This window comes from Nocardioides dubius, from assembly GCF_039528155.1.
Taxonomy (GTDB): domain Bacteria; phylum Actinomycetota; class Actinomycetes; order Propionibacteriales; family Nocardioidaceae; genus Nocardioides; species Nocardioides dubius.
The window spans coordinates 57,976-98,447 of record NZ_BAAALG010000003.1 but is presented as its reverse complement, the minus strand read 5'-3'; the positions used below and the strand labels follow the sequence as shown (position 1 = coordinate 98,447).

Below are 40,472 nucleotides of genomic sequence, written 5' to 3'. Positions count from 1 at the left end.
GCGAGGTATTTCCGAACCGGCCGCGTGCCCCGAGGGGCGACGGCTACTGAGCGGGGGCCTCGTCCGATCGGATGTCGATCCGCCAGCCGGTCAGACGAGCGGCCAAACGGGCGTTCTGCCCCTCCTTGCCGATCGCCAGCGAGAGCTGGAAGTCCGGCACGATGACCCGGGCCGAGCGCTCGGCCAGGGAGATGATCTCCACCGAGTTCACCCGAGCCGGGGAGAGCGCGCTGGCGACCAGGCGCGCCGGGTCCTCGGACCAGTCGACGATGTCGATCTTCTCGTCCTGGAGCTCGGCCATCACGTTGCGCACCCGCTGGCCCATCGGGCCGATGCAGGCACCCTTGGCGTTGACCCCGGGCACCTTGGAGTGCACCGCGATCTTGGTCCGGTGCCCGGCCTCACGCGCGATCGCCGCGATCTCGACGGTGCCGTCGGCGATCTCGGGGACCTCGAGGGCGAAGAGCTTCTTGACCAGGTTCGGGTGAGTGCGCGACAGCGTGATCTGCGGACCGCGCATGCCCTTGCGCACGGAGACGACCATGCACTTGATCCGGGTGCCGTGCTCGTAGTTCTCGCCGGGCACTCGCTCGCCGGCCGGGAGCAACGCCTCGAGCTTGCCGAGGTCGACCATCACGTCGTCGGGGTTGCGGCCCTGCTGGATGATGCCCGAGATGATGTCGCCCTCCTTGCCGGAGAACTCACCGAAGCGCATCTCGTCCTCGGCGTCGCGCAGACGCTGCAGGATCAGCTGCTTGGCAGTGGTGGCAGCGATCCGGCCGAAGCCCTCGGGGGTGTCGTCGTACTCGGTGATGAGCTCACCGGCCTCGTCGACCTCCTGGGCGAAGACGGTCACGTGGCCCGTCTTCTGGTTCAGCTCGACGCGCGCGTGCGACTGGGCGCCCGGCGACTTGTGGTAGGCCGTGAGCAGGGCCTGCTCGATGGCCTCCACGAGCACGGAGAACTTGATCTCCTTCTCCTGCTCGAGCTGGCGAAGGATGCTGAGATCGATGTCCATCAGCTCTGGCCCTTTCTGTTGAACTCAATCTGCACCAATGCCTTGGCGATGTCCGCATAGACGACCCGGGACCGGGTGCCGTCGACGTCGAGCTCCACGCCCTCGTCGTCGGACTCCTGGATGCGACCGGTGACCTCGCCGCCCTCGATCAGGGAAACCTTCACCAGGCGGTCGGCGTTGCGCCGCCAGTGCCGCGGCAGGGTGAGCGGCCGGTCCACGCCCCGGGAGGTGACCTCCAGGGTGTAGGGCTGCTCGCCGAGCGCGTCGGACTCGTCGAGGACCTCGGAGACGACCCGCGTGGCCTCCGCGATGTCGTCGAGGGTGACGCCGCCGTCCTTGTCGCAGGCGACCCGCAGCACGCGGCGCTTGCCGGCCGGGGTGAGCTCGACGGCCTCGATGTCCAGCCCCAGCTCTGCGAGGGGGTCGCTCAGTTCCGCGATCACGCGGTCTCGGGTGGCATCCGCCTTCGGATTGCTCACAGTGACGACCTCCTTTTGCTGTTGTCCGGACCAACCATAGCCAAGGTCGCGCCGGTGGCTAGAGTCAGCGCGTGCCCACTCCCCTCTCCCCCGCTCAGCGAGCCGTCTCGCGACGCTCCGCCCTGGGCGGCATCGGCCTCGCCCTGGCCGGTGTCGGCCTTGCGGGATGCGAGTGGGGACCGGAGGGTGGGACGTCGGACCCGGAGGCTCCCGCGACCGGATCAGCCGACCCGGACGTCGTCCTGGTCGAGGCCGCGATCGCCGATCTGCAGGTCGCCTCGCAGGCCGCCGACGCTGCGGCGGGCACCGGTCGAGCCGCCGCGAGGCGCCTGCGGGACCTGCGCGCCGGCTATGCCGAGCAGCTGCGCATCCTGGGCGCGGAGGCCGCCGCTGCCCCTTCCGCGGCGAGCACCGCCGCTGAGGCCACCGTCGCCGCGGCCTGGCGTCAGGCGCGGACCCTGCAGGGTGCGCTGATCGAGCACGCCGGCACCGCCGTCAGCGGCGAGCTGGCCCGGACCTTCGCCGCGATGGCGGCCGGCGTGGCGCAGGCCATCGCTGCGGACGGAGCGTCGCGATGACCCATCCCCTGCAGCCGGTCCTCGCCGGCGAGCATGCCGCGATGTGGGTGCTCAGCTTCGTCGGCGGCCGAGTCTCGCGCTCGGCCTCCCCGGAGCTCGCCGACGCCGTCACCGCCGCGTACCGGATCCATCGCGGCCGTCGCGACCAGCTCACCCTGCTGATCCGTGACGCCGGCGAGGAGCCGGTAGCTGCCGAGGTCGCCTACCAGGCGCCGTCCGCCCAGACGAGCGAACAGATCCGGGCCGCAGCGCTCGCGATCGAGGTCTCCACGGCCGCGCTGTACGGCGAGGCCATCGCGGCGACCGAAGGGGCGGATCGGTCCTGGGCGGTGCGTGCGCTGCTGGACGCTGCCGTGCGCCAGTTGGGCTTCGGCGGTGTGCCGGAGGCGACTCCCGGCCTCTGAGGCGAGGCCATCCGGATCGTGCATCGGCGAGGACGGCTGTAAATATGCGAAACGGCTGGTGTTGGGGTAGCCCCGAGATCTGCCCCAACACCAACCGTTCGCGAGCCCGTTCTGCACCGGACGTCCCTTATCCTTCCGGAGATTCCTTGCAGTTCCCAGCAGTTTCGGCTGCATGTTCTTGCACTGCAGAAAACTGCAAAAGTTCGCGAAGGGGTCAGACCGATGCTCAGGTGCGGCACGCGGGACGGATCTGATCTCATGGGCCGATGCCGTTGACCACGCCGTCCACCGAACGCTACGACGAGTTCTGCGCGCTCGTCACCGAATTCGACGGGGCCTCGCTCGAGGGCTCCGGGTTCTTCGGCGACAACCAGCCGGTGCTCACCGAGGAGGGCTACCGCGCCTGGGTGAGCACGTTGACCGAGGAGGCGGACCCGAGCACGCCGCCCCTGCCCGGGCGGGTGAAGTGCTCGTACTTCTGGATCACCGACGACGACGGCGCGTGGGTCGGGTTCCTGGCCCTGCGGCGCAGCCTCAACGACTACCTGCGCGAGCAGGGCGGTCACATCGGCTACTCGGTCCGCCCCACTCGGAGGCGCGAGGGCCACGCCGGCGCCGCGCTGCGCGAGGCGCTCGTCGAGGCCGCCGCACTGGGCCTCGACCGGGTGCTGATCACCTGCGACGACGACAACGTCGCCTCCGCCCGGACCATCGAGTCCTGCGGCGGCGTCCAGGAGGACACCCGCCACGGCAAGCGCCGCTACTGGGTCGCTACGCCCTGAAATCGGGATAGTCCCTGACGTTTTCGTGGTTTTGACCCGTGAAAACCACGAAAACGTCAGGGACTATCTCCTACCTCCGGAAGCCGTCAGGGGCGGATCTGCGCCAGGACGGTGCTGACGGCGGCGTCGAGGGGGACGTCGGCGCGGTCGCCGGAGCGGCGGTCCTTGACCTCGACGACGCCGTCGGCGAGGCCCTTGCCGACCACCAGGATGGTGGGCACGCCGATCAGCTCGGCGTCCTTGAACTTCACCCCGGGGCTGATCTTGCCGGCCCGGTCGTCGTAGATGACCGTGGCGCCGGCCGCGGCGAGCTCGCCGGCGATCCGCTCCGCGGCCTCGAAGAGGGCCGGGTCCTTGCCGGCCGCGACGACGTGCACGTCGGCCGGAGCGATCTCGCGGGGCCAGACCAAGCCCAGCTCGTCGTTGTTGCCCTCGGCGATCGCCGCCACCGCGCGCGAGACGCCGATGCCGTAGGAGCCCATGGTCACCGTGACCAGCTTGCCGTTCTCGTCGAGCACCTTGAGGTCGAGCGCCTCGGCGTACTTGCGGCCGAGCTGGAAGATGTGGCCCATCTCGATGCCGCGCGCCGTCTCCAGCACGCCGTCGGCGCAGGCCGGGCAGGCGTCGCCGCCGCGCACCTCGGCAGCCTCGATGGTGCCGTCGCCGTCGAAGTCGCGGCCCGCGACCAGGTCGATCACGTGCTGGCCGGCGACGTTCGCGCCGGTCACCCAGCGGGTGCCGGCGACCACGCGCGGGTCGAGCAGGTAGCGGATCTTGGACGACGACTCCTCGCCCAGGACTCCCGGACCGATGTAGCCCTTGACCAGCTCCGGGTGCTTGGCGAACTCCGCCTCGTCCATCGGCTCGACCTCGATCGGCTCCAGCTGCCCCTCGAGACGCTTCTGGTCGACCTCGCGGTCACCGGGCAGGCCGATCGCCAGCGGCTCCCGGGTGCCGTCGGGGTGCTTGAGCACGACCAGCACGTTCTTCAGGGTGTCGCCGGCCGCCCAGGGCCGGTCGTCGCGGGGGAACTTCTCGTTGAGGTGCGCCACCAGCGAGTCGATGGTCGGGGTGTCCGGGGTCTCCTCGGCGTGCGCGGCCGGCACGCCGGCGGCGTCCTGCGCCTCGGGCGCTCGCACCTGCACCGCCTCGACGTTCGCGGCGTAGTCGCAGTTCGTGCAGCGCACGTAGGTGTCCTCGCCGACGTCGGCGCGGGCCAGGAACTCCTCCGACTTCGAGCCGCCCATCGCCCCCGACGTCGCCTTCACGATGGCGTAGTCGAAGCCGAGCCGGTCGAAGGTGCGGATGTAGGCGGCGCGGTGCGCGGCGTAGGAGGCGTCCAGGCCGGCATCGGTGGTGTCGAAGGAGTAGGAGTCCTTCATGATGAACTCGCGCCCGCGCAGCAGCCCGGCACGCGGACGTGCCTCGTCGCGGTACTTGGTCTGGATCTGGTACAGCATCACCGGAAGGTCCTTGTACGAGGAGTACAGGTCCTTGACGACCAGGGTGAACATCTCTTCGTGGGTCGGGCCGAGCAGGTAGTCGGCACCCTTGCGGTCGGTGAGCCGGAAGAGGGAGTCGCCGTACTCGGTCCACCGGTTGGTCGCCTCGTAGGGCTCGCGGGGCAGCAGCGCCGGGAAGCGCACCTCCTGCGCGCCGATGGAGTCCATCTCCTCGCGGATGATCCGCTCGACGTTGTTGAGCACGCGCAGGCCCAGCGGCAGCCAGGTGTAGCCACCCGGAGCAGAGCGCCGGATGTAGCCGGCGCGGACGAGCAGACGGTGGCTGGGCACCTCGGCGTCGGCAGGGTCCTCCCGGAGCGTGCGGGCGAACAACTGCGACATGCGGAGGATCTGCGAACTCATGGCGCCAAGGCTAACGGCTGCTCGGCTCAGAACATCACGGTGGTGAACCGGGCGCTCTCGGTGAAGCCCACCTTGGCATAGGCGGCACGGGCAGGAAGGTTGAAGTCGTTGACGTACAACGAGACCACCGGCGCGATGGTGGCTCGGACGAGATCGACCACAGCGGCCATCCCGCTGGTCGCCAGGCCCTCTCCGCGCCGGTCCGGCACCACGTAGACGCCCTGGATCTGTGCCGCGCGAGAGGTTGCGCAGGCGACCTCGGCCTTGAAGATCACCCGGCCGTCCTCGATCAGGGAGAACTGCCAGCCGCGCGCCACCAGCTGCGCCACCCGAGCCCGGTAGAGGTCCGCGCCACCGTCCTGCTCCGGGGAGACGCCGACCTCCTCCGTGTACATGGCCACGCAGGCCGGGTAGACCAGGTCGATCTCCTCGCGTCCGGTCGGCACCACCCGCGGATCGCCGGGCACCATCGGGCGGGTCCCGATCTCCAGGTGGGGCTGGCCCCGCCGGATCTCGCGGGCCGGCCCCCACTGCGGCTCGAGGCGCGACCAGAGCTCCTCGACCGGCTCGGCCGGACCCACGATCGTGGCCACCGAGCGGCGCTCGGCGAGCGCCACCGGCAGGTAGGCCTCGACGTCGTCGCCGCCGAAGCCGATCGGCACCAGGTTCGCGCCGACGTGCAGCGCGGAGACCAACTCGCCGCTGATGAAGCGGCCCCACACCTCTCCCCCGAGCCAGCGCGGCTCCAGGGTGGTCAGCCGGGCTCGATGACCAGCGAAGACGTTGACCACCGGGTCGCGATCGACCAGGGACAAGAACGCGGGCAGATCGCTGGGGCCGAGCACCCGCACGGTGGTTGAGGACGACACGGTCAGACCCTAGGCCATCCTCGGCAGGCCCCTTGACGACGCCACCTCGGTGGGTGTGCTCTGGGAGGAGTGCGGCGACCAGTCCTCGCCACGGGGTGGCCGAGCCCGCACCAGGGGGCGGCGATGCCAACCAGATACGTGACCGACGGCGGTCTGGAGACCGACCTGATCTTCCTGCGGGGCCTCGACCTCCCGGAGTTCGCGGCGTTCCCGCTGATCGACTCCGCCGAGGGCCGCGAGGTGCTGCGCTCCTACTACCTGGACTACCTGGACGTCGCCCGGCGAGCGGCGGCCCCGGTGCTGCTGGAGACGCCTACCTGGCGGGCCAACCCCGACCACGGCAGGCTGCTCGGCTACGACGCGTCAGCGCTGGACCGGGTCAATCGCGCCTCGGTCGCGTTCCTGGTCGAGATCGCCCAGGACGCCGGCGACCTGGTGGGCTGGGAGGTCGGCGGCATCCTCGGTCCGCGCGGGGACGGCTACGCCAGCGACGGGCCGGTCGAGCCGGACGACGCCGCCCGCTACCACCTCCCGCAGTTGCGTGCGCTGGCCGAGGCCGGGGCCGGCCGGGCGACGGTGCTCACCCTGACCGAGGTCGGCGAGGCGATCGGGGTCTCCCGGGCCGCGCACGAGGTCGGCATCCCGGTCGCCATCGGCTTCACCGTGGAGACCGACGGCCGGCTGCCCGACGGCACCCCGCTGGCGCGGGCGATCGCCGTCGTCGACGACGCTGCGCCGCCGCGCTACTACCTGATCAACTGCGCCCATCCCCAGCACGTGGCCCGCGGGCTCGACGACGGTGACTGGCGCGAGCGGATCGGCGGCCTGCGCTGCAACGCCTCGACGATGAGCCATGCCGAGCTCGACGCGATGGAGACGCTGGACGACGGCGATCCGGTGCGACTCGCCGCCGACCAGCAACCGCTGCTCGACGCGTTCAGCCAGCTGGAGGTGCTCGGTGGATGCTGCGGCACCGACGCGCGGCACGTCGCCGCCATGTGGGGCGTCACGCGCTGAGCCCCGGGCCACAGCAGGGGTCAGGAGACGGATCAGGAGACGGAGACGCTCGGCTCCGCGCCCTCGACGGGCTCCATGCCCTCGGCGATCCGCATCGCCTCCTCGATCAGGGTCTCCACGATCTTGGACTCCGGCACCGTCTTGATCACCTCGCCCTTGACGAAGATCTGGCCCTTGCCGTTGCCCGAGGCGACGCCGAGGTCCGCCTCGCGCGCCTCACCCGGACCGTTGACGACGCAGCCCATCACGGCGACCCGCAGCGGAACCTCGAGGCCGTCAAGGCCCGCGGTGACCTGCTCGGCCAGGGTGTAGACATCGACCTGGGCCCGGCCGCACGACGGGCAGGAGACGATCTCCAGCCGACGCGGCTTGAGGTTGAGCGACTCCAGGATCTGGATGCCGACCTTGACCTCCTCCACCGGCGGGGCGGAGAGCGAGACCCGGATCGTGTCGCCGATGCCGCGCGAGAGCAGCGCACCGAACGCGGTGGCCGACTTGATGGTGCCCTGGAACGCCGGCCCTGCCTCGGTGACGCCGAGGTGCAGCGGCCAGTCGCCGGCCTCGGCCAGCAGCTCATAGGCGCGGACCATCACGACCGGGTCGTTGTGCTTGACCGAGATCTTGAAGTCACGGAAGCCGTGCTCCTCGAAGAGGCTCGCCTCCCAGATCGCGGACTCGACCAGGGCCTCCGGGGTCGCCTTGCCGTACTTCTCCAGCAGGCGCTTGTCGAGCGAGCCGGCGTTGACGCCGATCCGGATCGAGGTGCCGTGATCGCGCGCAGCGGCGGCGATCTCCTTGACCTGGTCGTCGAACTTCTTGATGTTGCCCGGGTTGACCCGGACCGCCGCACAACCCGCCTCGATCGCCGCGAAGACGTACTTGGGCTGGAAGTGGATGTCCGCGATCACCGGGATCTGCGACTTCTTGGCGATCGCCGGCAGCGCCTCGGCGTCGTCCTGCGACGGGCAGGCCACGCGGACGATGTCGCAGCCCGCCGTGGTGAGCTCGGCGATCTGCTGCAAGGTGGCGTTGACGTCGGAGGTGAGCGTCGTCGTCATCGACTGCACCGAGATCGGGTGGTCGCTGCCCACCCCGACCTTGCCGACCTGGATCTGGCGGGTCTTGCGTCGGGGTGCGAGCACCGGGGGCGGCGTCGCGGGCATGCCGAGGGAGATCGAGGTCATGGCCCCAGTCTACGAGGGCGCTGACTAGCTGTTGATGCTGATCGGCGCGACGACGTCACCGACGATCAGGACCACGCTCATCACCAGGAACGCGCCCGCCACCACATAGGCCACCGGCAGCAGCTTGGCGACGTCCACGTACCCCGGGTCGGGACGCCGCCGCAGCTTGGCCCAGCCGCGACGGACCGCCTCCCACAGCGCGCCGGCGATGTGTCCGCCGTCCAGGGGAAGCAGGGGGACGAAGTTGAACATGCCGATGAAGAAGTTGAAGCCCGCGATCAGCATCAGCAGGAAGACGGCCTTCTCCTGGAAGGGGAACGCCTCGCTGGCCGCGGTCTCACCGGCGATCCGGCCGCCGCCGACCACGCTCATCGGGCCCTCCGGGTCGCGCTCCTCGGCACCGACGATCGCCTGGCCGACGTCGAACACCTTGCGGGGCAGGTCGACCAGCGCCTGCACCGTGTGCACGCTCATCTCGCCCATCTGGCCCACGGTGTAGCCCAGGCCGCCGGTGGTCGGCTCGACCACCGGGTTGACGCCCAGGAAGCCGACCGGCGCGGTGGTGGTGTCCTCCGCGGAGGCGGGGCGCGCGGTGACCAGGGTGTTGGTCTGCAGCGTGACCAGCTCGCCCTCGCGACGCACCACGATCTCGGCCTCGCCGTCGGCGTTGGCGCGGATCAGCGAGGAGAGCTGGCTCCAGTCGTCGATCTCGGTGCCGTTGAAGGAGACGAACTCGTCGCCGTTCTGCAAGCCGGCCTGGGCGGCCGGACTGATCGGGTCGTCGTCGGTGCAGGCGCGCCCGGACTCCTCGTACGGCACCACGCACTCGCTGACGCCGGCCACCTCCGGCAGGGTCTTCGGGTCACCGATGTTGCCGTAGGTGGCGAAGAGGCCGCCGAAGATGACGAAGGCGATCGCGATGTTCACCAGCGGACCGGCGGCCATCACGATGACCTTCTTCCACCAGGTCATCTTGTAGAAGAGGCGGTCGTGATCGGTGTCGCCGACCAGCTCCCACTCGGCCGCGCGGGCATCGGAGACCAGCTGGGTGAGCATGCCGGTGTTGGACTGTCGCAGCTGGCCGTCGCGGTCAGGCGGCAGCATCCCGATGATCTTCACGAAGCCACCGAGCGGGATCGCCTTGAAGCCGTACTCGGTCTCGCCGATCCGCTTCGACCACACCGTCTTGCCGAAGCCGACGAAGAACTGGGTGACCTTGCCGCCGAAGCGCTTGGCCCAGAACATGTGCCCGGCCTCGTGCAGCGCGATCGAGATCACGATCGCGAGGGCGAAGACCACTACGCCCAGCGTGTAGAAGAGCACGCTCATCGGGCCGCCCCCTGGATCAGTCGTTCGGTCTCGTCGCGGGCCCAGGCGTCAGCAGCCAGGACATCGTCGACGGAGAGGTTCGCACTCGAGCCTACGTCGTGCCGCCTGAGGATGTCCTCGATCGTGGCGACGATGCCGGGGAAGGTGAGCCGGCCGTCGTGGAACGCCTCCACGCAGACCTCGTTGGCAGCGTTGTAGACGGTGGGTGCGGTGCCACCGGCGACGCCGGCCTCACGGGCCAGCGCGATCGCGCCGAAGACCTCGTCGTCGAGCGGCTCGAAGCGCCAGTCGGCGGCCTTGGTCCAATCGATCGGGGTCTCCGCGTCGGCGACCCGGTCGGGCCAGGCCAGCCCCATCCCGATCGGCACCAGCATCGTCGGCAGGCCGAGCTGCGCGACCACGGCGCCGTCGACGAACTCCACCATCGAGTGGATGTACTGCTGCGGGTGCACCACGACGTCGATGGCGTCGAACGGCACGTCGAAGAGCAGGTGCGCCTCGATCACCTCCAGCCCCTTGTTGACCAGGGTCGCGGAGTTCGTGGTGATCACCTTGCCCATCGCGAAGTTCGGGTGGGCGAGCGCCTGCTGCGGCGTCACGCCGGCCAGCTGCTCGCGGGTGTAGCCACGGAACGGCCCGCCCGAGGCGGTCAGCACCAGCTTGCGGACCTCGTCGGCGCGGCCCGCGCGCAGGCTCTGCGCGATCGCACTGTGCTCGGAGTCGACCGGCACGATCTGGCCCTCGCGGGCCAGCCGCTTCACCAGCGGCCCGCCGATGATCAGCGACTCCTTGTTCGCCAGGGCCAGGGTGTTGCCGGCCTCCAGCGCTGCCAGCGTCGGGCGCAGGCCCACCGCGCCGGTGATCCCGTTGAGCACCACGTCGCAGGCCATCGAGGCGGCCTCGACCGAGGCCTGCTCGCCCAGCCCGGAGAAGGCCGGGGCGAACTCCGCCACCTGCGCCGCGAACAGCTCGGGGTTCCCACCGCCGGCGGTGAGGCCGACCACCCGGAAGCGACCGGGGTTGGCGCGGACCAGATCGAGGGCCTGGGTGCCGATGGAGCCGGTGGAGCCGAGGATGACGATGTCGCGGGGTGCACTCACCGGCCCATCCTCTCAGGTGGGCGGGAGCAGTCCGTTCTCCACCGACCTGGCGGGGCGACGGTCCGCGCGCAGCCAAGCATCGAAGAAGCCGTCGAGGTCCTCACCCGAGATCGACGCGGCCAACGTCTCGAACTCGGCCACGCTCCCGTGGGAGCGATCGGCGAGCCAGGTGCGCAGGAGCAGCCAGAAGTCCTGCTCCCCCAGCCGTTGTCGCAACGCCGCCACGGCGAGCGAGCCGCGTTGGTAGACCGGGGTGTCGAAGAGCATCCGCGGGCCGGGGTCGCTGATGTCCAGGTGCCAGAAGGAGGCGGCGTCCCACCACCGCCAGCCGCGCTCCAGCATCGCGTTGGACGACGCCAGGTCCAGGCCGTCGCCCCACAGGTCGCCGAAGTAGCTGGCGAAGCCCTCGTTGAGCCAGATGTCGCGCCACTGCCGTACCGCGACCAGGTCGCCGAACCACTGGTGCGCGAGCTCATGGGCCAACAGTCCACCGCCCGCGGAGAAGTCCGCCAGCGCGGGATAGGTGGGCCGGGTCTGGTTCTCCAGCGCGAAGCCGGTGTCCAGGGCGGTGACCAGGCCGCCGGCGTCCACGAACGGGTAGGGACCGAGCCGCCGCTCGAGCCAGGCGATCACCTTCGGCGTCTTGCGCAGGAAGGCCAGCGCCGCCCGGCGCCGGGCCGGCGAGAGCTGCTCGGAGACGGCGTTCACCCACCGCACCCCGCTGCTGGTGCGGCCCCGCTCAAGGGCGAAGTCGCCCGCGGCGAAGAAGGCGAGGTAGGGCGCCATCTCCTCCTTCGCCTGCCACCGCCAGGTGGTCCAGTGCGCGGTGCGCTTGGTGGAGACCAGGCGGCCGTTGGCGATCGCCTGCTTGCCGCGCGGCACCCGGATCGAGATGTCGAAGCGGGCCTTGTCCTGCGGATGGTCGTTGCTGGGGAACCACCAGGCCGCGATCTGCGGCTCGCCCATCGCCACCACCTCGCGCTCATCGCCCAGCCAGGGACGCTCACCCCGCCAGGCGTGCTTGGCAGGCTTGCCCCGGTAGCGGACCACCACCTGAAAGGCGCTGCCTCCGGCCAGCGCCGTGCGCGGGATGACGGTCAGCTCATGCCGGTTGGGCCGGGTGAAGCGTGCCTTCGTGCCGTTCACGCTGACCGATCGCACCGGCAGCACGAAGTCGAGGTTGAAGCGCGACAACGCCTGGGTGGCGCGTGCCCGCACCACGGTGCGCCCGGAGAGCTCGCCCTTGGCCAGCCGCATGGTGTGGGCGATCCGGTAGCTGGAGACGTCGTAGCCGCCATTGCCGTCGCCGGGGAAGTAGGTGTCGCCGAGGCCGGTGCTGCCGGGGCTCGGGGTGACCGGCTGCGCCGAGGCGACGCCCCCGACCAGGAGGGCGCCGACGGTCGCCAACGCCGCCAGGCGCTTCCTGCTCAACGCTCGCTCAGATCGATCGCGACGCCGTCGCGCAGGCTCTGCAGCCAGGTGCCGTAGCGGCTCCGGTCGGTGCCGGCCTCACCGACGGCGACCGGAGCGTCGAGCACATAGGCGATCTGGTCCTCGGCGACCCGGGCACAGCCGGCCGGCTGCGAGCTGCCCGCACGCAGGCCCATCTCCCAGGTGATGTCGCGGACGGGCTCCCGCGGCTCGAGGCCGATCAGCACGGCGGCCTGCGGCTCGTGCGTGCTGAAGTCCAGCTCGACGTCGGTCACCACCAGCGCCGGGCGGTGCTCACCCAACCGATCGCCGTCCAGGCTGACCACGCCGGCGCCCAGGCGCAGGCCCGCCAGCAGGCTCAGCAGCTCGATCATCGGGTCGGCGACCCGCAGCCCGATCAGCGTCTCCGGCTCCACCCCGAGGCCCTTGAAGAGTCCGGCCACCGCGCCGACCTGCTCGAGCAGGTTGGCGTAGTCCAGCGGCCGCTCGATGCCGGTCACCGCCGGCTCGGTCGCAGCGCCGTGGACGACCTTGAGGTCGACGGCGTCGAAGCAGAGATTCATCGACCCTCCAGAAAATCGGTTGCCTGCCTCGTCGTCGCTGCAGCAGGGTTGCCGGTGAAGCGTACGACGTGGCGTCGTGCCCAGTCCGAGAGGAGCCGTGACATGCAGATCACTGTCGCCGGCCTGTCCGCAGACCGTCCCTCTCACCTCTGGAGCACCACCCGTGTCACACGACGAGATCAACCCTGACTTCATCTTCGACTTCCACGCACTCGACGACATCGACCCCACCACCCAGCGCTGGTCCACCTGGCTCTCGGTCGAGCCGCTGTCGCGCGGTCCTGAGCCCCGCCCCGCCTGGGTGGTCACCTCGCAGGCGGCGATCGACACCGAGCTCGGCATCCTCAAGACCGGCAAGGAGGCGGAGGTCCACCTGCTCGAGCGCGCCGTCCCCGGCGCCGAGTCGGTGGTGATGGCCGCCAAGCGGTACCGCACTCGCGAGCACTCGGCGTTCCACCGCAGCGCCGCCTACACCGAGGGCTGGTCGACGCGCCGCTCCCGCGATGCCCGGGCGATCAAGGCCGGCAGCACCTACGGCCGCGAGATCGCGGCGGTGCAGTGGGCGACGGCCGAATGGCAGGCCCTCAACCGGCTCTGGCTGGCGGGGGTCCCGGTGCCGTACCCGGTCCAGATCGACGGCACCGAGATCCTGATGGAGTTCATCGAGCACGACGGCTCACCGGCACCTCGACTGGCCGCGACCCGTCCCACGCCCGAGCTCCTGCGGGACTGGTTCGAGCAGTTGCGGGCGGCGCTGATCGCCCTGGCCCGCGACGGCGTCGCCCACGGCGACCTGTCGCCGTACAACATCCTGGCCGCGGGTGAGCGCCTGGTGATCATCGACCTGCCGCAGGCCGTCGATCTGGCCGGCAACCTCAACGGGTTCGACTTCCTGCACCGCGACTGCCGCAACCTCTGCACCTGGTTCGCCCGGCGCGGCCTCGATCCCGCAGTCGCGGACGCCGATGCGCTCTTCGCCGAGGTGGCTGCTCAGTGCTGGTGAGCGAGCTGGCAGCGGCTGGTCACTCCCCCACCGACGGCAGGGTCCTCGCCTCGGCGAGCCCGAGCGAGCGCGCGGTGGTGAAGTACCAGTTGAAGATGGTGCGGAAGCCGTCGGCGTCGTCGCGCTTCCAGTTGCGCATCAGCTCGCAGCCGAACGCGATGGCGGTGACCGGCTGCGCACCCGCCTGGATCATCCGGTCGAAGGCCCGGTCGTGAGTGACCGGACTGACACCGCCCACGGCGTCCGCGACGGGGAAGACCTGATAGCCCTCACGCAGCAGGTCGAGCGTGGGGAACGCGAGGCACACCTCGGTCCACAGGCCCCCGATCACGACGCGGCGACGTCCGGTGCTCTCGATGGCGGCCCGGAAGTCGGCGTCCTCCCAGGCGTTGACACCGGTGCGGTCGATCTCGGTGACGCCGGGGAGCTCGGCCATGATCTCGGGGACGGTGCCCTCGTTGACACCCATGTCGACGGCCACCGTCGAGACCACGATCGGGATGTCGTAGGCAGCAGCGAGCTTGGCAAGGGTGACCGCGCCCAGATTGATCTGCTCGCGCGTCGCCGAGGTCACCGTGGCGTACTGGCCGGGCTGGTAGTCGATCAAGGCGATCACGCAGTTCTGGGGTGTGAGCAGCGGATCGGAGAGCGGGTCGCGGACGGGTTCGGGTGAGAGCTTGGGCATGACTCATCGTCTCTCCGGGCCCGGCCGTTGTCGACGCCGGGGCGCGGCTCCCGGCGTCGACCCGTCACCGGCCCGGTGCCAGCCACGTCAGGCCCGCTAACGTCTGCGCCATGCGTGCGCGTCGTGGCCAAGTGGTGGAGATCGGGTCGCTGGCGGAGTTCGACCGTCGGCTGGGCCTCGGGGTGAGCGCGATGTCGGGCTGGCAGTTGCGGAGCGTCGATCTCTCCCAGCGCTCGGCGGCCCTGCGCCGGTGCGCGGTGGCCGGGGCCCTCTTCCTCGGCTGCCGCTTCGCCCCCGGCGACGAGCAGTCGGTGCGGTCCCGGGGCGCCATCGTCTTTCCGGAGGTGCCCGGCTCCCCCGTCGACACCTACCGCTCGATGCTCTACACCCCGCACGACCTGTACGACTCGGCCGACTATCACCACACCTTCGATGCCCGCGCCTACGCCTGGACCCGCGCGCACCAGGATCGCGAGGCCGCTCTCGCCACCACCCTGCACGACCTCGCGATCGACGAGGCGCTGGCGAACTGGACGTTGGGACGTGAGCTGGTCGGCGTGATGGGCGGGCACGCAGCGGTGCGCGGCGAGGCCGGCTACGCCGACGCTGCGCGGCTCGGCAGGCTGCTCACCCGCGGCGGGGCGACGGTGGCGACCGGCGGCGGCCCGGGGGCGATGGAGGCTGCCAACCTGGGCGCCTGGCTGGCGCACCGCAGTGAGGCCGAGTTGGAGCGTGCCGTCGCCGACCTGGCGACGGTGCCGACCTTCCGGCCCGACATCGGAGCGTGGGCGCGGGTCGCCTTCGAGGTGCTCGGCGAGTTCCCCGACGGCCAGGAGTCGTTGGGCATCCCGACCTGGCACTACGGGCACGAGCCGCCGAACCCCTTCGCCACCGCCGTCGCGAAGTACTTCAAGAACTCGATCCGCGAGGCGATCCTGCTGCAGATCTGCACCCGCGGCATCGTCTTCCTGCCGGGCGCCGCGGGAACCGTGCAGGAGGTCTTCCAGGATGCCTGCGAGAACTACTACGCCGACGAGTCGTCGGTGGCGAAGATGGTCCTGGTCGGCGTCCAGCACTGGACCCGGACCGTCCCGGCCTGGCCGTTGCTGACCAGCCTGGCGCGGGGCCGGGCGATGGAGGGCCAGGTCCATCTCGTCGACACCCTCGACGAGGCCGCCGCCCTGGTCTGCCCGATCTGACTCCTCAGTGAGTGAGAGCCTGCCGCACCGGCGGCGTCCTGCTCGCTAGCCTCCGGGGCATGGAACCCGCTGTCGCGATCACCAACCTCCTCTATCGCTACGCCGAGGCCTTGGACGGCGGCGACTTCGCCGCAGCCGCCGGCCTCTTCGCCCGTGCCGAGGTCCGGCTCGGCGGCGGCCGCACCGTCACCGGCTCGGCGCCGATGATCGCGTTGTGGGAGCAGAGCGTGCGGCTGTACCCGTGCGGGACTCCCCGCACCAAGCACGTGATCACCAACCCGATCATCGAGGTCGACGAGGTGGCCGGAACCGGCACCTGCCGGTCGTACTACACCGTGCTGCAGGCCACCGAGGCCCTGCCGCTGCAGACGATCTGCTCCGGGCGCTACCACGACGCGTTCGCTCGCGACGACGACGGCGTCTGGCACTTCACCGCGCGCGACTACTCGCTCTTCGACCTCAGCGGCGACCTCAGTCACCACCTGCTGATCACCCCGCGCACCAGCTAGCCGGCTGCCACCCGGTCCTGCGTCACGAGCGGCAGCACGGTTCCCGGACGACGGAACTCCCACCCCGCCGCCAGCCACCTGGCCGCGTCGAGGGTGTTGCGGGCGTCGATCAGCACCGGGTTGCGGACGATCGCGCGCAGCCGGACCGGGTCCAGCGAGCCGAACTCGGGCCACTCGGTGAGGTGCAGCACCACATCCGCCTTGCGGCAGGCAACGTGCGGGTTGGCGGCGTAGCGCAGCTGCGGTGCGACCGACCTCGCCCGCACGGCCGCCACCGGGTCGTAGACGGTGACCAGTGCCCCGGCCCGGTGCAGGCGCTGGGCCACCTCCAACGCCGGGGAGTCGCGGACGTCGTCGGAGTGCGGCTTGAACGCCGCACCCAGGACCGCGACCCGGCCGGCCCGCCATCCCGGGCCGCCGCGCAGCACCTCCAGAGCCTCGGCGACGATCCGGTCCCGGCGTCGTTGGTTGATCTCCTCCACGCCACGCAGGAACGCCACCGACTCACCTGAGCCGAGCTCGTCCGCGCGTGCGATCAGCGCCCTCACGTCCTTGGGCAGACAGCCTCCGCCATAGCCGAGGCCGGCCCCGAGGAACTGGGCGCCGATCCGCTCGTCGTGGCCGAGCGCGCGGGCCAGGGTGAGGACATCGGCACCTGCCGCCTCACAGAGCTCGGCCATCGCGTTGATGAAGGAGATCTTGGTGGCCAGGAAGGCGTTCGCGGACACCTTGACCAGCTCGGCGGTGGCCAGATCCGTGACCACCACCGGGACGCCGTCGGCGATCGGACGGGCGTAGACCTCACGGAGCAGCCACTCGGCGCTGGGCCCGGCGCAGCCGAAGACGAGGCGGTTGGGGTGCAGCGTGTCGTGCACGGCATGACCCTCGCGCAGGAACTCCGGGTTCCAGGCCACCTCGACCGCGATCCCGGGCTGGATCAGCGACGCGATCCGCCGGGTCAGCTGCTCGGCGGTGCCGACCGGCACGGTGGACTTGCCCACCACCAGCGCGTTGCGTCGCAGCAGCGGCGCCAGCTCGGCGATCACCGCATGCACCGCGCTCAGGTCGGCCGCGCCGGTGAGGCTCTGCGGCGTGCCGACGCAGACGAAGTGCAGATCCGCCTCCGCTGCGGCCTGGGCCATGCTGGTGGTGAACCGCAGCCGCCCGGTCTGCACATGGCGGCGCAGCAGCTCGGGCAGCCCGGGCTCGTGGAAGGGCACCTCGCCGCCCGCCAGCGCGCGGATCTTGACCGGGTCGGTGTCGACGCCGATCACGTCGAAGCCGAGCTCTGCCATGCCTGCGGCGTGGGTGGCGCCCAGGTAGCCGGTGCCGATGACCGAGATCGTGACCATGCCGCGCCCCTATCCCGCCAGCTCCAGGGGGCGTCGCCGTTCGGCGATCACCTCGCGGTAGTGGCCGACCAGACGCCGGTTCACCACCGGCCAGGACCGGTCCAGCACGCTCGGCCGCGCTGCGGCGGCCAGGGAGAGCCGAAGATCCGGGTCGCCGGCGAGCTCGCGGACGGCGTCGGCGAAGGCGATCGGGTCACCGGGACGGTAGAGGATCCCCGCCTCCGGGGCGACCACGTCGATCGGCCCGCCGCTGCGGGGAGCGACCACCGGCACACCGCTCGCCAGGGCCTCCTGGGCGGCCTGGCAGTAGGTCTCGTGACGTCCGGTGTGCACGAAGATGTCGAGGCTGGCGTGGGCAGTGGCCAGCTCCTCGCCGTGCAGCACGCCGAGGAAGGCCGCGCCGGGCAGTGCCTTGCGCAGCTCGGACTCGACCGGGCCGCCGCCCACGATCACCAGCCGGGACCCGGGAATCGTGCGCAGGTGGCGCAGCAGGCCAAGCTCCTTCTCCGGCGCGAGCCGGCCCACGTAGCCGATCAGCAGCTCGCCGCCGGGTGCCAGCCGAGAGCGCAGGGCATCGTCGCGCCAGCTGGGATGGAAGAGGTCGAGGTCCACCCCTCGTGGCCAGCGGCCCAGGCGTGGGATCCCCAGATGGGTCAGCTGATCGAGACTCGCCGTCGACGGCACCAGCGTGCGATCGGCGTGGTCGTGGATCCGGCGGGTGAGTGCCGTCATCGCTCGCACCCCGCCGGGAAGGTCGTACTGCAGGGCGAAGCCGACCAGGTCGGTCTGGTAGATCGCGACCACCGGTATGCCGAGCTCCCCGGCGGCGCGCACCGCCTGGTGGCCCAAGGTGGCCGGCGAGGCGACGTGGACCACGTCGGGCTGGAAGCGCAGCATGGTCGCCCGAAGCCGGCGCCGGGTCTCCAGGCCGATCCGGAACTCCTTGTAGAACGGCAGCTTGGTGCCACGGGCATGGTGCACGGGGAAGCCGGCGTAGGTGTCGGGGCCGGTCGGCGCCACCAGCTCGGCGCGGTGCCCCTCGGCGGCGAGATGCTCGAGAACGCGGCGCACCGAGTTGGTGACGCCGTTGACCTGCGGCAGAAACGATTCGGTGACGACCAGCACCTTCAGTGCCGGCTGACCGTCGCGCGCTGTGGTGATCATCAACGCTCCTTGCGATGCGGAGGAACCTCGTCATCGGTGACGCTAGGGAGCAGCCGCCAACGCCGCGGGCGCGTGAGATGGACGACACGTGAACGATCCGGCAACGTCCATTCCATGGCCGCGACGCGAGCCGACGGCGTAGCCTGCGGCGGTGACCTCCTTGCTGATCCTCGGTGCGACCGGGGCCGTCGGTGCTCGAGCCGTCGAAGCCGCCCTGGCGGACCCGCGGGTGTCCCGGGTGGTGGCGACCACACGGCGTCCGCTGGCACCACGCGAGGGTCTGGACAACCGGGTCCTCGACTTCACCGCGCTTGATCCCGACGACGAGGCCTGGCGCGTCGACGCGGTGGCCTGCGCGATCGGCACCACCCGCTCGATCGCGGGGTCGGCGGCGGGCTTCCGCGAGATCGACCACGACGTGCCGGTGCAGATCGCGGGCTACACCCGGGCCGCCGGCGCCACCTCCTACGCCCTGGTCACCTCCGTCGGAGCAGATCCGCACTCGCGCAACTTCTACCTCCGGGTCAAGGGCGAGACCGAGCGCGACCTGAACGCGATCGGCTTCGACTCGCTCACCCTGATCCGCCCCTCCGGCCTGGTCGGTGGGGTGCGCACCCGCCCGGCCAACCTCGGCGACCACCTGGCCGAGGCCAGCCGCGCGGTGCGCGGACTGATCCCGCGTCGCTACCGCCCGGTCCATGTGGACCGGGTGGCACGGGCCCTGGTGGACAGCGCGGTCACCGCGGCACCCGGCGTCACGGTGCGGGAGTCGGAGAGCCTGTAGCCGGCTCTGGCCGGAACGTGACCGTCTCGACGGTGGCGTACAGGGCTGCCTCGAACTGGTCTCCGAGGCCCGGTCGCCGTGCGTTGAGACGCAGGACCGCCTGGATGAACTCGATCCGTGCCTCCGGATGGAAGCCCGGATCTACGCTCATGCCTCGCGAACAGGCCGCAGAGCTGCGAGCTCAGCCTTGATCTCCGACATCGGAACGGTCTGGACGCGCTCACCCACGATGTCGTCCACCCTGCTGGCGATCTCCGCTGACCACGCCGGGTGCAGCGTCTCCTGAGCTGCCTGCCTGCGAGCGGCGAGCTCCATGACCAGCTCGTCCTGCACGGCGTCGGGCAGCCCGAGTACGAGGTCGAGCACCTCTGCGGGAACGGTCATGGCCTCATGCTACGCCGCATCGCAGCACCGAGACGGCGATGCGCGACGGCCTGTGGAAGACCGCGGCCAGCTCAGTGTGCGATCGCCTTGAGCAGCACGACCAGCGTGGCGACCCCCATCAGCACCGCCGTCAGCAGCACCCGCTGCCAGGTCGGGATCGGCGTGCGCCGCACCGCGAGGTAGACGAAGAGCCCGAGGCTGAGGATGACCGCGCCCACGCCCAGGCGTAGGGCGAGCTCGACGTCAAGGAGGCTCAGCCCGGCCAGCACCAGCAGCAGCATCGGCACCACGCCGGCGCTCACGATCTGCCAGGTCGCGCCGGCCATGTGCGCCCAGTCGCGGCGGCTCAGGCCCCGGCCATGGCTGGCCAGGTGCGCCAGCAGCTCGGCCACCAGGCTCGCCGCCCACAGGCTGAGCAGCGCCAGAGCGACGTCCAGTGCTGCGGTCCACGCCTCCTCGGCAGTGCCGTGCCCGGCGTGCCGGGTCAGCAGGAGCAGCGTCGTCAGGCAGGCGAACGCGCCGTAGATCCGCTCCTTGAGGTGCGCGCGCACCTCGTCGGGTGCCATGCCCTCCATCGCCTGGCGGCGGCGCGAGGGGCTCATCGGGCGCACAGGTCTGGGCCGGTCATGGCCCCATCATGCCTGTAGCCGGCAGCCCTGTCGGACCCGTCGACGATGCTGACGAACGTGGGCACCCACATCTTCATCGATGAGACCAAGGCCAAGGGATACGTGGTCGTCGCCGTCTTGTGTCCTGACACCAGCCTCAGTCTGGCGCGCAGAGCCATCGGCGGTCTTGTGCTCCCTGGTCAGCGCTCGATCCACATGAAGCAGGAGGGTCCCCGCCGCCGACAGGCGATCGCCGACGTGGTCACCGGTCTCGTTCCGTCAGGCGTTCACGCTGTCGTCCTCGACGCGGGCCGGGGGCCGAGTCCTGAACGGGTCCGTCGCAAGCGCGCGTTGGAAGCGATCGTGGAACTGGCTGCGCATGGCAGTCCCGCGAGTCTCGTCATCGATCTGGACCAGCCCCTGCTGGCTCTGCCCGACGTCGTCGCATGGTGTTGGGCCCGGGGCGGTGAATGGCGGCGACGCGTCAGTCCGGTGGTGTCCCACACGCTGGAGGTCTGAGAAGCGCGAAACCCGAGCGCCACGTCCGTCCGGACGGGTCTCGGGTTCACTTCCTGACACGGAACGCGCCAGACACCGTCAGTCTAGGGCCACCCGCTCAGCGTGCCAATCCTCTTCAGTGGTGCCAGGGACTGTGGCTGGCCAGGTTCGCCAGCACCTCGGCCACCTGGCTCGCCGTCCACAGGTCATGGCCCCATCATGCCTGCCGCCGAGCAGTCTCACTCCACCGCAGCGAGCTGGCCGCAGGCGCCGTCGATGTCCGAGCCGCGGGTGTCGCGCACCGTGGTGGAGATGCCCTTGGCCTCCAGGCGGCGCACGAACTCACGCTCGTCGGCCGGGTCGGAGGCCGTCCATTTGGAGCCCGGAGTGGGGTTCAACGGGATCAGGTTGACGTGCACCCAGCCGCGGCCGCGCTCGTTGAGCACGTCGGCCAGCAGGTCCGCACGGTGCGCCTGGTCGTTGATGCCGCGCATCATCGCGTACTCCACCGAGACCCGTCGTCCGGTCTTCGCGAAGTACTCGTGCGCGGCGTCCACGGTCTCGGCGACCGAGAAGCGGGTGTTGATCGGGACCAGCTCGTTGCGCAGCTCGTCGTCGGGTGCATGCAGGCTCAGCGCGAGCGTCACGGGGATGCCCTCGTCGGCCAGCTGCTTGATCCGCGGCACCAGACCCACGGTGGAGACGGTGACGTGGCGCGCCGACATGCCGAGGCCGCCCGGAGCCGGGTCGGTGAGCCGGCGCACGGCGCCGATCACGGCCTTGTAGTTGGCCAGCGGCTCGCCCATGCCCATGAAGACCACGTTGGAGACCCGGCCGACGCCGCCGGCGACCTCGCCGCGCGTCATCGCGCGGGCACCGGCCACGACCTGCTCCACGATCTCGGCCGTCGACATGTTGCGCTGCAGGCCGCCCTGGCCGGTGGCGCAGAACGGGCAGGCCATCCCGCAGCCGGCCTGGCTGGAGACGCACATGGTGGTGCGGTCCTTGTAGCGCATCAGGACCGACTCCACGAGCGCGCCGTCGAAGAGCTTCCACAGCGTCTTCACCGTGGTGCCCTTGTCGGCCTCGAGCCGGCGCAGCGGCGTCATCAGCTCGGGCAGCAGCGCCTTCACCAGGTCGTCGCGTTGCCCGGCCGGGAGGTCGGTCATCTCGGCCGGGTCGTCGACCAGGCGCGCGAAGTAGTGGTTCGAGAGCTGCTTGGCGCGGAAGCCGGGCAGTCCGGCGTCGATCAGCAGCTGCTTGCGACCGGCCTCGTCGAGGTCGGCCAGGTGCCGCGGCGGCTTCTTGCGACCGCGCGGCTCGTCGAAGACCAGGGGAAGGGGCTTGGGGTTCACACTCATGGCGCTACCAGTGTCCCATCGGGACCCAGCAGGCGCGAATCACTGCGCGACGAGGCCGAGGCCGGTACCGGAGGAGGCGTTGCTGAGCGTCAACCGGGCCTCCTCGATCCGCACGCCCACCTCGCCGTCCAGGGTCGCCACGATCGCCGCCTCCACCTCACGACCCAGGGCATCCGGGCAGGCCCGCTTGGTGAGCATCAACGGGCCGAGGGTCAAGGTCTCCCCCGCCAGCGTCGCGGTGGCGCGCCCGGTGTTGCAGCCCGTGTCCAGCGCGAGCGTGGTGCCGTCGTACTCCAGCCAGGCCTCGACGCCGACGGAGCTGACGGCGTCCGCCGCGATCAGGCTCTCCAGCGCCCACCGCTGACCAGTCAGCTCGCGGTCGGGCGAGACCTCCTCGCGATCCGCGACCCGCAGCACGACGTCGGCGCCGCTGAGCTCGCCGTCGGTGACGGTCAGCGGCGCGGCGAGCACCTCGGCCAGCCAGGTGTCCTGCTTCATCAGCGGCTCCGGGCAGGCCATCTGGGTGGTGGCCAGCTGCCCGACGACGAGCTGGTCGTCCTCGGTGGTGTAGGTGCCGTTCATGGTGTTGCAGCCGGCTGTGATGCTGACGGTTCTCTCCGCGAAGGCCAGCCGGATCTCGCTGCCCGCCACCAGGTCGCGCGGCTCGCCGCCCTCGGTGACGCCGGTGACCACCAGGGTCCGACCAGCCAGCGGTCGCAGCGACGCGTCGTCGGAGGCGGTCGCGTCGCCGTCCCCGTCGTCGCCGCAGCCGGCGAGTCCGCCGAGGAGTCCGACGGCGGCCAGCACCGTCCCTGCCACCCGTGCACGACCACTGCGCATCGTTGCCCTCCGCTCCATCCGCTCCGCCCGGTCCCACCCCACGATGACCGATCTTGACGACCGGATCATCACTTCTCAAGAATTTCTCTGCGCCGTGTCGATCCTGGCCCGTGCCGTTCGACTGATGGGTGAGCGGGTCCGAGGGCGGACCCACCGAATCGAGGAGTCAACCATGAAGTACATGCTGATCTGGCGGATGAGCGACGAGGCCCAGGAGGCCTTCGCGGGCGCCGAGTTCGACATGGACGAGATGCTGGAGACCATGGGCCGCTTCAACGACGAGCTGATCGAGGCCGGGGTGCTGCTCGCCGCCGAGGGACTGGACCCGGACCCTGCGGCGGGCGTCGTCGTCGACTACTCCAGCCAGCCGCCGCTGGTGACCGACGGCCCCTACGGCGAGACGAAGGAGCTCTTCGGCGGCTTCTACGTGCTCCAGGTCGCCTCCATCGAGGAGGCGGTCGCGTGGGCCAAGCGGATGCCGGGTGCCGCGCCCGGGATGAAGACCGAGATCCGCCGGGTGACCACGATCGACGAGTTCCCCCAGGACAACGTGTGGATCCAGAAGGAGCGCGCCTGGCGGGAGTCCGTGGGCCAGCTGTGAGCGGAGCGACCGAGAGCCGGCGCGCCGTCGAAGCCGTGTGGCGGATCGAGTCCGCCCGGATCGTCGGCGCGCTGGCGCGCTTCACCCAGGACTTCACGCTGGCCGAGGATCTCGCGCAGGAGGCGTTCGCCCAGGCGCTGGTCACCTGGCCGCGCGACGGCGTCCCGCAGAACCCGGCCGGTTGGCTGTTGACCGTAGGACGCCGACGGGCGGTGGACGGGTTCCGCCGCCGGGCCTTGCGCGACGATCGCTACCGCACGCTCGCGGCCGAGGTGGCGATCGAGCAGCGCGCGAACGAGGACAGCGACCTGGCGATCGACCCCGACCAGGTCGAGGACGACCTGTTGCGGCTGGTCTTCATCGCCTGCCACCCGATGCTCTCCCCCGAGGCGCAGGTGGCGCTGACCCTGCGCACGGTCGGCGGCCTGACCAGCGACGAGATCGCCCGCGCGTTCCTGGTCCCGACGGCGACCGTGCAGGCCCGGATCACCCGGGCCAAGAGGACCCTGGCCGCGGCCCGGGTCCCGTTCGCGCTGCCCGACGCACACGAGCGGCGCGACCGGCTCCGCCAGGTGCTGAGCGTGATCTATCTGCTCTTCACCGAGGGCTCGACGGCGACCAGTGGCGAGGCAGCGATCCGCTTCGACCTCGCCGCCGAGGCGATCAGGCTGGCCCGGATCGTGGCGCGGTTGGTGCCCGACGAGTCCGAGCCGCTGGGCCTGCTCGCACTGACCGAGCTCACCGCGGCCCGGTTCGGTGCCCGGGTCAGCGCGCAGGGTGCGCCGATCCTCCTGGAGGACCAGGACCGGCGCCGTTGGGACACCGGGGCGATCCGGCGCGGCCGGGCCGCGCTCGAGCAGGCCGGACGCACCGGCCGTGGCCTCGGCCCGTACGGACTGCAGGCGGCCATCGCGGACTGCCATGCCCGCGCCACCTCGGTCGCGACCACCGACTGGAGCACCATCGTGACGCTCTACGAGGCGCTGGAGCGGATCGCGCCGTCCCCGATCGTCACCTTGAACCGTGCCGTCGCGCTCTCCATGGCGACCGGCCCCGCGGCAGCGTTGGAACTGGTCGATGCACTCGCTGCCGAAGGCCGGCTGCGCGGCAGCCACCTGCTGCCCAGCGTCCGCGGCGAGCTGCTGCGGCGCCTGGATCGCACCCCGGAGGCGGTCGCCGCCTTCGAGGAGGCCTACACCCTCTGCCCCAGCCCCCGCGAACGCGAGACCCTGGCCGCGAAGATCGCCCTCCTTGCCACCTAGGCCCGATCGTCCCTAACGTTTTGGTTGCTGAACCTGTGTTTCAGCAACCAAAACGTTAGGGACGATCCGGGAATGGTGGGGGCTAGAAGACGAGGTAGTGCAGCAGCAGCCAGATCGGGGCGATGGTGGCGAGGAGGGAGTCCAGACGGTCCATCAGGCCGCCGTGGCCCGGGATGATCTGGCTCATGTCCTTGATGCCGAGGTCACGCTTCATGACCGACTCGCAGAGGTCGCCGAGGGTCGCCATCACCACGGCGATCAGGCCCAGCAGGACGCCGACCCACCAGTCGCCGTCGAGCAGGTAGACCACCAGGGCCCACCCGGCGAGCACGCAGAAGAGAGCCGATCCGGCGAAGCCCTCCCAGGACTTCTTCGGCGAGATGACCGGAGCCATCGGGTGCTTGCCGAAGAGCACGCCGGCCACATAGCCACCGATGTCGGAGGCGATGGTGACCAGGATGAAGACCACGATGCCCTTGACGCCGTCGTCCCAGCGGTCGAAGTCGGTGGCACCGCCCTCGGCCAGCAGCAGCGCGACGAACGAGCCGAGGAAGGGCACGTAGATGAGCGTGAAGACCGAGGCTGAGGCGTTCTTCACGTAGCCGTCGACGCCGCGGCGCAACAGCCACAGCATCACCACGAGAGCGGTGACCGCGGTCGCGGTGACCAGGGCGGGGGCGCCCCAGAAGTAGGCGACCACGACCATCACCACGCCGCCCACCATCAGCGGCTGCTCGGGGAGGTCGATGCCCTTGGCGGCCAGGCCACGGCCGAGCTCCCACAGCGCCACGACCACTGCCACGGCGACGATCACCATGAAGGCGGTCTTGTAGAACCACAGCGAGGCGGCGATCGCCGAGAGCAGCACGACGGCCGAGCCGATGGCGGCCGGAAGGTTGCGGCCGGCGCGCCCGTGGTCCTTCTTGGGCGCGGCCGGCGGCATGGCGGACGAGGTCGTCATCGCAGTCGAGTGAGGAGGTCGCTCAGACCTCCAGCAGCTCGGCTTCCTTGTTCTTGAGCATCTCGTCGATGGCGTCGGTGTGCTTCTTCGTGGTCGCGTCGAGCCGCTTCTCGGCACCGGTGACGTCGTCCTTGCCGACCTCGCCGTCCTTCTCGAGCTTCTCGAGGTTCTGCTTCGCGGTGCGGCGCACGTTGCGCACCGAGATCCGGCCGTCCTCGGCCTTGCCCTTGGCCACCTTGATGAACTCCTTGCGGCGCTCCTCGGTGAGCTCGGGGAAGACGCAGCGCAGCACCTTGCCGTCGTTGGCCGGGTTCACGCCCAGGTCGCTGTCGCGGATCGCCCGCTCGATGGCAGGCACCGAGCTGACGTCGAACGGGGCGATGATGATCACCCGCGGCTCCGGCGAGGAGAAGGAGGCGAGCTGGTTCAACGGCGTCTGCGAGCCGTAGTACTCGGCAGTGATCTTGTTGAACATGCTCGGGTGCGCGCGACCGGCACGGATCGCCGCGAACTCCTCGCGGGTAGCCTCGACCGACTTGCCCATCTTGTCGTCGGCCTCAGCCAGAACCTGGTTGATCACGGTTTCTCCTCGAGTGGCCCGTAGCGAGCCGTTGGTGGTCTGTTGCGATGGTGCGGGCGCCGAGCTCAGCTCTCAGCGCTGACGAGCGTGCCAATCTTCTCACCCTGCACGACCCGCAGGATGTTGCCCTCGGGCTCCATGCCGAAGACGATCATCGGCAGCTTGTTCTCGCCGCAGAGCGCGAAGGCGGTCTGGTCCATGATCCGCAGGCCCTGGGCGATCGCGTCCTCGTAGGTGACGTGGTCGAGCTTGACCGCCGTCGGGTCGAGGTGCGGGTCCGCGGTGTAGACGCCGTCGACGCCGCTCTTGGCGACCAGGACGACGTCGCACTTGCTCTCCAGCGCGCGCTGGACGGCGACCGTGTCGGTGGAGAAGAACGGCATGCCCATGCCGGCCCCGAAGATCACCACGCGGCCCTTCTCCATGTGCCGGATGGCCCGGCGCGGGATGTAGGACTCGGCCACCTGGCCCATGGTGATCGCGGTCTGCACCCGGGTCTCGACCCCGAGCTTCTCGAGGAAGTCCTGCAGCGCCAGGCAGTTCATCACGATGCCGAGCATGCCCATGTAGTCGGCGCGGACGCGGTCCATGCCGCGCTGCTGGAGCTCGGCCCCACGGAAGAAGTTGCCGCCCCCGGTGACCACGGCGATCTGGACACCTGCGTCAGCGACGGCCGCGATCTCGCGGGCCACCTTCTGCACCACGTCGGGGTCGACCCCGACCTTGCCGCCGCCGAAAACCTCGCCGGAGAGCTTGAGCAGCACTCGCTTGTACGACGTCATGCATGTCCCTTCGATACCTACCACACCTGCTGTTTGCCAGGGTTGAACTTACACGCAAGGGCCGGCACGACATGAGTCGTACCGGCCCTCGCAGAGCTGTTACGGGATCCCCGTCACAGGATGGCTCAGGCGCCAACCTCGAAGCGCGCGAAGCGCTTGATGGTGGTGCCGGCCTCCTCGAGGACCTTGCCGACCGACTTCTTGCTCTCGGTCACGGAGTCCTGCTCGAGCAGGACGATCTCGCGGAAGAAGCCACCGATGCGGCCCTCCACGATCTTGGTGACGGCAGCCTCGGGCTTGCCCTCCTCGAGGGTCTTCTTCTCGAGGACGGCGCGCTCGGCGGCGACGACGTCGGCGGGGACCTCGTCGCGGGTGAGGTACTGCGCCTTCATCGCGGCGACCTGCATCGCAGCGGCGCGAGCGGCCTCCTCGTTGCCCTCGAACTCCACCAGCACGCCGACGGCGGGCGGCAGGTCGGCCGCACGCTTGTGCATGTAGGTGGTGGTGTTGCCGTCGAAGTAGGCGACCTGACCGAGCTCGATCTTCTCACCGATGGTGATGGCCAGGCCCTCGACGACCTCGCCGACGGTCTTGCCGTCGAGCGGGAGCGCCTTGGCGGCCTCGGTGTCGGTGGCCTTGCCCGCGTTGACCGCCTCGGCGATCTTCTGAGCGGCCTCGATGAAGGACTCGTTCTTGGCCACGAAGTCGGTCTCGGACTTGATCTCGACCAGCGCGCCACCAGCGGTGACGACCAGACCGGCGGAGGTCTCGCGCTCAGCGGCACGGGAGGCGGCCTTGGCCGCGCCCTTGACGCGGAGCAGCTCGACGGCCTTGTCGAAGTCGCCGTCCGTCTCGGTCAGCGCCTTCTTGCAGTCCATCATGCCGGCCTGGGTCAGCTCACGGAGCTTCTTGACGTCGGCAGCGGAGAAGTTAGACATATTTCTTCTTCCTAGACAGGAGTGGTCGGTGAGCGGTCAGGCCTGCTCGGCCGGAGCCTCAGCAGCGGCCTCAGCCGGCGCCTCAGCAGCCGGAGCCTCAGCAGCGGCCTCGGCCGGAGCCTCAGCAGCGTTGCCCTCGAGCAGCTCGCGCTCCCACTCGGCCAGCGGCTCGGCCGGGGCGTCGTTCTTGGCACCGCTGCGGGCGATCAGACCCTCGGCGACGGCGTCCGCGACCACGCGGGTCAGCAGGCCGACGGCGCGGATGGCGTCGTCGTTGCCCGGGATCGGGAAGTCGACGACGTCCGGGTCGCAGTTGGAGTCCAGGATCGCGATGATCGGGATCCGCAGCTTGCGGGCCTCCTCAACGGCGAGGTGCTCCTTGTTGGTGTCGACGATCCACACGGCCGACGGGGTGCGGTTCATGCCACGGATGCCACCAAGGGTGCGGTCGAGCTTGATGTGCTCGCGCTTCATGTGAAGCAGTTCCTTCTTGGTGCGGCCCGAGCCGGCAACGGTGTCGAAGTCGACCTCGTCGAGCTCCTTGAGACGCGCGATGCGCTGGTTCATCGTCTGGAAGTTGGTGAGCATGCCGCCCAGCCAACGCTGGTTCACGTAGGGCATGCCGACGCGGGTCGCCTGCTCGGCGATGGCCTCCTGGGCCTGCTTCTTGGTGCCCACGAACATGATCGTGCCGCCCTTGGCCACGGTCTCCTTGATGAAGGCGTAGCTGCGGTCGATGTAGGACAGCGACTGCTGGAGGTCGATGATGTAGATGCCGTTGCGCTCGGTCATGATGAAGCGCTTCATCTTCGGGTTCCAGCGACGGGTCTGGTGTCCGAAGTGGACGCCGCTCTCGAGGAGCTGGCGCATGGTCACGACTGCCATGTCGATCTTCTTCCTGGTTGTCGCCACCGGCTCACCCCTGTGGCACACCTTGGCCCGTTGACGGGAGGTGGCCGGGTTCGACGGCGGCTGGGTGTTTTCAGTTGCTGCGCTCGACGGGTGTCGATCGCCCTGACGCCCGCGCGCGAGCCGATCCCGGCCATCTCGACCTGGAACTGAGGCCCGACGCCCGCGGTGGTTCGAGATTCCAGGGAACCCCGCCGCGGTCAGCAGACGTGCGAAGTCAACCCACGGGTGGGTTGCCAGCGATCAGTCTATGCCGCGACCCCCGCTGGTGCGAATCGAGGCGGGAGCCGTTCACCCTCCACAGTCGCCGCTCCCCCATGGGCCTCCCCAGCCGGCAGCGCAGCGATCGCCCCAGCGCCCGCGCTCCCCGAGGATCGACGCCATGACTGCTGCTCCCCACGGCTCACTCGGGCCCGTCGTCCGTCGGCTGGGCTGCCTGCTTCTCCTCCTCGGAGGCGGGTGGCTCGCGATCGCGGGCGGGCCGACGGCGGCCGACGAGCCGAGCAGTCACGGCGCAGGGGTCTGGCCCCTGCTCCCGCGCCCCACGGTGTCTGCCGCCTTCGACGCTCCGGCAGCACCGTGGGAGCGTGGCCATCGCGGGGTCGACCTGGTCGGCACCGTCAGCCAACCGGTGCGTGCCGCGCTGGCCGGCCGGGTCACCTTCGCCGGGCGGATCGCCGGTCGGGGCGTGGTCGTGGTCGAGCACGGCGCCACCCGCACCACCTACGAGCCCGTCGCCGCCTCCGTGCGGCGCGGGGCCAGCGTCGCCGGTGGCGCGGTCATCGGACGACTCGAGCTGCTCGGCTCGCACTGCGCCCCGGCTGCCTGCCTGCACTGGGGCTGGCTCCGCGGCGAGACCTACCTCGACCCGCTTGCCCTGATCGGCCCGTTGCCGGTCCGTCTGCTGCCCTTCTCAGGCGCGTGGATGGGCCTGCTGATAGGCGGCGCGCAACCGCTCGCTGGAGATGTGGGTGTAGAGCTGGGTGGTGGCCAACGAGGCGTGGCCCAGCACCTCCTGGACCGACCGTAGGTCGGCGCCGCCCTCGAGCAGGTGGGTCGCCGCGCTGTGGCGCAGCCCGTGCGGCCCGATGTCGGGTGCCCCGGGCACCTCACGCATTCGGCGGTGCACCAACGAGCGGACCGCGCGCTGGTCGATCCTGCCACCACGCACCCCCAGGAAGAGCGCAGCGCCCGAGCCCTCGGCACGCAGCTCGGGCCGGCCCAGGGCCAACCAGCCCCGCAGCGCTTCGCTCGCGGGCACGCCGAACGGGATCGTGCGCTCCTTGCGCCCCTTGCCGAAGACCCGCACCACGCGCCGGTCGAAGTCGAGGTCGTCCAGATCCAGTCCGCAGAGCTCGCCGACCCGCATGCCGGTGGCATAGAGGAGCTCCAGGATCGCGTCGTCGCGCAGCGCGACCGGCGCGGACTCCTCCCGCTCGTCGGGCGCGGGCGCCGGTTCGAGGAGCGCCCGCGCCTCATCGGCGCGCAGGACCGGAGGCAGGGTCTTCGCCATCTTGGGCGAGAGCAGCGCCGCGCCCGGGTCGCTCGGGATCCGCCCGGTGCGGCAGAGCCAGGCCGTGAAGACCCGCGCCGCGGTCGCTCGCCGCGCCATCGTGGTCCGCGCCTTGCCCAGGGTCTTCTGCTTGGCCAGCCAGCTGCGCAGCACCGTGAGATCCAGCTCTGCCAGGTCGTCGACGCCGAGCCGCTGCGCGTGCTCCAGCAGCGAGGTGAGATCCCCCAGATAGGCCCGCACGGTGTGCGAGGTGAGGTCGCGCTCGGAGAGCAGGTGCCGCTCGTAGGCGGCCAGCACCTGGGCGAAGGCCTCCGGGAGCTCGACATCGGACACAGGACCCAGGCTAGTGGCGCGCCCGCCGCCCAACGGCTTCCGACACGGGCCACTAGTGCCGTGCGCGTGCCCGGTGACTCAGACGCCACCGCGCGTCGGCACATTCGACCAGGCCGAGCGCCAGCAGCTGGGTGAGCACGTCGTGCACCTCCCGCACCCCGATCCCCGCCGTCCGGGCGATCGACTCGGTGCCGGCAGGCTGGACCGCGGGCACCGCGTCCAGGACCTGGCGCTGCCGGGTGCCGAGCCGATCACGCGGGCCGCTCGGGTTCGGCTCCTCGACCGGGTGCACCCGCCCCATCGGCTCGGTCAGCTCCAACACCTCGGCGGCCGTGGTGACCAGCGTCGCGGCGCCGTCCCGGATCAGCCGGTGGCACCCCTCGGAGGTGGCGCTGGTGACCGACCCGGGGACGGCCATCGTCTCCCGGTTGAGCTGACTCGACCAGCGGGCGGTGTTCAGCGCGCCGCTGCGCGACGCCGCCTCCACGACGACGGTCCCGCGGGCCAGGGCGGCGATGATCCGGTTGCGGGCCAGGAACCGCACCCGCATCGGCGCCCACCCCGGCGGCGCCTCCGAGATCACCGCACCGTGGGCGGCAAGGTGCTCGAGCAGGTCGCGGTGCGCCGCCGGATAGACCCGGTCGACACCACAGGCCAGCACCGCGACAGTGGCGCCACCGACGGAGAGCGCCCCCCGATGTGCGGCCTCGTCGATGCCGAACGCCGCTCCCGAGACGACCGGTACGCCGGCCCGCCCCAGGTCCGCGGCGATCCGCGCCGCGGTGGTACTTCCGTACCCGGTCGCCGAGCGGGCGCCGACGACGGCCACCGCCGAGGTGAGCTCGTCGAGCCGGATCGGGCCACGCACCCACAGGCCCAACGGGACGCCGCCCCGGTCGCTGAGCACTCCGGCATGCGCAAGGGCATCGAGCCCGCTCGGCCACTCGGCGTCACCGGGCATCACGAAGCGGATCCCATGCCGTGCGGCCCGCTCCAGCTGGCGGGCAGGATCCGCCTGGGCCAGTCGGGTGGCCACGTCCAATGCGCCGGGCTCCTCGCTCCCGGGCTCGAGCAGGCGGCGCCGCAACTCGGCCGCGCCCCATTCCTGCGCCAGCGCACAGACCTGCGGATCGCCGGGCTCGGCCATCAGGTTGAGCGCGATGCGGGCCAGCCGGTCGGCCTCCGGGGCGGTGCTCATCGCCGCTCCCCGGTCAGGTGCGCCGCCGGGAGCGGGGCGCCGGTGCGCAGCGCCAGCGCAAGCGCCACCTCGGCGACCCCGGGCCGCTCGACGCCGCCGAGGTCGGCGATGGTCCAGGCGAGCCGGTGCACCCGGACGCCACCACGTTGGGTCAGCAGACCGTCCCCGACGGCCTGATCGACCAGCGTGCGCCCCTCCGGCTCCAGTGGCCAGCATGCGCTCAGCGCCGGGCCGGGTGCCTCCGCATTGAGCCGCCAGCCCTGCCCGCCGTAGCGCTCACGCTGGCGCCTGCGTGCAGCCGTCACGCGTTCGCGGACCACCGCACTGGACTCGGCGGCTCGGTAGCCGGGGCTGGTGCCGAGCGCGCTCGGCGTCACCTCTCGGACGATGTCGACGCGGTCGATCAGCGGACCGGAGAGCTTGCGCCGGTAGCGCCGCCGCGCGGACTCCTCGCAGTCGCAGCGCGAATGGCCCGGGTGTGCGGTGTAGTTGCCGCAGGGACACGGATTGCAGGCCAGCACGAACAGGCAGCGGGCGGGGAAGGTCGCGCTCTCCTCACCCCGGGCCAAGGTCACCTCGCCGGACTCCAGAGGTTGTCGCAGCGCCTCGAGCAGGTCGGCACTGAAGAGCGGGAACTCGTCGAGCACCACCACTCCCCCGTGGCAACGGCTCACCATGCCCGGGCGAACCCGGCCGCTGCCACCGCCCAACAGGCTGGTCCTGCTGGCGCTGTGGTGCGGGGCGGCGAACGGAGGCCGGCGGACCAGCCCACCGGCGGGATCGAGGTCGTCACCCAGCGAGAGCACGGCAGTGAGCTCGAGGGCCTCCTCCTCGTCGAGATCCGGCAACAGCCCGGGGATGCGCTCGGCCAGCGACGTCTTGCCGGCCCCCTTCGGCCCGGACAGCAGAAGATGGTGACCGCCCGCGGCGGCGACCTCGGCGGCGTACTTCTCCTCCTCCAGCCCGCGCAGATCGGCAAAGTCCAGCTGCACCAGGCGATCCTCGCCCCGCCAGCGCAGCAGGCTGGCGCGGGCCGGCAACGGGACCTGCTCCGCATCGGGCACCTCCCAGCCCGCGAGCAGCGCCACCGTCTGTGCCAGCGAGCGGACCCCGATCACGCTCAGCCCGGGCACCAGCACCGCCTCCGCCAGCTGGGCCTCCGGCACGAAGATCCGCCGACGGCCGTGCGCCGCAGCCGCCAGCGCCATCGGCAGCACGCCGGGCACCGGGCGGACCAGACCGTCCAGACTCAGCTCGCCGATCAGCACCGAACCGTCGAGCGGCACCCGCTTGAGGCGCTCGTCGGTGGCGAAGACCACGCCGACGGCGACCGCGAGATCGACGTGTGAGCCGCGCTTGGGCAGCCCCGCGGGCGAGAGCAGGATGGTGAGCCGGCGCGTGTTGGGCCAGGAGAAGCCGCTGTTGGTGACCGCCGCGCGGCACCGCTCGCGGCCCTCACTGATCGAGGCGTCGGCGCGGCCCACCAGACTGGTGGCGACCACGCCGGGCGAGACGTCGATCTGGACGTCGACCAGATGCCCGACCGTGCCCTGCAACACGATCGTGCGGGCGGTGGCGACCGGCATCAGCCCACCCCCGCGACATGCTCGATGGTGGCGGCGGCACCGCGTGGTGCGAGCACGCCGACCAGGTCGATCCGTACCTGCGGCGCGTGCACCCCATGTGCGGCGATCCACTGGGCGGCAAGGCGTCGCAGCCGTGCGAGCTTCTGGGCGCCCACCGCCTCCAGCGGGGTGCCCTGGCCCAGGCCGCGCCGGGTCTTGACCTCACAGAAGACCAGCACCTCGCCGTGGCGCAGGACCAGATCCAGCTCACCCGCCGGGCAGCGCCAGTTGTGATCGAGCAGCACCATGCCGCCCTGGATCAGATGTCGTGCCGCCAGGGCCTCGCCGTAGGCCCCGAGCGCCTGCTTCGTCGTCGCCATCGCCTCGACCTCCTTCGAGATCAAGGCTCACCGATCATCCCCGGACGCAGGCGCGTCGTCGTCTCCCCAGGGGAGACGACGACGCCCGAGTCGGTTGTGGACGAGAAGCGGTCAGCCGCGCAGCGCCGGCGTCCCGCAGTTGGGCTCGCGGAGCACGAAGACGTCCGCACCGCTCACCTGCAGGCCGAGCGTCTGCAGCAGCGGGCTGAGCACGAACTTGTCCAGGCCCTGCAGCAGCGGGTTGATCAGCAGGTCCAGGATCGGGTTGAGCACCCAGCTGAGCAGGGCACCGATCGGCAGGTTGAGGACCTTCAGCTGGCTGGTGTTCACGTGCAGCACCGGCAGGCCGATGTTCCCGTTGCCCACCGGCAGCGCGACGTCGTAGTCGCCGTCGTTGATGATCACCTTGGTGACCTCGCCATTGGTCGGCGCGGTTCCGGTGATGGTGATCGGGCCCTCGATCACGCCCAGCAGGCCGAACTTCGCCTTGATCTCCAAGGAGAGGTTGACTGTGGCCAGGCCGTCGCTCACCTTCACCGTCACCGACTTGTTGGGGCGGCACTTGGCGTTGGTGATCCGGCCCTCGGCCGCACCCACGTTGATCTCGCCGTGCAGTGCGACCTTGGTCTCGATCTTGGTCAGCCCCAGCGGGTCGAGCACGCCGAGCGGGACGAAGGAGAAGTCGAGCGCGGTCGCGTCCAGCGAGACGCCCACCTGCGAGGTCTTGGCGATCCCGTCGTTGCAGGCAGGTCGCAGCGGCTCGGTGATGTGCGCCTTGGCCTGGACCTTCGCCAGCGGGCCGAGGTTGACGTTGAGCTGTGGGATGGTGACCGCGTTGTCGCCGTTGGCGACGAAGGCCGCGGTGGAGACGAGGTCCAGCAGGTTCAGTGCTGCCGAGAGACCGGACGCCCCGCCGGTGCCGACGTCGAGCAGCTCGCCGAGCGGGATCTTGATGTTCGGCACCTTCAGCGCCAGCGTCTGCAGCAGGCCGACCGCCGCGGTGTTGCCCGACTGCTGTTGCAGCGCGGTCGCCGTGGCCAGGTAGAAGTCGGCCAGACCGAGCAGCTGGTTGCCCTCGATCAGCTCGCCGACGGTGCCCGCCGCCGTGTTGACGTCGACCAGGTTCAACAGCTCGAGGTTGACCGCGGCCAGTGCGTTGTAGTCGCCGACGCCGAGGTTGAGGTCGCTGTCCAGGAAGCCGAGGAGCGGGCCGAGGAGCGGCGAGTTGCCGGTCTTCAACCGGGCCGCGTACGAGCCCAGCTGGATGCAGACCTTCTTCTGCGCCTCGGCATAGGCGGTCTTGGTCACCCAGCCCTCGTTGGCGTAGATCGGGAAGAAGTAGTCGATCTTGGTCCGGGTGATCACCCGGACGTGGGTGGCCGGAGCGCCGTTGCTGTCGGTGAAGGTCTTCGTCACCCGGTCGTAGACACCGGGGGTCGCGCAGATCTGGTTCCCGCTCAGTGCCGTGGTCGAGGCGGTGCAGGAGGTGACCGTGAGCGCCTCGCCCACGCTGTCGCGGTTGCGGTTGATCGAGTCGGAGAGCCGGGCCTCCCACGTGGAGCCGACCAAGGCCGACGACGAGCGCCCGTCGAGCCCACGTGCCATGTCGAAGGCGACGACGTCGGCGACCGCCTGCATGTCGCGCGCGGCGACCCGCTGATAGCCGAGGTCGACGGCGAAGGAGGCCATGCCGACCAGGATCACGACCATGATCGCGACGAAGGGAGCGACCGCTCCCCGCTCGTCGCGCTGCTTGGCGGCGATCACGGGTTGATCTCCGCGCTGGAGGAGAACGAGAGGCTGCTCGGCATCGGGATCAGCGGGATGTCGAACGGGTCGAACGTGTCGTAGTTGAGGGTCACCGTGACCGTCGCGCACTGAGCCGTGCTCGACCCGCAGGGCGCCACCGCGGCGGTGCAGGTCAGCCCGTTGCTGCCGCAGGAGAGGTCGCCGGTGCCCTCCATCGCCCGGTTCACCGCACTGATCGCGGCGCCGCTCGGGTCCTCCTTGGCGACTGCGGCGGCGCGAGCTCCCTCCGCTGCCGCCTGGGTGAGCGCCTGGCGGACGCTGAACATGTAGGCGTAGGTGATGATGCCGAACAGGATCAGACACAACGGGATCACCAGCAGAGCGAACTCCACTGCTGAGGCGCCATCCTCATCCCGACCGCGAACGCGCGCGCGAACCATCCACCCACCCCACGTCAACAAGTGACGGACACCCCTGCCCGTCGCGGTCAGGATAGGTTCCGAAAGCCCCGACTGTCCTAGTTTCGGAGGACTAGGACCAAAGTCGGTCTAGACCAGGGTCGAGGGGTGCTTCAGGCCTTCGGCGGCTCGATGTCGGCAGGCGCCAGCTCCTCCACGTTCACGTCCTTGAACGTCAGCACCTTGACGTTCTTCGCGAACCGCGCGGGGCGGTACATGTCCCAGACCCAGGCGTCGCCCATCGACACCTCGAAGAAGACGTCGCCCTGCTCGGTGCGCGCCTTCACATCCACCTGGTTGCACAGGTAGAACCGCCGGTCGGTCTCGACGACGTACTTGAAGATCGAGACGACATCGCGGTACTCGCGATAGAGGTTGAGCTCCATCTCGGCTTCGTACTTCTCGAGATCCTCAGTGCTCACAGAGCCTCCTTCACGGCAGCGGTCAGCGCAGAGTCTAGTGGCCGTTCGGCTTCCACTCCCGGCAACCGCCAGGAGACCCGGTGTTGCGGCGACGGGCCCAGCTGGGCGAGCGCCGCGATGTGCTCCGGAGCCGAGTACCCCTTGTTCTCACTCCAGCCGTAGCCGGGATGCTCGCGGTCGAGGGCGATCATCAGCGCATCGCGCTCGGTCTTCGCCAGCACGCTGGCCGCCGCGACGGCGGCACACGTCATGTCGGCCTTGATCTGGGTGACCACCGGAGGCATCACCGTCTCCAGACCGGGCTCCGGGAGCAGGCTCAGCTGCTCGGGCGGCGTCAGGTAGTCGTGGTTGCCGTCGAGCAGCACCAGGTCGGGCAGGGTGCCCAGCCGGCCCAGCGCCCGCTGCCCGGCCAGGCGCAGCGCCGCCATGATCCCGAACTCGTCGATCTCGGCCGAGCTGGCATGCCCCACGCCGTAGGCGAGCGCCCAACGCTGGATCCGCGGCACCAGCCGAAGCCGGGCGGCCGGCGTCAGCAGCTTGCTGTCGCGCACGCCCTGGGGCGCGGTCCTGGTCTCCAGGCTGATCAGGACGGCACCGATGCTGACCGGGCCGCTCAGCGCGCCGCGGCCGACCTCGTCGAGGCAGGCCAGGTGGGTCCGCCCCTCACGCAGCAGACGCCGCTCGTACCTCAGGGTCGGCTTCACTGCGGGTCCGGGACGTCCTCGAAGACCTCGGGGCGGCTGAGCTTGTCGAAGCGGTTCGCGGGCCAGATCAGCGCCCACACCTTGCCGACGACGTTCTCGATCGGCACCAGGCCCCGCGTCGGCGGGCACTGCTCGGCCTTGGGGTTGCGGCACATGTGCGCGGTGGAGTCGGCGCTGTGCTCGCGGTTGTCGCCCATCACCAGCAGGTACCCGTCCGGGATCGTGGTGGGGCGCAGCTTGCACTGCACCATCGGTGCGGCACAGCCGTCGCTCTGCGCGATGTACTCGCTCTCGTCGATCGGCTGACCGTTGATCGAGAGCCGGCCCTCGCTGTCGCAGCACTCGACGGTGTCGCCGGGGATGCCGATCACGCGCTTCACCAGGTGGCCGCCGGTCGGGTAGAGCCCGACCTTGGTCAGCGCCTTGGAGAAGATGTTGCTGGGACCGGACTCCTCGGTGAAGGAGAGCCAGTTGTCCGGGTCCTTGAAGACCACCACGTCGCCGCGCTCCGGCGTGCCGCTGCCCCAGTAGGAGACCTTCTGCACCAGGATCCGGTCGTTCTTGATCAGCCCCGGCTCCATCGACTCCGAGGGGATGTAGAAGGCCTGGACGAAGAAGGCCTTGATCACCACGGCCAGGACCAGGGCGAGCACGAGCAGCAGGATCGACTCCAGCCAGACCGGGAGCGCCTTGCGCTTGGCCTTCGGCGCCGGAGACGGCAACGACCGCGACGCCTCCTCGGGAGCGGACTCGGGGCCAGTGGCCCCGTCCGATTCGGGGAGATCGTCGCGGTCGTTTGAAGTCACGCGGCAGAGCCTAACCAGAGACTGGTCGGCGTGGCACTCAGGCCTCGCGACGCTCCTTGATCTTGGCTGCCTTGCCGCGCAGGTCGCGCAGGTAGTACAGCTTCGCGCGACGCACGTCACCGCGGGTCACGACCTCGATCTTCTCGAAGATCGGGGAGTGCAGCGGGAAGGTGCGCTCGACGCCGACACCGAAGGAGACCTTGCGCACGGTGAAGGTACGGCCGATGCCGGAACCGTGCACGCGGATCACCACGCCCTGGAACACCTGGACACGCGAACGCGAGCCCTCGATGACCTTGACGTGGACCTTGATGGTGTCACCGGCACGGAAATCCGGGACGTCGTCGCGCTTGATGGCGGAGTTGAGCTGGTCGATGACGTTGGTCATGATCTCTCCTCGCGGGCGCCACAGGTCAGCCGCGGAATCGGTGAAGCATGATTCGGATGATCCAGAGCGTGCTGGTCGGCACTGCGCGCACCCCCTGTGGCAGGTGTGCGAGCCGCTTCCCGGGGTGAAGGCTCCGGGCAAGGTCGACCGACTGGACCGAGGAAGAAGTTTGCCATACCGGACGGGGCCCGGCTAAATCACCGGCGCTTGGTGAGCACCACGGTCGCCTCGTCGCCCGGCAACGTGCCCGCACGTCGGTAGCCGGCCTTGCGGTAGAGCCGCAGGTTGCGCTCACTGGAGGCTCCGGTGAAGAGCCGGAGCGTGCGCGCCTCGGCAGGTGCCGCGGACTCGGCGAACTCGAGCAGTCGTCGGCCGAGGCCACGACCCTGGAGGTCGGCGGCGACCATGATCCGGCCGATGTCCCAGACGTCGTCGTCGAGCCGGGCGCGCACCGCCGCCACCAGGCGACCGTCGAGGCGGGCCACCCAGGTCCGCCACTCCCCCAGCCAGGACACGACGTCGTCGAGCGACTCGTGCAGGGCGGGGATGTCGAGGCGATCGTTGACCAGCGCCTCCTGCAGCCAGCAGGCGCGTTGCAGCACCAGCAGCTCGGCGGCGTCAGCACGGACCGCCGGCACCAGATCCAGGTCGTCGGCGATCGCCGAGGCCGGCAGCAGATCGGGCCGGCGCTCCGCGGTGCGCCGCACCGCCTGGTCGTGGCGCCAGGTGGCGATCGCGCCGTGGTTGCCCGAGAGCAGGACCGGCGGCACCTCGTGGCCGCGCCACTGCGCGGGCTTGGTGTAGACGGGGTACTCCAGCAGGCCGTCCTCGTGCGACTCCTCGACCAGCGAGTCGGGGTTGCCCATGAATCCGGGCAGCAGCCTGATGGTCGCCTCGGCGATGGCGAGCGCGGCCACCTCGCCGCCGTTGAGCACGTAGTCGCCGATCGAGATCTCCAGCACCTCGGCGCGGCCGGCGGTGTCGTCGATGACCCGCTGGTCGATCCCCTCGTAGCGACCGCAGGCGAAGACCAGGTGCTCACGCTGAGCGAGCTCACGGGCGAACGCCTGGGTCAGCGGCCGCCCGCTGGGCGTGGTGAAGACGACGGTGCTCCGCTCGCCGAGCAGCTGGTCGAGGGCCTCGCCCCACGGCTCGGGCTTCATCACCATCCCGGCGCCGCCGCCGTAGGGGGTGTCGTCGGTGCTGTTGTGCCGGTCATGGGTCCACTGGCGCAGGTCGTGCACGGCGATGTCGATCAGGCCCTTGTCGCGGGCCTTGCCGGCCAGCGACAGCTCCAGGGGCGCGAAGTAGTCGGGGAAGATCGAGACCAGGTCGATCCTCATTCGTCCTCCATCGGCGCGACCAGGCCCGGGCGGTCCGCGACCACGACCCGGTTGCCGGCGACGTCGACCTCGGGCACCAGCGCCTTCACGAACGGCACCAGCGTCGGACGGCCGTCGGTCGCCTTGATCGCCAGCAGGTCCTGGGCGCCGTGCACCAGCGAGGTGACCTCGCCGATCCGCGCGCCGTCCAGGTCGAAGACCGCCAGCCCGATCAGCTGGTGGTCGTAGAACTCGTCCGGGTCCTCGGGCGTGGCCTCGGCGTCGATGGTGGCGTGCAGCAGGACGCCGCGCAGCGCCTCGGCACTGTTGCGGTCGCCCGCCTCCTCGAAGCGGGCCAGCAGCACGCCCTGGTGCCAGCGGGTGGAGACCACGGTGACGCCGCGCAGCGCCAGGGTCGAGCCCTTCGGCGCCTGCGCCCGCAGGGTGTTGCCGACGGCGAAGCGCCGCTCGGGCTCGTCACTGCGCACGTCGATGGTCACTTCACCACGGATGCCGTGCGGCTTGCCGATCCGGCCGACCAGAACCTCGATCTCACTCACGGAGGACCACCTTAATGGGAGGGAATGGCAACGAC

Annotated in this window: 45 protein-coding genes; 12 read left to right on the top strand and 33 right to left on the bottom strand. The window is 70.6% G+C overall.

Translation table 11 applies throughout. The features are described from left to right. Positions 1 to 43: 43 nt before the first annotated feature. On the bottom strand, positions 44 to 1,018 hold the full coding sequence (gene nusA / locus ABD151_RS04650; RefSeq protein ID WP_343991815.1) for a transcription termination factor NusA: 975 nt from the start codon (positions 1,016 to 1,018) through the stop codon (positions 44 to 46). Then, a complete protein-coding gene (rimP, locus tag ABD151_RS04645; protein ID WP_343991813.1) occupies positions 1,018 to 1,497 on the bottom strand; it encodes a ribosome maturation factor RimP in 480 nt (159 codons plus the stop codon). The genes nusA and rimP overlap by 1 nt, the downstream gene beginning before the upstream one ends. A 71-nt stretch (positions 1,498 to 1,568) precedes the next feature. Here rimP and ABD151_RS04640 point away from each other — a divergent pair, with 71 nt between their 5' ends. The 3 genes from ABD151_RS04640 (at position 1,569) to ABD151_RS04630 (ending at position 3,261) form a co-directional block, all read left to right on the top strand. Then, positions 1,569 to 2,075, top strand: a complete 507-nt coding sequence (locus ABD151_RS04640) for a hypothetical protein (protein WP_343991811.1) — start codon at positions 1,569 to 1,571, stop codon at positions 2,073 to 2,075. Continuing rightward, entirely contained in the window at positions 2,072 to 2,479 is a 408-nt protein-coding gene (locus ABD151_RS04635; RefSeq protein ID WP_343991810.1) for a DUF4439 domain-containing protein, read from the top strand. Before ABD151_RS04640 ends, ABD151_RS04635 begins: the two co-directional genes overlap by 4 nt. Positions 2,480 to 2,745: 266 nt before the next feature. Continuing rightward, positions 2,746 to 3,261 (top strand): GNAT family N-acetyltransferase, encoded by a 516-nt coding sequence (locus ABD151_RS04630; protein ID WP_343991808.1) that lies wholly within the window; start codon positions 2,746 to 2,748, stop codon positions 3,259 to 3,261. A gap of 86 nt (positions 3,262 to 3,347) precedes the next feature. Here the strand turns inward: ABD151_RS04630 and ABD151_RS04625 are convergent, their stop codons facing one another. Together ABD151_RS04625 and ABD151_RS04620 are read right to left on the bottom strand one after the other, a co-directional pair. Then, positions 3,348 to 5,126: a proline--tRNA ligase gene (locus ABD151_RS04625; RefSeq protein ID WP_343991806.1), complete on the bottom strand. Its 1,779-nt coding sequence runs from the start codon at positions 5,124 to 5,126 to the stop codon at positions 3,348 to 3,350. A gap of 26 nt (positions 5,127 to 5,152) precedes the next feature. Further along, positions 5,153 to 5,995 carry a GNAT family N-acetyltransferase gene (locus ABD151_RS04620; RefSeq protein WP_343991803.1) on the bottom strand — a complete coding sequence of 281 codons (843 nt, stop codon included), beginning with the start codon at positions 5,993 to 5,995 and terminating at the stop codon, positions 5,153 to 5,155. 123 nt (positions 5,996 to 6,118) lie between these two features. On the opposite strand from ABD151_RS04620, the gene ABD151_RS04615 reads away from it, so the two are divergent. Beyond that, a complete protein-coding gene (locus ABD151_RS04615; RefSeq protein WP_343991800.1) occupies positions 6,119 to 7,012 on the top strand; it encodes a homocysteine S-methyltransferase family protein in 894 nt (297 codons plus the stop codon). Positions 7,013 to 7,044: 32 nt separating this feature from the next. Here ABD151_RS04615 and ispG read toward each other — a convergent pair whose 3' ends face one another. The 5 genes from ispG to ABD151_RS04590 are packed head-to-tail and all read right to left on the bottom strand — an operon-like array spanning position 7,045 to position 12,619. Beyond that, entirely contained in the window at positions 7,045 to 8,196 is a 1,152-nt protein-coding gene (ispG, locus tag ABD151_RS04610) for a flavodoxin-dependent (E)-4-hydroxy-3-methylbut-2-enyl-diphosphate synthase (protein ID WP_343991798.1), read from the bottom strand. A 24-nt stretch (positions 8,197 to 8,220) separates the two neighbouring features. Continuing rightward, on the bottom strand, positions 8,221 to 9,525 hold the full coding sequence (locus ABD151_RS04605) for a M50 family metallopeptidase (protein WP_343991796.1): 1,305 nt from the start codon (positions 9,523 to 9,525) through the stop codon (positions 8,221 to 8,223). Beyond that, positions 9,522 to 10,625, bottom strand: a complete 1,104-nt coding sequence (gene dxr / locus ABD151_RS04600; protein ID WP_343991794.1) for a 1-deoxy-D-xylulose-5-phosphate reductoisomerase — start codon at positions 10,623 to 10,625, stop codon at positions 9,522 to 9,524. The genes ABD151_RS04605 and dxr overlap by 4 nt, the downstream gene beginning before the upstream one ends. A 12-nt stretch (positions 10,626 to 10,637) precedes the next feature. After that, the gene (locus tag ABD151_RS04595) at positions 10,638 to 12,056 is read right to left on the bottom strand and encodes a M1 family metallopeptidase (protein WP_343991792.1); all 1,419 of its coding nucleotides are present in this window, start codon (positions 12,054 to 12,056) and stop codon (positions 10,638 to 10,640) included. Continuing rightward, the gene (locus ABD151_RS04590; RefSeq protein ID WP_343991790.1) at positions 12,053 to 12,619 is read right to left on the bottom strand and encodes an acyl-CoA synthetase family protein; all 567 of its coding nucleotides are present in this window, start codon (positions 12,617 to 12,619) and stop codon (positions 12,053 to 12,055) included. The genes ABD151_RS04595 and ABD151_RS04590 overlap by 4 nt, the downstream gene beginning before the upstream one ends. A gap of 163 nt (positions 12,620 to 12,782) precedes the next feature. On the opposite strand from ABD151_RS04590, the gene ABD151_RS04585 reads away from it, so the two are divergent. Continuing rightward, on the top strand, positions 12,783 to 13,622 hold the full coding sequence (locus ABD151_RS04585) for a serine protein kinase RIO (RefSeq protein WP_343991788.1): 840 nt from the start codon (positions 12,783 to 12,785) through the stop codon (positions 13,620 to 13,622). Positions 13,623 to 13,641: 19 nt separating this feature from the next. Here the strand turns inward: ABD151_RS04585 and ABD151_RS04580 are convergent, their stop codons facing one another. Then, on the bottom strand, positions 13,642 to 14,307 hold the full coding sequence (locus ABD151_RS04580) for a hydrolase (RefSeq protein ID WP_343991786.1): 666 nt from the start codon (positions 14,305 to 14,307) through the stop codon (positions 13,642 to 13,644). A 110-nt stretch (positions 14,308 to 14,417) separates the two neighbouring features. Here ABD151_RS04580 and ABD151_RS04575 point away from each other — a divergent pair, with 110 nt between their 5' ends. Together ABD151_RS04575 and ABD151_RS04570 are read left to right on the top strand one after the other, a co-directional pair. Beyond that, positions 14,418 to 15,506 (top strand): Rossmann fold nucleotide-binding protein, encoded by a 1,089-nt coding sequence (locus ABD151_RS04575; RefSeq protein WP_343991784.1) that lies wholly within the window; start codon positions 14,418 to 14,420, stop codon positions 15,504 to 15,506. Positions 15,507 to 15,565: 59 nt separating this feature from the next. After that, positions 15,566 to 16,015, top strand: coding sequence for a nuclear transport factor 2 family protein (locus ABD151_RS04570; protein WP_343991782.1), 450 nt, complete (start codon positions 15,566 to 15,568; stop codon positions 16,013 to 16,015). Here ABD151_RS04570 and ABD151_RS04565 read toward each other — a convergent pair. Both ABD151_RS04565 and ABD151_RS04560 read right to left on the bottom strand, forming a co-directional pair. Then, positions 16,012 to 17,367, bottom strand: coding sequence for a UDP-glucose dehydrogenase family protein (locus ABD151_RS04565; RefSeq protein ID WP_343991780.1), 1,356 nt, complete (start codon positions 17,365 to 17,367; stop codon positions 16,012 to 16,014). The two genes, ABD151_RS04570 and ABD151_RS04565, sit on opposite strands and share 4 nt — an antisense overlap. Positions 17,368 to 17,376: 9 nt before the next feature. Beyond that, a complete protein-coding gene (locus tag ABD151_RS04560) occupies positions 17,377 to 18,531 on the bottom strand; it encodes a glycosyltransferase family 4 protein (protein ID WP_343991778.1) in 1,155 nt (384 codons plus the stop codon). Between the two features lie 151 nt (positions 18,532 to 18,682). Here ABD151_RS04560 and ABD151_RS04555 point away from each other — a divergent pair, with 151 nt between their 5' ends. Further along, positions 18,683 to 19,315: an NAD(P)H-binding protein gene (locus ABD151_RS04555; protein ID WP_343991776.1), complete on the top strand. Its 633-nt coding sequence runs from the start codon at positions 18,683 to 18,685 to the stop codon at positions 19,313 to 19,315. A 147-nt stretch (positions 19,316 to 19,462) separates the two neighbouring features. Here ABD151_RS04555 and ABD151_RS04550 read toward each other — a convergent pair whose 3' ends face one another. Both ABD151_RS04550 and ABD151_RS04545 read right to left on the bottom strand, forming a co-directional pair. Continuing rightward, a complete protein-coding gene (locus tag ABD151_RS04550) occupies positions 19,463 to 19,699 on the bottom strand; it encodes a hypothetical protein (protein WP_343991774.1) in 237 nt (78 codons plus the stop codon). Between the two features lie 71 nt (positions 19,700 to 19,770). After that, positions 19,771 to 20,301, bottom strand: a complete 531-nt coding sequence (locus ABD151_RS04545) for a hypothetical protein (protein ID WP_343991772.1) — start codon at positions 20,299 to 20,301, stop codon at positions 19,771 to 19,773. An 84-nt stretch (positions 20,302 to 20,385) separates the two neighbouring features. On the opposite strand from ABD151_RS04545, the gene ABD151_RS04540 reads away from it, so the two are divergent. Then, positions 20,386 to 20,826, top strand: a complete 441-nt coding sequence (locus tag ABD151_RS04540) for a hypothetical protein (protein WP_343991771.1) — start codon at positions 20,386 to 20,388, stop codon at positions 20,824 to 20,826. 218 nt (positions 20,827 to 21,044) lie between these two features. On the opposite strand, the gene rlmN is transcribed toward ABD151_RS04540, so the two are convergent. Both rlmN and ABD151_RS04530 read right to left on the bottom strand, forming a co-directional pair. Next, positions 21,045 to 22,166: a dual-specificity RNA methyltransferase RlmN gene (gene rlmN / locus ABD151_RS04535; RefSeq protein ID WP_343991770.1), complete on the bottom strand. Its 1,122-nt coding sequence runs from the start codon at positions 22,164 to 22,166 to the stop codon at positions 21,045 to 21,047. A gap of 39 nt (positions 22,167 to 22,205) precedes the next feature. After that, positions 22,206 to 23,006 carry an META domain-containing protein gene (locus ABD151_RS04530; protein WP_343991769.1) on the bottom strand — a complete coding sequence of 267 codons (801 nt, stop codon included), beginning with the start codon at positions 23,004 to 23,006 and terminating at the stop codon, positions 22,206 to 22,208. Positions 23,007 to 23,178: 172 nt separating this feature from the next. On the opposite strand from ABD151_RS04530, the gene ABD151_RS04525 reads away from it, so the two are divergent. Both ABD151_RS04525 and ABD151_RS04520 read left to right on the top strand, forming a co-directional pair. Further along, positions 23,179 to 23,607: a YciI family protein gene (locus ABD151_RS04525; RefSeq protein ID WP_343991768.1), complete on the top strand. Its 429-nt coding sequence runs from the start codon at positions 23,179 to 23,181 to the stop codon at positions 23,605 to 23,607. Beyond that, entirely contained in the window at positions 23,604 to 24,869 is a 1,266-nt protein-coding gene (locus ABD151_RS04520) for an RNA polymerase sigma factor (RefSeq protein ID WP_343991767.1), read from the top strand. Before ABD151_RS04525 ends, ABD151_RS04520 begins: the two co-directional genes overlap by 4 nt. An 82-nt stretch (positions 24,870 to 24,951) precedes the next feature. Here the strand turns inward: ABD151_RS04520 and ABD151_RS04515 are convergent, their stop codons facing one another. The 5 genes from ABD151_RS04515 to rpsB all read right to left on the bottom strand — a co-directional run bounded on the left by ABD151_RS04515 (position 24,952) and on the right by rpsB (position 29,015). Then, on the bottom strand, positions 24,952 to 25,830 hold the full coding sequence (locus ABD151_RS04515; protein WP_343991765.1) for a phosphatidate cytidylyltransferase: 879 nt from the start codon (positions 25,828 to 25,830) through the stop codon (positions 24,952 to 24,954). Between the two features lie 22 nt (positions 25,831 to 25,852). Beyond that, complete coding sequence (frr, locus tag ABD151_RS04510) at positions 25,853 to 26,407, bottom strand: ribosome recycling factor (RefSeq protein WP_343992376.1); 555 nt, start codon at positions 26,405 to 26,407, stop codon at positions 25,853 to 25,855. Positions 26,408 to 26,475: 68 nt separating this feature from the next. Next, a complete protein-coding gene (pyrH, locus tag ABD151_RS04505) occupies positions 26,476 to 27,192 on the bottom strand; it encodes a UMP kinase (protein ID WP_343991763.1) in 717 nt (238 codons plus the stop codon). Between the two features lie 125 nt (positions 27,193 to 27,317). Next, positions 27,318 to 28,130: a translation elongation factor Ts gene (gene tsf, locus ABD151_RS04500; protein ID WP_343991761.1), complete on the bottom strand. Its 813-nt coding sequence runs from the start codon at positions 28,128 to 28,130 to the stop codon at positions 27,318 to 27,320. 36 nt (positions 28,131 to 28,166) lie between these two features. After that, a complete protein-coding gene (gene rpsB, locus ABD151_RS04495; RefSeq protein WP_343991759.1) occupies positions 28,167 to 29,015 on the bottom strand; it encodes a 30S ribosomal protein S2 in 849 nt (282 codons plus the stop codon). A 406-nt stretch (positions 29,016 to 29,421) separates the two neighbouring features. Here rpsB and ABD151_RS04490 point away from each other — a divergent pair, with 406 nt between their 5' ends. After that, positions 29,422 to 30,069, top strand: coding sequence for a M23 family metallopeptidase (locus ABD151_RS04490; RefSeq protein WP_343991757.1), 648 nt, complete (start codon positions 29,422 to 29,424; stop codon positions 30,067 to 30,069). Here ABD151_RS04490 and ABD151_RS04485 read toward each other — a convergent pair. The 12 genes from ABD151_RS04485 to rimM form a co-directional block, all read right to left on the bottom strand. Further along, positions 29,953 to 30,894, bottom strand: a complete 942-nt coding sequence (locus ABD151_RS04485) for a tyrosine recombinase XerC (RefSeq protein WP_415629955.1) — start codon at positions 30,892 to 30,894, stop codon at positions 29,953 to 29,955. The two genes, ABD151_RS04490 and ABD151_RS04485, sit on opposite strands and share 117 nt — an antisense overlap. A 43-nt stretch (positions 30,895 to 30,937) precedes the next feature. After that, positions 30,938 to 32,083, bottom strand: coding sequence for a DNA-processing protein DprA (dprA, locus tag ABD151_RS04480; RefSeq protein WP_343991753.1), 1,146 nt, complete (start codon positions 32,081 to 32,083; stop codon positions 30,938 to 30,940). Further along, entirely contained in the window at positions 32,080 to 33,669 is a 1,590-nt protein-coding gene (locus ABD151_RS04475) for a YifB family Mg chelatase-like AAA ATPase (RefSeq protein ID WP_343991751.1), read from the bottom strand. The genes dprA and ABD151_RS04475 overlap by 4 nt, the downstream gene beginning before the upstream one ends. After that, complete coding sequence (locus ABD151_RS04470; protein WP_343991749.1) at positions 33,669 to 34,028, bottom strand: YraN family protein; 360 nt, start codon at positions 34,026 to 34,028, stop codon at positions 33,669 to 33,671. The genes ABD151_RS04475 and ABD151_RS04470 overlap by 1 nt, the downstream gene beginning before the upstream one ends. A 111-nt stretch (positions 34,029 to 34,139) precedes the next feature. Continuing rightward, the gene (locus ABD151_RS04465; RefSeq protein WP_343991747.1) at positions 34,140 to 35,795 is read right to left on the bottom strand and encodes a pilus assembly protein TadG-related protein; all 1,656 of its coding nucleotides are present in this window, start codon (positions 35,793 to 35,795) and stop codon (positions 34,140 to 34,142) included. Beyond that, entirely contained in the window at positions 35,792 to 36,169 is a 378-nt protein-coding gene (locus ABD151_RS04460; protein WP_343991746.1) for a TadE family protein, read from the bottom strand. Before ABD151_RS04460 ends, ABD151_RS04465 begins: the two co-directional genes overlap by 4 nt. A 179-nt stretch (positions 36,170 to 36,348) precedes the next feature. Further along, complete coding sequence (locus ABD151_RS04455) at positions 36,349 to 36,657, bottom strand: DUF2469 domain-containing protein (protein WP_343991745.1); 309 nt, start codon at positions 36,655 to 36,657, stop codon at positions 36,349 to 36,351. Beyond that, on the bottom strand, positions 36,654 to 37,361 hold the full coding sequence (locus ABD151_RS04450) for a ribonuclease HII (protein WP_343991744.1): 708 nt from the start codon (positions 37,359 to 37,361) through the stop codon (positions 36,654 to 36,656). Before ABD151_RS04450 ends, ABD151_RS04455 begins: the two co-directional genes overlap by 4 nt. Then, positions 37,358 to 38,167, bottom strand: a complete 810-nt coding sequence (gene lepB, locus ABD151_RS04445) for a signal peptidase I (RefSeq protein WP_343991743.1) — start codon at positions 38,165 to 38,167, stop codon at positions 37,358 to 37,360. The genes ABD151_RS04450 and lepB overlap by 4 nt, the downstream gene beginning before the upstream one ends. 37 nt (positions 38,168 to 38,204) lie before the next feature. After that, complete coding sequence (gene rplS, locus ABD151_RS04440; RefSeq protein ID WP_343991742.1) at positions 38,205 to 38,555, bottom strand: 50S ribosomal protein L19; 351 nt, start codon at positions 38,553 to 38,555, stop codon at positions 38,205 to 38,207. Between the two features lie 197 nt (positions 38,556 to 38,752). Next, on the bottom strand, positions 38,753 to 39,898 hold the full coding sequence (gene trmD / locus ABD151_RS04435) for a tRNA (guanosine(37)-N1)-methyltransferase TrmD (RefSeq protein WP_343991740.1): 1,146 nt from the start codon (positions 39,896 to 39,898) through the stop codon (positions 38,753 to 38,755). Continuing rightward, positions 39,895 to 40,437 (bottom strand): ribosome maturation factor RimM, encoded by a 543-nt coding sequence (gene rimM / locus ABD151_RS04430; protein ID WP_343991739.1) that lies wholly within the window; start codon positions 40,435 to 40,437, stop codon positions 39,895 to 39,897. The genes trmD and rimM overlap by 4 nt, the downstream gene beginning before the upstream one ends. Positions 40,438 to 40,472: the final 35 nt, after the last annotated feature.

What these genes read in the sequence shown, in the direction of transcription:
- ABD151_RS04605 (WP_343991796.1), bottom strand. Translation starts at nt 9,525, where the DNA reads ATGAGCGTGCTCTTCTACACGCTGGGCGTAGTGGTCTTCGCCCTCGCG.
- ABD151_RS04615 (WP_343991800.1), top strand. Translation starts at nt 6,119, where the DNA reads ATGCCAACCAGATACGTGACCGACGGCGGTCTGGAGACCGACCTGATC.
- ABD151_RS04565 (WP_343991780.1), bottom strand. Translation starts at nt 17,367, where the DNA reads ATGGTCACGATCTCGGTCATCGGCACCGGCTACCTGGGCGCCACCCAC.
- ABD151_RS04525 (WP_343991768.1), top strand. Translation starts at nt 23,179, where the DNA reads ATGAAGTACATGCTGATCTGGCGGATGAGCGACGAGGCCCAGGAGGCC.
- ABD151_RS04580 (WP_343991786.1), bottom strand. Translation starts at nt 14,307, where the DNA reads ATGCCCAAGCTCTCACCCGAACCCGTCCGCGACCCGCTCTCCGATCCG.
- ABD151_RS04470 (WP_343991749.1), bottom strand. Translation starts at nt 34,028, where the DNA reads ATGGCGACGACGAAGCAGGCGCTCGGGGCCTACGGCGAGGCCCTGGCG.
- ABD151_RS04515 (WP_343991765.1), bottom strand. Translation starts at nt 25,830, where the DNA reads ATGACGACCTCGTCCGCCATGCCGCCGGCCGCGCCCAAGAAGGACCAC.
- nusA (WP_343991815.1), bottom strand. Translation starts at nt 1,018, where the DNA reads ATGGACATCGATCTCAGCATCCTTCGCCAGCTCGAGCAGGAGAAGGAG.
- rpsB (WP_343991759.1), bottom strand. Translation starts at nt 29,015, where the DNA reads ATGGCAGTCGTGACCATGCGCCAGCTCCTCGAGAGCGGCGTCCACTTC.
- ABD151_RS04475 (WP_343991751.1), bottom strand. Translation starts at nt 33,669, where the DNA reads ATGCCGGTCGCCACCGCCCGCACGATCGTGTTGCAGGGCACGGTCGGG.
- dprA (WP_343991753.1), bottom strand. Translation starts at nt 32,083, where the DNA reads ATGAGCACCGCCCCGGAGGCCGACCGGCTGGCCCGCATCGCGCTCAAC.
- ABD151_RS04630 (WP_343991808.1), top strand. Translation starts at nt 2,746, where the DNA reads ATGCCGTTGACCACGCCGTCCACCGAACGCTACGACGAGTTCTGCGCG.
- rlmN (WP_343991770.1), bottom strand. Translation starts at nt 22,166, where the DNA reads ATGAGTGTGAACCCCAAGCCCCTTCCCCTGGTCTTCGACGAGCCGCGC.
- ABD151_RS04575 (WP_343991784.1), top strand. Translation starts at nt 14,418, where the DNA reads ATGCGTGCGCGTCGTGGCCAAGTGGTGGAGATCGGGTCGCTGGCGGAG.
- ABD151_RS04545 (WP_343991772.1), bottom strand. Translation starts at nt 20,301, where the DNA reads ATGAGCCCCTCGCGCCGCCGCCAGGCGATGGAGGGCATGGCACCCGAC.
- ABD151_RS04560 (WP_343991778.1), bottom strand. Translation starts at nt 18,531, where the DNA reads ATGATCACCACAGCGCGCGACGGTCAGCCGGCACTGAAGGTGCTGGTC.
- ABD151_RS04570 (WP_343991782.1), top strand. Translation starts at nt 15,566, where the DNA reads ATGGAACCCGCTGTCGCGATCACCAACCTCCTCTATCGCTACGCCGAG.
- ispG (WP_343991798.1), bottom strand. Translation starts at nt 8,196, where the DNA reads ATGACCTCGATCTCCCTCGGCATGCCCGCGACGCCGCCCCCGGTGCTC.
- pyrH (WP_343991763.1), bottom strand. Translation starts at nt 27,192, where the DNA reads ATGACGTCGTACAAGCGAGTGCTGCTCAAGCTCTCCGGCGAGGTTTTC.
- ABD151_RS04590 (WP_343991790.1), bottom strand. Translation starts at nt 12,619, where the DNA reads ATGAATCTCTGCTTCGACGCCGTCGACCTCAAGGTCGTCCACGGCGCT.
- ABD151_RS04635 (WP_343991810.1), top strand. Translation starts at nt 2,072, where the DNA reads ATGACCCATCCCCTGCAGCCGGTCCTCGCCGGCGAGCATGCCGCGATG.
- ABD151_RS04490 (WP_343991757.1), top strand. Translation starts at nt 29,422, where the DNA reads ATGACTGCTGCTCCCCACGGCTCACTCGGGCCCGTCGTCCGTCGGCTG.
- ABD151_RS04625 (WP_343991806.1), bottom strand. Translation starts at nt 5,126, where the DNA reads ATGAGTTCGCAGATCCTCCGCATGTCGCAGTTGTTCGCCCGCACGCTC.
- rplS (WP_343991742.1), bottom strand. Translation starts at nt 38,555, where the DNA reads ATGACCAACGTCATCGACCAGCTCAACTCCGCCATCAAGCGCGACGAC.
- tsf (WP_343991761.1), bottom strand. Translation starts at nt 28,130, where the DNA reads ATGTCTAACTTCTCCGCTGCCGACGTCAAGAAGCTCCGTGAGCTGACC.
- ABD151_RS04550 (WP_343991774.1), bottom strand. Translation starts at nt 19,699, where the DNA reads ATGACCGTTCCCGCAGAGGTGCTCGACCTCGTACTCGGGCTGCCCGAC.
- trmD (WP_343991740.1), bottom strand. Translation starts at nt 39,898, where the DNA reads ATGAGGATCGACCTGGTCTCGATCTTCCCCGACTACTTCGCGCCCCTG.
- ABD151_RS04530 (WP_343991769.1), bottom strand. Translation starts at nt 23,006, where the DNA reads ATGCGCAGTGGTCGTGCACGGGTGGCAGGGACGGTGCTGGCCGCCGTC.